At 68.3% G+C, this 57,671-nt stretch carries 52 protein-coding genes and 1 pseudogene (2 of these 53 only partly in view); 32 read left to right on the top strand and 21 right to left on the bottom strand.

What is annotated here, in order from left to right:
* The 5 genes from EV647_RS07265 to EV647_RS07245 form a co-directional block, all read left to right on the top strand.
* A protein-coding gene (locus EV647_RS07265) for an aminoglycoside phosphotransferase family protein (protein WP_134000243.1) crosses the window boundary here: on the top strand, nt 1–494 show its 3' portion. Its footprint begins 415 nt before the window's first position; only the last 494 of its 909 coding nucleotides appear in the window; its start codon lies beyond the left edge, outside the window; it ends in the stop codon at nt 492–494.
* 72 nt (nt 495–566) lie between these two features.
* A complete protein-coding gene (locus EV647_RS07260) occupies nt 567–1,145 on the top strand; it encodes a TetR/AcrR family transcriptional regulator (RefSeq protein ID WP_202870857.1) in 579 nt (192 codons plus the stop codon).
* A complete protein-coding gene (locus EV647_RS07255; RefSeq protein WP_134000240.1) occupies nt 1,142–2,527 on the top strand; it encodes an MFS transporter in 1,386 nt (461 codons plus the stop codon). Before EV647_RS07260 ends, EV647_RS07255 begins: the two co-directional genes overlap by 4 nt.
* Nucleotides 2,528–2,551: 24 nt before the next feature.
* Nucleotides 2,552–3,178, top strand: a complete 627-nt coding sequence (locus tag EV647_RS07250) for an MOSC domain-containing protein (RefSeq protein ID WP_134000237.1) — start codon at nt 2,552–2,554, stop codon at nt 3,176–3,178.
* Between the two features lie 180 nt (nt 3,179–3,358).
* Nucleotides 3,359–4,570 carry an MFS transporter gene (locus EV647_RS07245; protein ID WP_166680239.1) on the top strand — a complete coding sequence of 404 codons (1,212 nt, stop codon included), beginning with the start codon at nt 3,359–3,361 and terminating at the stop codon, nt 4,568–4,570.
* On the opposite strand, the gene EV647_RS07240 is transcribed toward EV647_RS07245, so the two are convergent.
* Genes EV647_RS07240 through kduI form a run of 3 tightly spaced genes read right to left on the bottom strand, consistent with a single transcriptional unit; the run spans nt 4,549 to nt 6,901 of the window.
* Nucleotides 4,549–5,304, bottom strand: coding sequence for an IclR family transcriptional regulator (locus tag EV647_RS07240; RefSeq protein WP_134000231.1), 756 nt, complete (start codon nt 5,302–5,304; stop codon nt 4,549–4,551). The genes EV647_RS07245 and EV647_RS07240 overlap by 22 nt on opposite strands.
* Nucleotides 5,305–5,324: 20 nt before the next feature.
* Nucleotides 5,325–6,080, bottom strand: coding sequence for an SDR family oxidoreductase (locus EV647_RS07235; RefSeq protein WP_134000228.1), 756 nt, complete (start codon nt 6,078–6,080; stop codon nt 5,325–5,327).
* Nucleotides 6,077–6,901, bottom strand: a complete 825-nt coding sequence (gene kduI / locus EV647_RS07230) for a 5-dehydro-4-deoxy-D-glucuronate isomerase (protein WP_202876058.1) — start codon at nt 6,899–6,901, stop codon at nt 6,077–6,079. The genes EV647_RS07235 and kduI overlap by 4 nt, the downstream gene beginning before the upstream one ends.
* Before the next feature lie 150 nt (nt 6,902–7,051).
* Between kduI and EV647_RS07225 the strand changes: the two genes are divergently transcribed.
* From EV647_RS07225 to EV647_RS07210, 4 genes are all read left to right on the top strand, one after another.
* Nucleotides 7,052–8,551 carry a sodium:solute symporter family protein gene (locus EV647_RS07225; protein ID WP_134000225.1) on the top strand — a complete coding sequence of 500 codons (1,500 nt, stop codon included), beginning with the start codon at nt 7,052–7,054 and terminating at the stop codon, nt 8,549–8,551.
* Between the two features lie 65 nt (nt 8,552–8,616).
* Nucleotides 8,617–8,802, top strand: coding sequence for a tautomerase family protein (locus EV647_RS07220; RefSeq protein ID WP_134000222.1), 186 nt, complete (start codon nt 8,617–8,619; stop codon nt 8,800–8,802).
* Between the two features lie 157 nt (nt 8,803–8,959).
* On the top strand, nt 8,960–9,985 hold the full coding sequence (locus EV647_RS07215) for an aspartate-semialdehyde dehydrogenase (RefSeq protein ID WP_134000219.1): 1,026 nt from the start codon (nt 8,960–8,962) through the stop codon (nt 9,983–9,985).
* Between the two features lie 61 nt (nt 9,986–10,046).
* Nucleotides 10,047–12,740 carry a BTAD domain-containing putative transcriptional regulator gene (locus EV647_RS07210; RefSeq protein WP_166680238.1) on the top strand — a complete coding sequence of 898 codons (2,694 nt, stop codon included), beginning with the start codon at nt 10,047–10,049 and terminating at the stop codon, nt 12,738–12,740.
* Here EV647_RS07210 and EV647_RS07205 read toward each other — a convergent pair.
* Nucleotides 12,728–14,323, bottom strand: a complete 1,596-nt coding sequence (locus EV647_RS07205) for a peptide-N4-asparagine amidase (protein ID WP_134000211.1) — start codon at nt 14,321–14,323, stop codon at nt 12,728–12,730. The two genes, EV647_RS07210 and EV647_RS07205, sit on opposite strands and share 13 nt — an antisense overlap.
* Nucleotides 14,324–14,431: 108 nt before the next feature.
* Here EV647_RS07205 and EV647_RS07200 point away from each other — a divergent pair, with 108 nt between their 5' ends.
* Nucleotides 14,432–16,267: a long-chain fatty acid--CoA ligase gene (locus EV647_RS07200; protein WP_134000208.1), complete on the top strand. Its 1,836-nt coding sequence runs from the start codon at nt 14,432–14,434 to the stop codon at nt 16,265–16,267.
* A gap of 3 nt (nt 16,268–16,270) precedes the next feature.
* On the opposite strand, the gene EV647_RS07195 is transcribed toward EV647_RS07200, so the two are convergent.
* Both EV647_RS07195 and EV647_RS07190 read right to left on the bottom strand, forming a co-directional pair.
* Entirely contained in the window at nt 16,271–16,987 is a 717-nt protein-coding gene (locus EV647_RS07195; RefSeq protein WP_166680237.1) for an IMP cyclohydrolase, read from the bottom strand.
* 425 nt (nt 16,988–17,412) lie between these two features.
* A complete protein-coding gene (locus EV647_RS07190; protein ID WP_134000202.1) occupies nt 17,413–18,219 on the bottom strand; it encodes a hypothetical protein in 807 nt (268 codons plus the stop codon).
* Between the two features lie 219 nt (nt 18,220–18,438).
* On the opposite strand from EV647_RS07190, the gene EV647_RS07185 reads away from it, so the two are divergent.
* The 6 genes from EV647_RS07185 (at nt 18,439) to EV647_RS07160 (ending at nt 22,842) form a co-directional block, all read left to right on the top strand.
* On the top strand, nt 18,439–19,245 hold the full coding sequence (locus tag EV647_RS07185) for a hypothetical protein (protein ID WP_134000199.1): 807 nt from the start codon (nt 18,439–18,441) through the stop codon (nt 19,243–19,245).
* Nucleotides 19,245–20,753 carry a hypothetical protein gene (locus EV647_RS07180; protein ID WP_134000196.1) on the top strand — a complete coding sequence of 503 codons (1,509 nt, stop codon included), beginning with the start codon at nt 19,245–19,247 and terminating at the stop codon, nt 20,751–20,753. Before EV647_RS07185 ends, EV647_RS07180 begins: the two co-directional genes overlap by 1 nt.
* A 227-nt stretch (nt 20,754–20,980) precedes the next feature.
* Complete coding sequence (locus EV647_RS07175; protein ID WP_134000193.1) at nt 20,981–22,198, top strand: OmpA family protein; 1,218 nt, start codon at nt 20,981–20,983, stop codon at nt 22,196–22,198.
* The gene (locus tag EV647_RS07170) at nt 22,195–22,431 is read left to right on the top strand and encodes a hypothetical protein (protein ID WP_134000190.1); all 237 of its coding nucleotides are present in this window, start codon (nt 22,195–22,197) and stop codon (nt 22,429–22,431) included. Before EV647_RS07175 ends, EV647_RS07170 begins: the two co-directional genes overlap by 4 nt.
* Nucleotides 22,428–22,631, top strand: a complete 204-nt coding sequence (locus EV647_RS07165) for a hypothetical protein (RefSeq protein ID WP_134000187.1) — start codon at nt 22,428–22,430, stop codon at nt 22,629–22,631. Before EV647_RS07170 ends, EV647_RS07165 begins: the two co-directional genes overlap by 4 nt.
* Before the next feature lie 31 nt (nt 22,632–22,662).
* Nucleotides 22,663–22,842: a hypothetical protein gene (locus EV647_RS07160; RefSeq protein ID WP_134000184.1), complete on the top strand. Its 180-nt coding sequence runs from the start codon at nt 22,663–22,665 to the stop codon at nt 22,840–22,842.
* Nucleotides 22,843–23,019: 177 nt separating this feature from the next.
* On the opposite strand, the gene EV647_RS42855 is transcribed toward EV647_RS07160, so the two are convergent.
* Complete coding sequence (locus tag EV647_RS42855; protein ID WP_238177068.1) at nt 23,020–23,190, bottom strand: hypothetical protein; 171 nt, start codon at nt 23,188–23,190, stop codon at nt 23,020–23,022.
* A pseudogene (locus EV647_RS07155) lies at nt 23,187–24,831 on the bottom strand (MDR family MFS transporter). Before EV647_RS07155 ends, EV647_RS42855 begins: the two are co-directional and overlap by 4 nt.
* Before the next feature lie 251 nt (nt 24,832–25,082).
* Between EV647_RS07155 and hemW the strand changes: the two are divergent.
* The 3 genes from hemW to EV647_RS07140 all read left to right on the top strand — a co-directional run bounded on the left by hemW (nt 25,083) and on the right by EV647_RS07140 (nt 30,269).
* Nucleotides 25,083–26,348, top strand: a complete 1,266-nt coding sequence (hemW, locus tag EV647_RS07150) for a radical SAM family heme chaperone HemW (RefSeq protein WP_134000181.1) — start codon at nt 25,083–25,085, stop codon at nt 26,346–26,348.
* Between the two features lie 94 nt (nt 26,349–26,442).
* On the top strand, nt 26,443–28,821 hold the full coding sequence (locus EV647_RS07145; RefSeq protein WP_134000178.1) for a polysaccharide lyase 8 family protein: 2,379 nt from the start codon (nt 26,443–26,445) through the stop codon (nt 28,819–28,821).
* 95 nt (nt 28,822–28,916) lie between these two features.
* Nucleotides 28,917–30,269, top strand: coding sequence for a M60 family metallopeptidase (locus tag EV647_RS07140; protein ID WP_134000175.1), 1,353 nt, complete (start codon nt 28,917–28,919; stop codon nt 30,267–30,269).
* An 82-nt stretch (nt 30,270–30,351) separates the two neighbouring features.
* On the opposite strand, the gene EV647_RS07135 is transcribed toward EV647_RS07140, so the two are convergent.
* Genes EV647_RS07135 through EV647_RS07120 form a run of 4 tightly spaced genes read right to left on the bottom strand, consistent with a single transcriptional unit; the run spans nt 30,352 to nt 35,150 of the window.
* Nucleotides 30,352–31,611 (bottom strand): alpha-L-fucosidase, encoded by a 1,260-nt coding sequence (locus tag EV647_RS07135; RefSeq protein WP_134000172.1) that lies wholly within the window; start codon nt 31,609–31,611, stop codon nt 30,352–30,354.
* Nucleotides 31,608–33,260, bottom strand: coding sequence for an extracellular solute-binding protein (locus tag EV647_RS07130; protein ID WP_134000169.1), 1,653 nt, complete (start codon nt 33,258–33,260; stop codon nt 31,608–31,610). Before EV647_RS07130 ends, EV647_RS07135 begins: the two co-directional genes overlap by 4 nt.
* A 10-nt stretch (nt 33,261–33,270) precedes the next feature.
* Nucleotides 33,271–34,164 (bottom strand): carbohydrate ABC transporter permease, encoded by an 894-nt coding sequence (locus EV647_RS07125; RefSeq protein ID WP_202876057.1) that lies wholly within the window; start codon nt 34,162–34,164, stop codon nt 33,271–33,273.
* Nucleotides 34,161–35,150, bottom strand: a complete 990-nt coding sequence (locus EV647_RS07120) for a sugar ABC transporter permease (RefSeq protein ID WP_238177067.1) — start codon at nt 35,148–35,150, stop codon at nt 34,161–34,163. Before EV647_RS07120 ends, EV647_RS07125 begins: the two co-directional genes overlap by 4 nt.
* Before the next feature lie 310 nt (nt 35,151–35,460).
* Between EV647_RS07120 and EV647_RS42850 the strand changes: the two genes are divergently transcribed.
* The 6 genes from EV647_RS42850 to EV647_RS07090 all read left to right on the top strand — a co-directional run bounded on the left by EV647_RS42850 (nt 35,461) and on the right by EV647_RS07090 (nt 42,640).
* Nucleotides 35,461–35,853 carry a hypothetical protein gene (locus EV647_RS42850; RefSeq protein WP_166680236.1) on the top strand — a complete coding sequence of 131 codons (393 nt, stop codon included), beginning with the start codon at nt 35,461–35,463 and terminating at the stop codon, nt 35,851–35,853.
* Entirely contained in the window at nt 35,850–36,734 is an 885-nt protein-coding gene (locus EV647_RS42845) for a hydroxyacid dehydrogenase (protein ID WP_238177066.1), read from the top strand. The genes EV647_RS42850 and EV647_RS42845 overlap by 4 nt, the downstream gene beginning before the upstream one ends.
* A 343-nt stretch (nt 36,735–37,077) precedes the next feature.
* Nucleotides 37,078–38,919: a DUF2264 domain-containing protein gene (locus EV647_RS07105; RefSeq protein ID WP_238177065.1), complete on the top strand. Its 1,842-nt coding sequence runs from the start codon at nt 37,078–37,080 to the stop codon at nt 38,917–38,919.
* On the top strand, nt 38,879–39,979 hold the full coding sequence (locus EV647_RS07100; protein WP_134000160.1) for a LacI family DNA-binding transcriptional regulator: 1,101 nt from the start codon (nt 38,879–38,881) through the stop codon (nt 39,977–39,979). Before EV647_RS07105 ends, EV647_RS07100 begins: the two co-directional genes overlap by 41 nt.
* A gap of 213 nt (nt 39,980–40,192) precedes the next feature.
* Nucleotides 40,193–41,515, top strand: a complete 1,323-nt coding sequence (locus EV647_RS07095) for an ABC transporter substrate-binding protein (RefSeq protein WP_134000157.1) — start codon at nt 40,193–40,195, stop codon at nt 41,513–41,515.
* 105 nt (nt 41,516–41,620) lie between these two features.
* Nucleotides 41,621–42,640 carry a LacI family DNA-binding transcriptional regulator gene (locus EV647_RS07090; protein WP_134000154.1) on the top strand — a complete coding sequence of 340 codons (1,020 nt, stop codon included), beginning with the start codon at nt 41,621–41,623 and terminating at the stop codon, nt 42,638–42,640.
* Between the two features lie 16 nt (nt 42,641–42,656).
* On the opposite strand, the gene EV647_RS07085 is transcribed toward EV647_RS07090, so the two are convergent.
* The 3 genes from EV647_RS07085 to EV647_RS07075 are packed head-to-tail and all read right to left on the bottom strand — an operon-like array spanning nt 42,657 to nt 44,582.
* The gene (locus EV647_RS07085; RefSeq protein WP_166680235.1) at nt 42,657–43,064 is read right to left on the bottom strand and encodes a VOC family protein; all 408 of its coding nucleotides are present in this window, start codon (nt 43,062–43,064) and stop codon (nt 42,657–42,659) included.
* 36 nt (nt 43,065–43,100) lie between these two features.
* Complete coding sequence (locus EV647_RS07080) at nt 43,101–43,937, bottom strand: hypothetical protein (protein ID WP_134000145.1); 837 nt, start codon at nt 43,935–43,937, stop codon at nt 43,101–43,103.
* Nucleotides 43,938–43,940: 3 nt separating this feature from the next.
* The gene (locus EV647_RS07075; protein ID WP_134000142.1) at nt 43,941–44,582 is read right to left on the bottom strand and encodes a hypothetical protein; all 642 of its coding nucleotides are present in this window, start codon (nt 44,580–44,582) and stop codon (nt 43,941–43,943) included.
* Between the two features lie 115 nt (nt 44,583–44,697).
* On the opposite strand from EV647_RS07075, the gene EV647_RS07070 reads away from it, so the two are divergent.
* A complete protein-coding gene (locus EV647_RS07070; protein ID WP_134000139.1) occupies nt 44,698–47,274 on the top strand; it encodes a DUF3376 domain-containing protein in 2,577 nt (858 codons plus the stop codon).
* Here EV647_RS07070 and EV647_RS07065 read toward each other — a convergent pair.
* The 4 genes from EV647_RS07065 to EV647_RS07050 all read right to left on the bottom strand — a co-directional run bounded on the left by EV647_RS07065 (nt 47,249) and on the right by EV647_RS07050 (nt 50,897).
* On the bottom strand, nt 47,249–48,073 hold the full coding sequence (locus EV647_RS07065) for a DUF3097 domain-containing protein (protein ID WP_133781197.1): 825 nt from the start codon (nt 48,071–48,073) through the stop codon (nt 47,249–47,251). The two genes, EV647_RS07070 and EV647_RS07065, sit on opposite strands and share 26 nt — an antisense overlap.
* Nucleotides 48,074–48,089: 16 nt before the next feature.
* Nucleotides 48,090–49,625, bottom strand: a complete 1,536-nt coding sequence (locus tag EV647_RS07060; RefSeq protein WP_134000136.1) for an NCS1 family nucleobase:cation symporter-1 — start codon at nt 49,623–49,625, stop codon at nt 48,090–48,092.
* Between the two features lie 91 nt (nt 49,626–49,716).
* Entirely contained in the window at nt 49,717–50,487 is a 771-nt protein-coding gene (locus EV647_RS07055) for an MBL fold metallo-hydrolase (protein WP_134000132.1), read from the bottom strand.
* A gap of 23 nt (nt 50,488–50,510) precedes the next feature.
* Nucleotides 50,511–50,897, bottom strand: coding sequence for an EF-Tu/IF-2/RF-3 family GTPase (locus EV647_RS07050; RefSeq protein ID WP_134000129.1), 387 nt, complete (start codon nt 50,895–50,897; stop codon nt 50,511–50,513).
* A 94-nt stretch (nt 50,898–50,991) separates the two neighbouring features.
* Between EV647_RS07050 and EV647_RS07045 the strand changes: the two genes are divergently transcribed.
* From EV647_RS07045 to EV647_RS07025, 5 genes are all read left to right on the top strand, one after another.
* On the top strand, nt 50,992–51,642 hold the full coding sequence (locus tag EV647_RS07045) for a ThuA domain-containing protein (protein WP_238175194.1): 651 nt from the start codon (nt 50,992–50,994) through the stop codon (nt 51,640–51,642).
* On the top strand, nt 51,627–52,742 hold the full coding sequence (locus tag EV647_RS07040) for a Gfo/Idh/MocA family protein (RefSeq protein WP_134000125.1): 1,116 nt from the start codon (nt 51,627–51,629) through the stop codon (nt 52,740–52,742). Before EV647_RS07045 ends, EV647_RS07040 begins: the two co-directional genes overlap by 16 nt.
* 51 nt (nt 52,743–52,793) lie before the next feature.
* Nucleotides 52,794–53,816 (top strand): heat-inducible transcriptional repressor HrcA, encoded by a 1,023-nt coding sequence (gene hrcA, locus EV647_RS07035; RefSeq protein WP_134000121.1) that lies wholly within the window; start codon nt 52,794–52,796, stop codon nt 53,814–53,816.
* Between the two features lie 24 nt (nt 53,817–53,840).
* A complete protein-coding gene (dnaJ, locus tag EV647_RS07030; protein WP_134000118.1) occupies nt 53,841–54,983 on the top strand; it encodes a molecular chaperone DnaJ in 1,143 nt (380 codons plus the stop codon).
* A 156-nt stretch (nt 54,984–55,139) separates the two neighbouring features.
* Nucleotides 55,140–55,844, top strand: coding sequence for a 16S rRNA (uracil(1498)-N(3))-methyltransferase (locus EV647_RS07025; protein ID WP_238177064.1), 705 nt, complete (start codon nt 55,140–55,142; stop codon nt 55,842–55,844).
* 60 nt (nt 55,845–55,904) lie between these two features.
* Here the strand turns inward: EV647_RS07025 and EV647_RS07020 are convergent, their stop codons facing one another.
* Nucleotides 55,905–56,390, bottom strand: coding sequence for a nuclear transport factor 2 family protein (locus EV647_RS07020; protein ID WP_134000112.1), 486 nt, complete (start codon nt 56,388–56,390; stop codon nt 55,905–55,907).
* A 65-nt stretch (nt 56,391–56,455) separates the two neighbouring features.
* Here EV647_RS07020 and EV647_RS07015 point away from each other — a divergent pair, with 65 nt between their 5' ends.
* The gene (locus EV647_RS07015; RefSeq protein ID WP_134000109.1) at nt 56,456–56,785 is read left to right on the top strand and encodes a helix-turn-helix transcriptional regulator; all 330 of its coding nucleotides are present in this window, start codon (nt 56,456–56,458) and stop codon (nt 56,783–56,785) included.
* Nucleotides 56,786–56,789: 4 nt separating this feature from the next.
* Here the strand turns inward: EV647_RS07015 and EV647_RS07010 are convergent, their stop codons facing one another.
* Nucleotides 56,790–57,671, bottom strand: the 3' portion of a protein-coding gene (locus EV647_RS07010) for a Gmad2 immunoglobulin-like domain-containing protein (protein ID WP_134000106.1). 246 nt of this gene lie beyond the right edge of the window; only the last 882 of its 1,128 coding nucleotides appear in the window; its start codon lies off the right edge, out of view; it ends in the stop codon at nt 56,790–56,792.

Below are 57,671 nucleotides of genomic sequence, written 5' to 3'. Positions count from 1 at the left end.
ACCGGACGCTGTCCGGGGAACTGAAGCGCTGGGTGGAGCGGTTCCGCCAATTGCCCGCGTCGGCGCCGGTGCCGCACCGGTATGTCGAGCAGGCGATCTCGCTGGCCGAGGACTTCATCGCCGACCCCGCGACCGACGGCCGGCTGATCCACACCGACCTGCACTACGAGAACATGCTCGCCGCGGACCGTGAACCGTGGCTCGTGATCGACCCGAAACCGCTGTCCGGCGACCCTCACTACGAGGTCGCGCCCCTGATCTGGAACCGCTGGGACGAGGTGGAGGCCGCCCACGACCTGCGCTTCGCGGTCCGGCAGCGGTTCTGGACCACGATCGACGCGGCCGGCTTCGACGAGGACCGCGCCCGCAACTGGGTGATCGTCCGCCAGATGCTCAACGTCCTCTGGACCGTGGAGTCCACCAGCATCGACGAGTCCCTCCCGCAGGACTGGCTGACCCGCAACATCGCCATCGTCAAAGCCATCCAGGACTGACCCCCGGTCATCGACGGGAGCTAGTAGACACTGGGTTGAAGTTAGTAGTTACTACCTACTAACTTCGGCGCTATGCCGACACGGATGAGCGGGCAGCAGCGGCGGGAGCAGGTTCTCGGGATCGCCGAGGAGGAGTTCGCCGCCGCGGGGCTGTACGGCGCTTCGACCGAGACGATCGCGCGGCGGGCCGGGATCACGCAGGCGTACGTGTTCCGGTTGTTCGGGACGAAGAAGCTGTTGTTCCTGGAGTGCGTGGATGCCGCGTTCGAGCGGATGCGGCTGGCGATGGTCGCGGCCGCGGGTGGGGCGAGCGGTGTCGAGGCGCTGGCGGCGATGGGGCAGGAGTACAACGACATGCTCGCCGACCGCACGACGCTGCTGCTCCAGTTGCAGGGCACAGCCGCCGCGGCAGCGGGTGACGGTGAGGTGCGGGACGCCGTACGGGCGAGCTTCGCGCGGTTGTGGCAATCCGTCGCCGACACCGCGCAACTGGACCCGGTCACGGTGAAGGCGTTCCTTGCCTTCGGCATGCTTCTCAACACGAACGCGGCCCTGGATCTCCCGCAGGTGGACGAACCGTGGTCCCACCAGGCCAGAACCCGCATCAAACCGGGCCTGTTCACCCACATCACCACCGACACCAACCGATGAAGACGAAACAGGTTGTGCGGTCTCCGGCGACGCTCGTGTCGTTCCTGATCTTCGTCGGATTGGTCGGCGCGGTGATCGGGAGTCTCGGCGCTCCGCTGATCACGGCCGTGGCCGAGGTGTACGGCGTTTCGCTTGCCGCCTCGCAGTGGACGTTGACGATCGCGTTGCTGGCGGGAGCTGTGGCGACACCGGTGCTCGGGCGGCTCGGGTCCGGCCCGCGGCGGCGCACCGTCGTACTGACGATGCTCGCGGTGGAGGTCGTCGGCAGCCTGCTGACCGTGATCCCGTTGCCGTTCGCGTTTCTGCTGGTCGGCCGGGCGCTGCAGGGCTCCGGGATCGGACTGATCGTGCTGATGATGGCCGTCGCGCGGGACCACCTGGACGAGCAGCGGGCCGCGCGGACGATCGCGTTGCTGTCCGTCGCGTCGACCGCGGGGATCGGGATCGGCTATCCGTTGTCCGGGCTGCTCACCGACATCGCCGGCGTTCGCGCGGCGTACGGACTCGGCCTCGCAATCACGGTAGCCGCCTTCGCCGCGGCCGTTTTCGCGCTACCCCAGGCCCCGGACCGGCCGTCGTCCCGTCTCGACGTCCGCGGCGCGATCCTGCTCGCGATCGCCCTGCCGGGGTTACTGCTCGTCATCGGCGACACGGTCCTGTGGCGGCACCACACAGGCCTGGCCGTCGCGATCCTCGTCGCCACGATCCTGCTCCTGATCGGCTGGACCTTCCTCGAGGTCCGCACCGAGAGTCCGCTGGTCGACATCAAGCTCCTGAGGCACCCCGCGGTGGCAGCCGCCAATCTCGTGATGCTCACCGGTGGCGTCGGCATGTACCTGCTCTTCAGCCTGATCACCCGTTACGTGCAGACCCCCGCGGCGGCCGGATACGGCTTCGGCCTGAACTCCTTCCGGGCCGGCCTCGTCCTGGTCCCGTTCTCGCTCCTCGGCTTCGTCGCCGGCCGGCTCATCCCTGCTTGGCGGGACCGGCTGGGTGCCAGATTGTTGCTAACAGCAAGTACGTCGGTGGTCCTCGTCGCATTCGTACTCTTCGCCGTCGCCCGATCACACCTGACCGAACCGATTCTCGCGATCGGCGTCCTCGGCTTCGGCGTCGGCGCGTTCTCGGCCGCGATGCCGGCCGTCATCCTCGCGGTCACGCCGCCCGCCGAGACGGCGAGCGCGATGAGCGTGAACGCGGTCGTCCGGAGCGTCGGCTTCTCCACCGGCAGCGCCCTCGGCGGCCTCATTCTGGCCACTCACACGACGGTCGTCTTCCCCCGCGAGTCCGGGTACGGCGCGGCCGCCTGGATCGGGGCCGCCGCCACCGCGGCCACCTTGCTGATCATCGCCGTACTCCCGCTTAAACCGGTGGATCCTTAGCGGTCGCCGGGAGAGGATGCCGGTATGCGGTTGCTGACGGTCAATGTGGTGGAGAAGCTGATCCCGGGTCCGAAGGAGACGGGATTCACTGCGATCGACAAGCGCCCGCAGTCCGGCCGGGTCCGGGTCGGTGAGCTCGGTCTGGCCGGCGACCGCGTCTGCGACACCAAGAACCACGGCGGTCCGGATCTCGCGCTCTACGCGTACGCCGAAGAGGACGCCAACTGGTGGGCCGCCGAACTCGGCCGTGACATCCCGACCGGTCTGTTCGGCGAGAACCTGCGGACCGAGGGGATCGACATCAGCGGCGCGCTGCTCGGTGAGGTGTGGCGGATCGGCGACGAGGTCGAGGTGATGGTCCGCGCGCCGCGCATCCCGTGCATCACGTTCCAGCACCGCATGCAGGAACCGCACTGGGTCAAACGGTTCCACCAGGCGGGCTGCCCCGGCGCGTACCTGAAGGTGCTCCGCGAAGGCACGATCGGCGCCGGCGACCCGATCGAGATCCTCAGCCGTCCGGACCACGAGGTCACCATCGCGGAGATGTTCGGCCCACAGGATCCCGCGAAGTTCCGCCGCATGCTCGACTCCGGCGTAGACCTGATGGAAGAACTCCGCGACACCGCCCACCGCGTCCTGTCCCGCGAGTGAGCCCCACCGCCCCGCCGATCCCCATTTGAGTGGTTGACCCACCAAACGCGGGGTTCTACACCCGTGTCATGGGTCGATAACCCCCAATTTGGTGGGTCAGCCAGGGAAATGCGGCGAGGTGGGGCGGGTGAGAGTGGACTGCTTGTTGCGACTTGGTCGCAGATAGCTCAGGATGGAGCGGTGCGGAAACTGCTCCCGCCACCGGGACCGCTGCGCCCGCTGGCTCTGGCGACACTGCTCAGTCGGGTCGGCAACGGCCTGCTGATGACCATCAGTGTCCTGTACTTCAATCGCATCATCGGGCTGTCCATCGCCGAGGTAGGCCTCGGCCTCACCGTCGCCGGCCTGTTCGGTCTGCTCGCCGGCATCCCCTTCGGCCACCTTGCCGACCGGCGCGGCCCGCGGACGCTGTTCGTCATCCTCAGCCTGCTGCTGTCCGTGCTGGCGTTGCTCTACCTGGTGATCGGCACCTTCTGGCAGTTCCTCGTCGTCGCGTCGGTCATCGCGATCCTGGACCGCGGCTCCAACGCCGTCCGGTTCGCCCTGATCGCAGGTGTCACCCAGGGATCCGCGGCCCGGGTCAGCGCCCGCGCGTACCTGCGGTCGATGACCAACATCGGCGTCACCGCCGGAGCCGGCCTCGGCGCCGTCGCGTTGTCCTTCGGTACGGCGACGTCGTACCGGCTGATGTTCTGCGTGTACGTCGTCCTGGGCGTCATCTCCGCCTTCGTCGTCCTCGCGGTGCCGCGGGTGGCGCCGCGGCCGAAGCCGGCCGACGGCCCGGTGTGGATCGCGTTGCGGGACCGTGGGTATCTCGCGGTGTCCGGTCTCAACGCCGCCATCTCGATCCATTACTCGGTCATCGACGTCGCAATCCCGCTCTGGGTGGTCGACCACACCGACGCGCCGCACTGGGCCGCAGCGTTGCCGCTGATCGTCAATGCCGCCGGCGTCGCCGTCCTGCAGGTCCGGGCATCACGCGGCATCGTCGACACGGTCAGCGCGGCCCGGGCGACCAGGACCGCGGGGCTGTTGTTGCTGGCGTCAATGGTCCTGTTCGCGACGGCCTCCGTGGGGGATGCGGCGATAGCAATCGCAGTACTGGCCGTCGCCGCACTGGTGCAGACCGCGGGTGAGTTGCTGCAGTCGTCCGGCTCGTTCTTGCTGGGTTTCGATCTGGCCACCGAGCAGGCGCAGGGCCAGTATCAAGGCGTCTGGAACACCAGTACGTCGGTCAGTTCGATGCTGGCCCCGACGGTCATGGCACTGCTGCCACTCGGCCTCGGCGTACCGGGCTGGATCGTCCTGGGTGCGTGGTTCGCCCTGACGGGAGCGCTGTTCGTCCCGGTCGTACGGTGGGCCGCCGCGCGTCAGTTGGTGGGTTCGCGGTAGCCGAGGGCTGCGGAGATCTTGCGGGCAGCTTCGATGGCGGCGGGTGCCATCAGTGCGACCTGGGCGATCGACTGCTCCAGCGAGAGTGTCGAGATGCTGACCGCGGCGATTGCGGCGCCTGTGTGGTCGTGGATGACCGCGGCGACGCAGCGGATGCCCGGCTCGTTCTCCTCGTCGTCGAGCGCGTAGCCGCGGGACCTGGTCTGCGCGAGATCGGCCTTCAGTGCGGCCGCCGACGTGTGGGTCAGGGGAGTGCGGGCGGGCAGACCGGTACGGGTGATGTGGACGTCGAGCGCCTCGTCGTCCTTCTCCGCGAGCAGCGCCTTGCCGATGCCGGTGCAGTGCAGCCAGATCGCCTTGCCGACCCGTGACGGCATCCGGTACGGCTTCGGGCCGTCGAGTCGCGCGACGTAGATCGCCTCGTCGCCGTTCAGCAGTCCGACATGGACCGTGCACCGCGTCTGCGCGACGAGATCCGCGAGTACCGGGCGGGCGACGGTGGCGAGGTCGACGTTCGTCAGCGCGTGACCGGCCAGCCGGAGCGCCTTCGGGCCGGGGTGGTACGAGCCGTCGTCGGCCTGCGCGACGAACTCGTGCTCGACGAGCGACGCCATGATCCGGTGCACGGTCGACTTGGCCAGGCCGGTCGCGTTCACCACGTCGGTGAACCGCGAGTGCTCCAGTACGGCGTCCAGCACCATCAACGTCTTGTCGATGGCCGAGGGCGAACTCATGTCGGACATCCTGCCACTCCTCACCTCGCCAGCCAGCCACCGTCGACGGCGAGCACGTGCCCGTTGACATAGTCCGCCGCCGCAGACGCGAGGAACACCGCCGCGCCGACGATGTCCTCGGGCTGTCCCCATCGGCCGGCCGGGATGCGCTGCCGGATCGAGGCCTCCCGCTCCGGGTCCGCGCGCAGCTCCGTGGTGTTGTCGGTGCTGATGTAGCCGGGCGCTATCGCGTTCACCTGAACCCCGGCCGGTCCCCACTCGTTGGCCAGCGCCCGGGTCAGCCCTGCCACAGCATGCTTGCTCGCGGTATAGGCCGGGACGGTGATCCCGCCCTGGAAGCTCAGCAACGATGCGATCGTGACGATCTTCCCGGTACGGCGTTCCGCCATCGCGGCCCCGATCGGCCGCGTCACCGCCCAGGTGGAGTTGAGGTTGACGTCGATCACGTGCTGCCAGTCCGCGGTCGTGGTTTCGGCCGCCGGCGCTCGCCGGATCGCGCCGGCGTTGTTGACCAGGATGTCGACCTTCCTGTTGTCGACAATCTCCGTTGCTACCTCTTCGACCGCGGCCGGGTCGGCGAAGTCCGCGATCACCACCGTCGCGTCACCACCACCGTTCTGCTTGATCGCCTCGAGGGTGTCCTCGAGAGCCGCGTCCCGAGCCATCAGGATCAGCTCGGCACCGGCAGCGGCGTACCCGGCAGCGATCGCCGCGCCGATCCCACGCCGCGCTCCGGTGACCAGCGCCGTACGTCCTTCGAGGCTGAAGGACGTCACCGCAGATCCCGTACGTCGACACCGTCCATGTCGCCGAACGCCTGGTTCTCGCCGGCCATCGCCCAGACGAAGCTGTACGACGACGTGCCGCAGCCGGAGTGGATCGACCAGCTGGGGGAGATGATCGCCTGACGGTCCGCGACCAGCAGGTGCCGGGTCTCCTCGGGCTCGCCGAGTAGATGCACGATCCGCTCCGACTCCGGGAGCCCGAAGTACAGATAGCACTCGGTACGACGGTCATGGGTGTGCGCGGGCATCGTGTTCCAGGTGCTGCCCGCGTGCAGCGTCGTCACGCCGAGGACGACCTGGCAGCTCTGTACGCCGTCCGCGTGGATGAACTGGTCGATCGTCCGGCGGTTCGCGGTCTGCTGATCGCCGAGTTCGAGGCGATTGCCCTCGCCGGGGTTGACCTGCGCGGTCGGGAAGCTGGTGTGGGCCGGCGCGGAGAAGACGTAGAACGCCGACTCGGGTCCCTCGAAAACCAGGTCGCGGACGCCGCGTCCGACGTACAGGCAGGCGCCGGTGGTCAGCTCGTACTTCGTTCCATCGGCGGTGACTGTGCCGGGTTCGCCGACGTTGACGATGCCGGCCTCGCGGCGCTCGAGGAAGAACTCGCTGCGCAGTTCGGGGTAGGTGCCGAGCGTCAGCGGCCCTTCCGTCGGACGGGCGCCGGCGAGCACGATCCGGTCGTGGTGGGTGAGCACCGCGGTGACGGCGCCGGGGACGAAGAGATCGTCCACCAGGTAGTGGCGGCGCAGCGCGGCCGTGTCGAGGCCGGGCAGCTGCTCGGGATGGGTGGCGTGCCTGATCTGCAGAGTCACGGAACAAGGTTCTACTCAGTAGAACCAGGTGTCAATCACGATCGAGCCTTGGAACTCAGCCCGGAAATGTTCCAGGTTCCGTCTCTTGACACGCGGTTCTGGTGAATGGAACCTTCCAGTCACTCGCCCAACGCCCCTGGGAGGATCCCGATGACCGCTCTGGACTGGTCGGTCCTGGTCGGCTATTTCGTGTTGATGGTGCTGATCGGAATCTGGTCGCGCACCAAGATCAAGACGGTCGTGGACTACTTCACGACCGGAGGCCGGATTCCCTGGTGGTTGTCCGGCATCTCGCACCACATGTCCGGCTACAGCGCCGTCATGTTCGTCGCGTTCGCGGCGGTCGCCTACTCGTACGGCATCACCGTCTACGTCTGGTGGGCGATGACGATCGGCGTCGGAGTCGGCATCGGCGCGTTCCTGTTCGCGGCCCGGTGGAACCGGCTGCGCGCCAAACACGGCGTCGTGTCCCCGCTGGAGTACCTCGCGCGCCGCTACAACCTGCCGACGCAGCAGGCGCTCGCGTACTCCGGTGCCGCGTTGAAGGTCGTCGACATCGCGTCGAAGTGGGTCGCGATCGCCGTACTCCTGAACGGTTTCACCGGGGTGCCGATCCGGTGGGGCATCCTGCTCACCGGCGTCGTGACGATGCTGTACGCCACGCTCGGCGGGCTGTGGGCCGACGTACTGACCGACTTCGGGCAGTTCGTGATCCAGTTCGGGGCCGGCGTCGCGATGTTCATCGGGGTGCTCGCGCACCTGGACGGCGTACCGACGCTGTGGCAGATGTGGGACCAGTTGCCGGCCGGGCACGGTGACGCGCTGAACGGGCCGTACACGCCGATCTTCCTGATCGCGTTCCTGTTCATCAAGACCTTCGAGTACAACGGCGGCATGTGGAACCTGGCGCAGCGGTACATGGCCGCGCCGTCCGGGTCGGCCGCGAAGAAGTCCGCCCTGCTCTCGTCGGCCCTGTGGCTGGTCTGGCCGTTGATCCTGTTCATCCCGATGTGCGCGGCGCCGCTGCTGGTCCATCCGGGGAAGCCCGAGCAGTCGTACGTCGCCCTCGCGCAACTGCTCCTGCCGACCGGGCTGATCGGGCTGGTGCTGGCCGGGTTCTTCTCGCACACGATGGCGATGGTGGCGTCCGACGCGAACGCGATCTCGTCGGTGATCACGCGGGACCTGGCGCCGGTGCTGGTGCCCCGGGTCCGCCAGTTGACCGACGGCGCGGCGCTGAAGATGGCGCGGATCGTCACGTTCACGTTCGTCACGGTGAGCATGCTGATCGCGATCGCGACGAACGGCGAAGGCGTCGTACTGAAGATCGTCGTCGACCTGGTCGCCGCGACGATGGGACCGATCGCGATCCCGCTGATGCTCGGGCTGCTGCCGTGGTTCCGGCGCAGCGGGCCGCGGGCGGCGCTGGCCTCGTGGGCGATCGGGCTGATCACCTGGGCGATCGTCAAGTACGGCGTGGGTTCCACCGACACGACGTTGGTGGTGGCGTTGCCGCTGGCAACTTCCTTGGTGGTGTACGTCGGCCTCGGCCTGCTCGCGCCGGAGAACCGCGCGGACGTCGACGAGCTGGTCGACTCGCTGAACACCGACCCCAGCGTCCCCAGCCGCCGGGCGGCGGCCCTGTCCTGAAAGCGCTGTCCCGAATCTGAAACACTGTCCCACATCACGGAACCGTCCACTCCAGGAGAAGCCCTATGCCGAACATCACCGTCGAACTCCTCTCCGGCCGCACCCTCGACCAGCGTCGCGAGTTCGTCGCCGCCGTCACCGACTCCGCGATCGCCATCCTCGGCGCCAAGCGCGAGTCCGTCCGCATCGTCTTCACCGAGATCGAGAAGACCGACGTAGCCAACGGCGGCACCCTCGCCGCCGACCTCTGAGCTCCGGACCGCCGGCACTCATCAACCGGGGGATTCGCGGCAGATCAGAGCCCGGCTGAGCGTGAACCCGGCTGCTCCGCGCCGGTTGATGAGTGCCTGGGGTCCGCCTCCTGAAACAGGCAGGCACCGGGCGCGCGGACCTACTACTGTCTGTCGCATGCGAGTTGGTGTGTTCGGTGCTACGGGTCAGGTCGGCGGCGTGATGCGGGAGTTGCTCGTCGAGCGCGACTTCCCGGTGGACGAGGTGCGGTTCTTCGCCTCGGCGCGGTCGGCGGGGAAGAAGCTGGCGTTCGGGGATCGGGAGGTTGTCGTCGAGGACTCGGCGACGGCGGACTTCTCCGGGCTCGAGCTCGCCCTGTTCTCCAACGGGAAGACGGCGTCGAAGGAGCTCGCGCCGAAGGTCGCGGCGGCCGGTGCCGTCGTCGTCGACAACTCGTCCGGCTGGCGGATGGACCCGGACGTGCCGCTGGTGGTGTCCGAGGTGAACCCCGAGGACCTCGGCACGATCCCGAAGGGCATCGTCGCCAACCCGAACTGCACAACCATGGCCGCGATGCCGGTGCTCGCCCCGCTGCACCGCGAAGCCGGCCTGACCCGCCTCGTCGTCTCGACCTACCAGGCCGTCTCCGGTTCCGGCGGCGTCGGCGTGAGCGAACTCGAGGACCAGGCTCGTGAACTCGCCGAGACCGGCGGCCGGCTCGCCCGCGGCACCGACGGCATCACCCTCCCAGAGCCCAAGGTGTACGCCGGGCCGATCGCCTTCAACGTGCTCCCGCTGGCCGGCTCGATCGTTGCCGACGGCACCGGTGAGACCGACGAGGAGCAGAAGCTGCGCAACGAGAGCCGGAAGATCCTGCACCTCCCGGACCTCCCGGTCGCCGGCACCTGCGTCCGGGTCCCGGTCTTCACCGGCCACTCGCTCAGCATCCACGCCGAGTTCGCCGAGCCGATCACCCCGGAGCGCGCCACCGAGATCCTGGGCGCCGCGCCGGGGGTCGCCGTCACGGACCTCCCGACGCCGCTGCTCGCGGCCGGCCAGGACCCGTCGTACGTCGGCCGCATCCGGCAGGACCAGTCCGTCCCGGGCAACCGCGGGCTGATCCTGTTCGTCTCGAACGACAACCTCCGCAAGGGCGCCGCCCTGAACGCGGTCCAGATCGCGGAGCTTCTCGCCGCGCGCTGACCCGGGGCGGGCCCTAGGATTGAACGCTCTGGCGAGGGAGGTGGCCGGGCTGGAGTTCAGGGTGCTGGGGGCGGTTGAGGTCAGGACCTCCGACGGCGACGTCGTACCGTTGCCATCGCGCCGGGTCACGGTGTTGCTGGCTGCGCTCGTACTGCGGGTCAACCGGACGATGCCGGTCGACGAACTCGTCGATCTGCTGTGGAACGAGGACGAGCTACCGAGCAACCCACGCTCCGCGTTACAGATCTACGTCTCCCGCCTGCGCACCACGATCGGGGACACCGACCGCACCACCATCGCGACCGCCCCCGGCGGCTACTCGTTGCGTGCCGAGCCGGCGAACGTCGATGTCGAGGTGTTCCGCGAACTGGTGCGCGAAGCCACCGGCATCGCGGATCCGGCCGCCCGGATCGACACGCTGGGCAGGGCCCTCGCGCTCTGGCGTGGCCGACCGCTGGCCGGTCTCGACATCGGCACCGTGAGCCGGGAGCTCGTCCCGCGACTGGACGAGGAACACCTCCAGGCCCAGGAGCTGTACTTCGACGCGTGCCTGGCGGCCGGCGAATCGACCGCCCTCGTCCCCGAACTCACCGAACTCGCCGAGCGGCATCCGGCCAGGGAACGCGTCTGGGCGCAGCTCATCAGCGCGCACCGGGCATCCGGCCGCACGGCACTCGCACTGTCGACGTACGCCGACGTGGCCGATCGGCTCCGGGAGCTGCTGGGCGCCGACCCCGGCCCGGAACTGCAACGGCTGCACGCCGAACTCCTCGCCCCGACAGAGCTCGGCGTCGTACCGCGACAGCTCCCCGCCGGCGTCCCTGCCTTCACCGGCCGAACCGACGACCTCGAGCGTCTGGACCAGCTCCTCCCGACCGCAGGCCTCGGACTGGTCATCGGCCCGGCCGGCGTCGGCAAGACCTCGCTCGCCGTCCACTGGGCCCGTCAGGTCGCGGACCGGTTCCCCGACGGCATCCTGTACGCCGACCTGCTCGGCTTCTCGCCCGTCACGGAACCGGCGGACCCACTCGCGGTCCTGTCGCGCTTCCTGGTCGCGCTGGGTACGGCGCCTGATCGGCTGCCGGCGAACGCCGAGGAACAGATCGCGCTGTACCGCAGCCTGCTGGCCGATCGGGCGGTCCTGGTCGTCCTCGACAACGCGCGATCCGCCGATCAGGTCCGTCCGCTCGCGACAACCGGATCCCGGTGCCGCACCGTCGTCACCAGCCGCAACGAGCTCGCCGGCCTGGTCGCGACCGAGCAGGCGGAACCGATCCGGCTGGATGTGTTCGACGCACTCGAGTCGAAGCAGTTGCTGGCGGCAAGAATCGGTGCGGAGCGGTTCCGGTCGGATCCGGCGAGCGTCGACGCGCTGGCCGAGCGTTGTGCCGGTCTGCCGCTGGCGCTGTCGTTGATCGCCGCGCAGATCGCGCTGCGGCCGCACCGGTCGCTGGCGTCGTTCGTGAGCACGCTGGGCGAGGGGCCGCTCGACGCGCTGTCGACCGCGGACGGTGTCGGCGTACGGACGATCTTCTCCTGGTCGTACCGGCAGTTGCGGCCCGAACTGGCGCGGATGTTCCGGCTGGTCGCCCAGCATCCCGGCACGGAGATCACACCCGGAGCGGCGGCTGCGCTGGCGGGCGTACCGGTCCGGGAGGCGCGGCGGACGGTCGGGGAGCTGGTCGCGAACCATCAGCTGATCGAGATCGAGCCGGATCGCTGGGTGCTGCACGATCTGCTGCGTGCCTACGGGCAGGAATTGTGCGAGCCGGGCGAAGCGGACGCGGCGTTGGAGCGCCTGCTCGGCTACCTCGTCCACACCGGGTTCGCGGCCGCGGTTCTGCTGGCGCCGAGCAGGGTCCGCGTCGCGCTGCCGGAGCTTCCCGCAGACGCCGAGGTGGTCGCGCCGGCGACCCGCGACGAGGCGTTCGCCTGGTTCGATGCGGAGCAGCCGAACAATCTCGCCGTACTGCGGGCCGCAGCCGGGCGTGCCGACGAACTGCTCTGGCTCTGTGTGTGGACGATCGCGGACTATCTCGATTTCCGCGGCCGGTCCGGGTATGCGCAGGCGCAGCAGCTGGCGCTCGAGGCGGCGGTGCGGCTGGGCGACCTGCGCAAGCAGGCGCACACGCGGCGCGACCTGGCCCGCGGGCACATGGCGATGCGCGAGTGGGACGAGGCGATCCGGCAGCACGAGCTCGCGCTCGGTATCGCGGAGGAGCTCGACGACCAGGCCGGGATCGCGCACGGTTCACTCGGGCTGGGGCGGGTGTACACGCGGATCGGGGATCATCGGCGAGCCATCGAGCACACCCAGCGGGCGTTGCGGATCTACGAGCGCACGGGTCACGTCGATGCCCGGGCGAACGCCCTCAACAACCTCGGCTGGTACCACTCCGAGCTCGGCGAGTACGAGGCCGGACTGGACTACGCCCAGCAGTCACTGAAGTTGTACGCCGAGGTGGACTCGGAATTCGGTCGCGCCGTGGCCAGCGACACCAGCGGCTATGCGCTCGCCGGCCTCGGACGGATCGACGAGGCGATCGCGCTGTACACGGTCGCGGTCGAGACACTGCGCGGGCTCGGCCGCCGGCTCGACACCGCGGACTGCCTGATGGCAATGGCCCGCGTCCAGGACCGGGCCGGCCGCGGCGACGGCGCACGAGCCAGTTACGCCGCGGCCCTGGAGATCCTGGACGATCTCGAGCACCCCGATGCGGAGACAGTCCGCAAGTGTCTCGCTCAGCAGCGGTAGAAGTCCTTCGTATAAACGCCGTTCACCGCGGTCAGGGTGTGGTCGTAGCAGCCGTGCCCGATCGCGCGGAAGCGTACGGTCTGGGTCCCGGTCGCGTGCCGTTGGTCCCGCGGTACGCCGTAGATCCAGGACGCGCGGCCGTCGTACGTCTCGGTGCTGGTCCTCGCCGGGGTGCGGATCGTGTCGTGGATCTTCAGGTCCGTGACGACGTCGTACCCGCCAGGGATCGTTGCGTTGGGCAAGAAGGTGAGTACGCCGTTCTTGCCGTAGTCGAGGTCGGTGCGCTCGACGCGGCCGTTGCTGATCGTCGTCGCGGTGTCACGCCAGTTCGCGTCCAGCGCGTCGCGGGACTCGCCGGCGTCCCAGGTGTGCTTCGAGACGTTGCTCAGCGTGCGCTGGACGCTCGTCCGGATCCGGCCCGCCGAGGTGTCGACGTACCCGCTGATCGTCAGGTTGCGGGACGCGTTCGTGGTGACGGAGCCGGCCGCGTTCGGTGCGCCGCTCACGTCGTCGGTCTTCGCCAGCGGGCTGACGGCGTACGACGTGAGGCCGCCGGTCGTCTGTGCTCGGTGCGCGTCGGTCCACACGTGCAGGTTCGGGACCGTGAACCACCCCGACTGGCCGGCCGGTACGCCGTCGACGTGCACGCGGAACTCGTGCGGCTTGCCGTCGGTGAGCAGTCCGGCGAACGGCGTGAGGTCGTAGGTCAGGGGCTTGATGTCGAAGGCGCGCGGTGCGGGAGACGGGCGCCAGGAGTACGGGTTCGACCAGCCGCCCGTGTAGATGTACGGGTACGGCAGTGCGATCCCGGCGAGTTTGCCGTCGATGCTGACGTCGACCTCGCGGTACGGCGATCCGTCCGGGCAGGAGTACCCGGTCTCGGCCGGCGCGGACGTGTCCCAGAACTCCTCGCAGCCGCCGCCTGATCCGGTGACATAGACCTCGCCGAGGAGGCGGGTGGTGTTGCGCGGCAGAGTCGCCGTACCGATCAGGTCGGAGTCCTGACGCGTCTGGTTCTGCAGCGGGAGTACGTCGTTGGCGGTCCGGGCAGCCGGGGTGTGGCGGTCGGTCGTGTAGAAGTCGAGGGTCACGGTGATGTCGAGGACCCCGGTGTACGTGTCGTTGACGACGTTGCCGAGCTCCATCACGACCGGTTGCGACGTCCGCAGGAGCGGGCTGTACGACGTGACGTCCTTCTCGACGTCCCACGCGATCCCGTCCGCGCTCGGCTCCGGGGTCGACGTACGGAAGACGCCGACGCCGCCGATCGCGATGTGGCCGAGGCGGTCGTACTGGACGCCCTTCACCTCGCCGTGCATCCGCAGCACGACCTTCGACCACGGGCCTTGGCAGCCGGCCGGGGGAGTGTAGGTCGCCTGGTACGGGTCGAAGTTGCGGAACTGGTTCCGGACGATCTGCACCTCGCAGTGCCTGGTGTCCGGTACGGCGACCTTCGGCGCGGGGGTCCGCGGGTCGTCGTAGTCCGACCCGAACTCCGCCGGCGGGGTCACCGCGTGGGCCGGCGCGCCGAGAGCGAGGAGTAGAACGGATAGTGAGACGAGAGCCACCGACCGTATGCGCATGTTGCGGAAACGTAATGGAGAAGGTGTACGTGGGCAAGCGAGTGCCATGGTCAGGCACGGTGCCCAGCGATTACCCTCCAGTCACTTGACCCCCTACGGAGGCCAGTTATGACGCCTGTCGCCGATTCCGGCCAGCTCGCGCTTCTCAGCAACCGCAAGGACACCATGGCCCAGATGTTCCTGGACCGCGTGGAGGCGACGCCTGACCGGGAGGCGTTCCGCTCCCCGCGCGGGGAGCAATGGAAGTCGGTGAGCTGGCGGGAGACCGAAGCGCTGGCCCGCCGGCGCGCCGCGGGCCTGATCGCGCTGGGGGTGGAGCCGGAGCAGCGGGTCGCCGTCGCGTCGAGCACCCGGATCGAGTGGATCGAGTGCTACCTGGCCGCCGTACTGGCCGCCGCCGCGACCACCACGATCTACCCGTCGACGATCTCGTCGGACGTGGCGTTCATCGTGGCCGATGCCGACGTCCAGGTGGTGTTCGCCGAGGACGCGGGCCAGGTGGACAAGCTTCGCGAGCACCGGAGCGAGACGCCGTCGCTGCGCAAGGTCGTGCTGCTGGACGGCACGCCTCTCGAGAGTGACGGTGACTGGGTGATCGGACTCGGGCAGCTCGACATTCTCGGTGACGAGTACCTGGCCGAGCATCCGTCGATTGTCGACGATCGGATTGCAGGCATCAAGCCGGATGACCTCTGCACGTTGATCTACACGTCCGGTACGACGGGACGTCCGAAGGGCGTGCGGCTGCCGCACTCGGTGTGGACGTACGAGGGCGCCGCGGTCGAGGGGATGCGGGTGCTCTCACCGGACGACCTGCAGTTCCTCTGGCTGCCGTTGTCGCATGTGTTCGGCCAGGTGCTGCTCGCCGTACAGTTCCAGCTCGGATTCGCGACCGCGGTCGACGGACGGATCGACAAGATTGTCGACAATGCGGCGGTAGTACAGCCGACCTTCATGGCCGCGGCGCCGCGGATCTTCGAGAAGGCGCACGCGCGGATCGTGACGATGATCCAGTCCGAGGGCGGGGCGAAGGCCAAGCTGTTCGACTGGGCGTTCGGGGTCGGGGCTCGGGTGTCTGCTCTGCGACAGGCCGGCAAGGAGCCGGGCGGGTTGCTGGGCGCGCAGTACGCGGCGGCGGATCGCCTGGTGCTGTCGAAGATCCGGGCCCGGTTCGGCGGGCGGATCCGGTTCTTCGTGTCCGGGTCGGCCGCGCTCGACAAGTCCCTGGCGGAGTGGTTCCACGCGGCCGGGCTGCTGATCCTCGAGGGGTACGGGCTGTCGGAGACCTCGGCGGGATCGACGCTGAACCGGCCGACGCAGTACCGGCTCGGAAGTGTCGGACCGGCGTTCCCCGGGACGCAGTTCAAGATCGCCGAGGACGGGGAGATCCTGATCAAGGGCGACGGCGTGATGAGCGGGTACCACAACCAGCCCGAGCAGACCGCCGAGGTGATCGACGCCGACGGCTGGTTCCACACCGGTGACATCGGGCACTTCGAGGACGAGTACCTGTTCATCACGGACCGGAAGAAGGACCTGTTCAAGACCTCCGGCGGCAAGTACGTCGCGCCGCAGGTGATCGAGGGCCGCTTCAAGACGATCTGCCCGTACGCGAGCCAGTTCATCGTGCACGGCAACCTGCGCAACTTCGTGTCCGCGCTGGTCACGCTCGACCCCGACGCGATCGAGGGCTGGGCCGCCGCGAACGGTCTCGGCGGGAAGTCGTACGCCGAGATCGTCACGTCGGACGCCGCGCAGGCGATGGTCCAGGGGTACGTCGACGAACTCAACGCCGGCCTCAACCGGTGGGAGACCATCAAGAAGTTCACCATCCTCGACCGCGACCTCACCGTCGAGTCGGGCGAGATGACCCCGAGCCTCAAACTCAAACGCAAACACGTCGAAACCCAGTACGCCGACGTACTCGACAAGATGTACGAGTAGCGGTCAGCGGGAGTTCGCGCGGACGTCCGCGAACGTCAGTTGGTCCAGCCGGATCGTCACGATCGCGACGCGCAACGATGGGGTGAGGATGCTCCAGAGCGCGTCGCTGATCGTGGACCAGGCATCCGGAACGGCGACCGTCGCGGGTCGGCCGTGGGTGATGATGTCGGACGCGGTGCCGTTGTAGGTCGTGGTGGTGAGGGCTGTGCCCGGTGCGATGCGGGCCGCGTACAGCGACGGGTGCTCGGTGAGTTGGGGCGCACCGTCGTACGCGCGGGCGGAGCCGATCACGACATCCTTCAGTTCCGTGCCGTCGATCGTGGCGCTCGCTGTGATGCGCGGGGTGCGGATCGGCGGGTCGGGTTCGTAGGTGAGCTGTCGCAGGGCGAGCTGCAGATCGGGTTGCTGCTCGCGGGCGGCTGTCAGGTCACCGACCTGGGTGCCGTTGCCGACGATCACCCAGTCGTCTCCGCGAGTCGCCGCGGTGTAGTGGCGCAGGTCGTCGACCGGGCCGCCCGAAGTGTCGCGGACGACGACCTCGCGGTCGTGGACCACGAGTTCGCGGGACTGGGAGGCGGGGGATCGGCCGGTCAGCCAGTACGTGAAGAACGGCACGCCGTCCACGTCCCGCCCGACCGCGAGCCCGCGCCCCGGATACTCGACCGATTCCATGAGGCTCATCAAGCCCGCCCCAGCGACCCGCACTCCATCGCTCAGCATGGCGGCGAGCATACGCGCGGCTGGTTCCCCTGGCGGACTGAGTTGGCGAGCATGCACCCGCCGCGAGCTCAGGCCGGACGCCAGCTGCCGTGGTGAAGCTGAGACTGGGTGGCCCGCTGGTTAGCAATCGCGAGTACGTCGCGAACGCTGCGTACCGCACCGTCACCTGCCGCCCCTCCCGGCGAAGACATGTACACCCGCACCAACCCCCGAGCCGCCAACAACGCCGTGGTGTCGCCGCCTCCCGATAAGCGTGCTACCTGCCCGATACTCAACCCGCTTACCCGACCCCAACCAGCCCCATCAACTCCCCGGCACCCCCGAGAAGACTCCCTCAGAGAGCCGCAACCACATCCCCATCACCTGCGCTCAAACATCCGTCACCGGTCACCAACCCTTGACATGCGGGATGCCGTCGCACGTTGTCACGGTGCGTCGCGATTGCTCAACATGTCAGCGGTGACGTTGTCGAAGAACTCTGCCGTAGACATTCCCGAGCGATCGCTGTCGACGATGCCGGCGCAGAAGGCGAGGACGGTATTTGCGAACAGCGAGGCTTCGGCCCAACGGAATTGGCGCATGGAGTTTGGCTCGATGCGGCTACGCATGACGAATCCGTCCAGAATCGCCTGCAGCGCGAGGCCGACGCTCTGCAGAGACCACCCCGGCCGGAACTGAAGGTCAAAACTACGCAACAATTCGGCGTAACCTTCGTGCCACGCTGATCGGGTCGAGTTGATACTGCCGAGAATCGCGGAATGCAGGTCGGGGTGCTGGTCTAGCAACGGTCCGATGTGCATCAGCAGGAATGACCGTGGCCGCGAGAGCAAGTTGTCCAGGAGCGTGTCAGACAGCTTGGACACTGCTTGTGATGCCGAAGCGGGAGTGCTCGTCAAGGTCATCAGATCGCCCGCGAATCGAGCCGGATCGGACTGCGGATCGTCGTGGTACAGCAATGTGTAGACAACGGCGTCGCGGACGAACTGATCCTTGGTTCCCCAGCGGTTGTGAAAGGCCTTTCGGCTGATTCCGGGAGCGCCGGATTCACTCGCGAGCCGGATGACATCGTCGACCCGGAGCCATTGCAGCGCCGCCGGGAAATCGATGGCTCGGAGTCTGGCCGGACGATCTGTACGATTCTGGACAAACATCGCGTCGATTAGTTGGGCGGCCGCGTCGAGAAAGCGTGCGGCGGACAAATCGTGGCGGTTGGGCGCCGGGCGCGGGCTCACAATCTCTCCTCATTGAGATCGATCACGTCGTAGAGGGACACGGTTGGCACCGTACGGCCATTGACGCGATCTCCTCCTTCTGCGAGGCTCCCACAATCAGGCGGATGGCGACAGAGGGTAGTCGTCCGATCTGAATCCGATCGTTGGCCATCCGGGGGGAGAGGCGACGTCGGGACGGCCGGGTGATCCCGGCACGGGGAAACAGAGTGGGGGCACTCGATGACACGTGATGCACTTGGCCATGCCCGGACGATGTCCGACCGGCACGTGCGCAAGCCTGAACCGTCCTTGCCGTACAGGTGGCCGCGGCGTTGGCTCGACGCCTGGGCAGGCAAACGGGACGGACGGATCGATCTGGCAATGCCGGCGGCGGACGCGGCCGACCCGGCCACCGAATCGGGCAGCGGTTCCGCCTGGCTCTCGAACAACCTGCACACCTTCGCGAATCGCGATCGCCGCGAGTACCTCGTGGCAGAGGCAAGCGTCGCGGAACGACGAGCCTGCCTGGAGCAGGCGGTTGTCAACATTCGAGAGTCGCTGGATGCCGTACGCCGAGCTGGCGATCGCTTGCGCGCGCTGCCGGATCCGACTGAGGAGGAACTCTGTCGTCGCGGTCCGGCGGAAGGCCCAGACTCCGACGATGTCGTCGCCGCACGGAGACGCCTCGAGCACATGCGCAAGCGGGTGAAGCTGGTGGCCGAGGTCTCCAGCTGGACAGACCGCCTGGCTGGCTACCGCCGGGCCTTCGCCGAGTTGGATGCCGAGGTGCGTACGGCCTTCGACAACGCGGCCGCCCGAAGCGGTTGGATCCGCGAGTTGCACGAACGCCGGGCCTCCGTGTACAGGCGTGGATATCTCCGCGCACTGCGAAGGAGATTCCCGGACAGCCCGGTCACCTCCGCGCACCCGATCATGGCCTACCGAACGATCCAGGCACCGGCGTGGACCGCGGCCTGCACTTGGTCGGTCGAGTCGCCGACCGGTGAGGTCGGAGCCCCGTTGGTCTCGGCGAGGGAGGAGCGGTGATGAGGATCTTCGGACGCAACGGGAAGCCGGCCGAGATCATTGACCTGGACCGCCAACGGGCCATGCGGTCTCACCAGGTCACCAGGATCGACCGACCCGACGGCATCGCTCCGTTGGATCTCCCGCAGGTGACCATCCAGCCCGTCCAGGCCGACGCGCGCCTCGTCGTCACCCAGGCCGTCGGCGAACTCGCCGAACGCGGCTGCCTGGACGCCGGAACGCCATACGTCCTGGACGCGTGGATCGACGCCCAGCTCCGGCAATGGAAGACACAACTGCCGCCGCAAGTGGAGAGCCGACGGCGCATCGCCGCCCGGCTCTATGCGGCGGACATCGAGAACTGCGTCAGATCCCAGCAGGAGCTGAGGCAAGTACGGCGTGAAGCCACGCAGAAGTCAGCCGAGGAGGCCTACTGGCGTGATCAGCTGACGCGAGGTGACAGCGACCGGCGGTCCTTCCCCACACCCGATGATGCCGGGGTGCGGGCGGAGCCGGTCGAGTCCGTCCCCCGTGGCGAACTCGCAACATTGCTGGGCGATCCGGACGAAGCGAGGCCCGACACCGGGCTGCGCGTCGTACCCGAGGAAGCGGATGATCGGCAGCCGGGCGCGGCCGCCGACGAGGCCGACACGTCGGGGCGCCCGGCCGGGCCCGTCGGAGAAGGATGGGTCGACGCTCAGGCCGCGCACGAGACTCGGACCAACTATGTCTGGCGACTGTCCGTCCGGGCGGTCATTATTGGCATCGTCGCTGCCGGCGATCTCGCTGTCATCAAGTCCACGCTGGATCTGGCGCTGAACCTGCGGGAGTTTTACTCCTGGCTGGTGGCGATCGGGCTCACGTTGGGTGCGATCACGCTGGCCATGGCCGCAGGGCGTCTGTACCGTCGATCCACCGCGACGGGCCGATCCAGCACTGCCGTACAGATCGTGGTGGCTAGTGCTTGGGCGATTCTGGGGATCGCGCTGTTCGTCATGCGATGGAGGTCTGGCACGTTCCAGGTGACGACGGTGACTTTCGGCGGCGCCGCACCACCGCAAGCGGATCAGGAGAAACAAGAGCATCTCCTGGCCCTGCTGCTCGCCGGTGTCTATCTCGCCACTGGCGTGATCGCGTGGCTGGACGGTCATCACCTGACGAACGACGCGGCGGCAGGACTGCGTGCTGCCCGGAGCCAGGCAGCCAACGTCGCCAAGCGACAGGCTGCTCTGGAGGGTCTGGTCGCCAGGCTGACGGAGCACACCGAGATCCACCGGCACGAGCTCGTTCAGGTCGACGCCGGCGCGGAGCAGGCCGTTGCCGAGTTGGAGGCCCTGGCCCTGGAATTGAAGGCGTTCGCGCGGTACCAGATCGCCGTCCATCTGGGCGATCCGGCAGCGACTGGGGTCGTTCGGATGGATCCTGTGCCGTCCGACGCTGACGGAGCTCCACCAAGCACGGTGGGCGCTGTCGGTGGGAGTCAGTCCGGACCAAGTCTTGGCCGGGAGCGCGGGGTCGCCGACCGATGACTATCTGGCCGCGGCGCCGGTCCGCAGGGTCCGGCGCGCGTCCGGTGTGCGCCCATTGTGATCGTGGGCTGGAGGGATGCCCGCGCGGCGACTCCTGCCCAGGATCGCATTGGCTGAGTCCGGGAACCTGCCGGCGCTGCGCCTGGAGTCTAGTGTGCCCGGCTCACGCGGAGCGATGGACGAAATTCTGAGCAGGACCAACTACACGGAACTCCGGGGAGTATTCGATGGTGTCTTCTTCTCGCAACCTCAAGGTACGGACCGGCGGCTGGTTGTTCGCGGGGTTGCTTCTCTTGTCGGCCGTCGGTTGTTCTTCGGGGCCGCACCGACCGCGCTGCAACAGTGCGCCCGGTCTGATGCTGGTGGTGGGGGTACATCGCAACATGGCGGCGTCGGACGTCTCGGAGACGATCGGCTGCGTGATCCGCGCGACGATCAATGCCGGCCAGCCGGTCGGTGTGGTCGCTGTGGATGGCACTCCGAGCGTCCTAACCGGAACTGCCTATCAGTTCGACGATGCGAACAACGATGCCAAACGCGAGCAGATGGTCGAGCAAGACTTGAACCAGGTGGTGACAGCGGTCCGGCAGGCGGCCGCGGACAGCCCGGGATCAGACCTCCTGACAGGGATTCGGCTGGCCGCGGCCAAAGCGCGAGCGCTGAACGCGCCGACCGCCGAGATCGTCGTGATCGACTCAGGTCTACCGGACACCGGGCCGCTGAACCTCACTGTGCCAGGGATGTTGTCAGCTGACCCGGCGGATGTGACGAAGCTGCTGACGGCGGAGATCAGGGCACTGGGCGTTCGGGGGATGAAGGTAACGCTGGACGGGTTCGGCTACACCAGCCGTCCGCAGGAGCCGCTGACCGGTGCTCAGACCGCAAGCGTGGTTGCTCTGTGGACCGCCGTACTGCAGGCTGCGGGTGCGAAGGTCGAACATGATCCGGATCCCCGCGCCGGGCCGGGGCCCCAGACGCAGTACGCGACGAAACCCGTCGCGCTGCCGAAGCCGGTCTCGCCGAACTTCTGCAGCCCGCAGACGATCGTGTACGACGACGCGTCGCCGATCGGATTCCTGCCCAGCTCGAACGACTTCAGAGACCGGCCCGCGGCCAAGGAGTTGCTGCGGGGACTGGCGACCTGGCTGACCGCCGTGCCGGGTCGGAAGGCATCGATCACCGGCACGACTTCGAGTGCCGGCACGGAGGCACAACGCGTAGCTCGAAGCCACGGCCGCGCGGACGCCGTCAAAGCACTGCTGGTGAACGAGCTCGGAGTGGAGGCGGGCCAGGTCACCACGGACGGCGTCGCTACTCACTTCACGGGCTACGTGCCTGATCGACGCCCGGACGGCTCGCTCGATCCGATACGCGCGGTGCGCAATAGAACCGTGCGGATCGTGACGGCACAGTCGCACAACACGTGTGAACCGGCGAAGGGATGACTATTCTGGCCGTGCTGCTTCCGCTTGCCGGAGTAATCGTCGTCTACCTGGTGATCGGACGCTCCTTCGGTTTCCGCTTCAGCCTCGGGCGGGCGATGCTCAAGCCGCGCTCGCTCAGCGGACAGCTGATGGCAGTTTGGCTGGCGTTGCTGGCGGCGACCTGGACCATCTGCGAGCTTGCCGTCGAGTGGCAGCCCCAGCCGGAAACTACCTGTCGGCATCCATCGTCGTGACGATCATGCTGGCCGCGTTGGTGGGTCTGGTCGTTGCCGAGCGCATCAGTTTGTTCCTGCTCGCCGTACTCGGCCTGGGCGCACAGTTGTTCGGCATCGGCCGGCAGTTCGGAGCATCGGCTGCTGTTGCCCTGCTCCTGGGCACATGCCTGATCACCTGGCTGTTCGGCCTCACCCGAGGACTCCTCTCCCGCGATTGACTCACAACCAACCACAACGAAAGGAAGACCGATGGCAGATCTGCCACCCCCGCAACCGACGTCAGGTGAGGTCCGTCAAGCCGACCAGGCTCGACTCGACAAGTATGTCCGCGAGCAGGAGCGGCTTCGCAAGAAGGCCGAGGAGGAGAGGCGCAAGGCCCTGATCGCCGAGTCACGACGCCGCGCGAGCGAGACCTCTCAGCAGAAGTAGAGTCTGTCGACGGCGTCGCTCGATGGCGACGCCGTCGGTGGCTTCTAATCGGCACCTGCGGCTGCGAGCGCGGCGGCGTGTTTGCCGGTGGTGAGGGATTGGCCTTGGTCAATCATTGTTCGGCGATGCGGTCCACGGCGTGGGAGAAGGCGTCGGAGTTTTCCGGGTCCCAGTCGGTCAGGCGGTGGAGCATCCAGATGCGGAAGGGGCCGACGAAGCGCTGGACATCTCCAGGCCGAGGGTGGTGAAGCGGTAGTGGCCAAGGGTCTCGGACAGGTAGCCGTCGGCAACCAACTGGGTGGCAAGGAGTTCGAGGACGCCGGGTGGCATCCGGAGGTCCCCGGTCATCTCGGCCAGCGTCGCGGAGCCCTCTCGCGCCGCCTCGGAAGATGCGCATGATCATCCAGGCCTGAGCGTGACTGAGCGGAATACCCGACTCGGCGAGTACTTCGGGTGCCGGGTTGCGCTTGTGATGCCGTACGACGAGAGCCGCGAGCTTCTGCAGTTCGTGCTCGGAGTCGAACGACGCCGGCGCCGCGAAGTTGTCGCCGACGTCCGAGGCCGCCATCCGCGCGGTGTCGCGGAGCGGGACCTCCTTCAGCAGCAGGGCGACCAAGAAACCCAGGCCGGCGACCGGAACCGCCCAGAGGAACACGACATGGAGCGAGTCGGCGTACGCCGCGGTGATGACGGACCGCGCCGCGTCGGGAAGGGACCGGACACCCTCGACCGTTGACGTCAGCCGGGGATCGACTTGGCCGCCTGCGCCGCGACGTCGAGCTTTCCGGCAACTGATGTGCGTAGATCGAGCCGAAGACCGCGACGCCGAACGAGCTGCCCATCGTCCGCAGGAAGCTCACGCCGGAGGTCGCGACGCCGAGGTCCGAGTAGTCGACCGTACTCTGCACAACCACCGTCGGGACCGGCATGCACAACCCGACACCGAGCCCGAGGACGATCATGAACCCGGCCGTCTCGACGTACGACGTGGTGTTGTCGAGAAGGGACAACAGGAAAAGCCCGACCCCGATCGGTACGGTGCCGATGATCGGGAACAGCCGGTACCGCCCGGTCTTGCTGATCACCTGCCCGACGCCGATCGATGCGACCAGCAGCCCCAGCACCAGCGGCAGCATCTGCAGACCGGACTCCGTCGCCGAAGCGCCGTGGACGAACTGCAGGGACGTCGGGAGGTACGTGACCCCGCCCAGCATCGCGAACCCGATGATGAAGCTCATGATCGAGCACACCGTGAACACGCCGGACCGGAACAACCGCAACGGCAGCAACGGTTCCGCCGCCCGCCGTTCCGCCAGGACGAAGAGCGCGAGCGCGACCACGGATCCGGCCGCCATCGCGATGATCACCGTCGACGTCCAGGCGTACTCGTTCCCGCCCCACGTCGTCACCAGTGTCAGTCCGGTCGCGGCGAGACCGATGAACAGGATGCCGAGGTAGTCGATCTTCGGACCGACCGCGGCCTTCACGGACGGAAGGGTGATCGAGGCAACGATCAGGACCAGGATGCCGAGCGGAATGTTGACGTAGAACGCCCCCCGCCAGCTCAGGTGGTCGACGAACAGCCCGCCGAGCAACGGACCCGCGACGGTGGAGACACCGAACACGGAACCCATCACGCCCTGGTACCGGCCGCGCTCGCTCAGCGGCACGACGTCCGCGATCACCGCCATCGCCGTCACCATCAGCCCGCCGGCCGAGCCCCTGGATCGCGCGGGAACCGACCAGCCACAGCATCGAGTCCGCCATCCCGCAGAGCGCGGAGCCGGCCAGGCACAGGACGACACTGAGCAGGAACATCGGCTTGCGCCCGTACAGGTCGCCGAACTTCCCGATCAGCGCGGTCATGATCGTCTCGGCGAGCAGGTACGACGTGACCACCCAGGACAGGTGGTTGGCGCCGCCGAGGTCGCTGACGATGGTCGGCAGCGCGGTCGCCACGATCGTCTGGTCGAGGGCCGCGAGCAACATGCCGAGCATGATCGCCACCACGACCGCGTTCCGGGTGGCACGTCCGACGGGCTGAGCCTCGGTCTCCATGAGCCGAATGTCATCGGGTGAGCACGTTCCGCCACCACAGAACCACGGCGATCCCGGGAAGAAATCCTCGGCGTACCGACCGACGGGTAGGGGTCGGTTCGGCGACCCAGAGGCGAGCGCGGCCGGCGGTGCATCGGGGTGGACCTGGCCGACCACTACCCGTCGGTCCGTACGATGGGGGCGTGCCGTCGACATTGCCTGAGGGGGAGATTGCGCCTCGGGACGGGGCGTTGCCGGATGCTGCTGTGCGGGAGGCTGCCGGGCGGCCGTTGGGGTTCTACCTGCATGTCCCGTTCTGCGCGTCGCGGTGCGGGTACTGCGACTTCAACACCTACACCGCCAAGGAGTTGGGCGGTGGCGGCTCACAGGCGACGTACGCCGGGACCGCGGTCGACGAGGTCCGGATGGCGCGGCGGGTCCTCGGCGAACTGGACCGTCCGGTCGACACGGTGTTCTTCGGGGGCGGTACGCCGACCCTGCTGCCGGCCGCCGATCTGGGGAAGATGCTCGCCGCGGTGCGGGACGAGTTCGGGCTCGCGCCCGGCGCGGAGGTGACGACCGAGGCGAATCCGGAGTCGGTGGACCCCGCGTACCTCGAGGCGCTGCTGGAGGCAGGGTTCACCCGGGTGAGTTTCGGGATGCAGAGCGCGTCCTCGCACGTACTGCGGATCCTCGACCGGCAGCACACGCCGGGCCGCGCGTTGCAGGCAGTGAAGGAGGCGACCGCGGCCGGGTTCGAGCACGTGAACCTGGACCTCATCTACGGGACGCCGGGGGAGTCGCTCGACGACTGGCGGGCGTCGCTGGAGTCGGCGTTGTCGGCGCAGCCGGATCACGTCAGCGCGTACGCGTTGATCATCGAGGACGGCACGCAGCTCGCGCGGCGGATCCGGCGTGGTGAGCTGCCGATGCCGGACGACGACGACCTGGCCGACAAGTACGTGCTGGCCGACGAGATGCTGTCCGCCCAGGGGCTGCGGTGGTACGAGGTGTCCAACTGGGCCCGCAGTACGGCGGCCCGCTGCCGCCACAACGAGCTGTACTGGCGCGGCGACACCTGGTGGGGAATCGGGCCGGGCGCGCACAGCCATGTCGGCGGGGTGCGCTGGTGGAACGTCAAGCACCCGAGCGCGTACGCCGAGCGCATCAACGCCGGCGAGAGCCCGGCGCACGCGCGGGAGACCCTCGACGAGGAGACCCGGCGCGTCGAGCGGGTGCTGCTCGAGGTGCGGCTGTCCGCGGGGCTGCCGCTCGACGTTCTGGACGAGGCTGGGCGAGCCGCGGTCGATCAGGTGGTCGCCGACGGTCTCGCGGTGATCGCCGCTGGGGGCACTGGGGGCACTGAGGGCGCGGCGGTCGAGCCAGGCGCCGGGGATGGCGACCGGCTCGTGCTGACCGATCCCGGGCGGTTGCTGGCGGATGCGGTGGTCCGGGACCTGCTCCCGTGAAGTGATCAGAACTGATCACAGTCAGCTGTTGACGACTGTTATGAGCAGGCGGCAGGCTTGGTGGTAAGCGTTTACTACCGTTCGAGGAGTCGCGATGCCGCCCTTCATCCGTCGTCGACTGTTGCTTCAGGCCGGCCTTGCCGCCGGTGCGCTCAGCACGCTCGGGTTGCCCACCCGCGCGTTCGCGGAGGACGAGTACGACGTACTCCGCGCACGCTGGGCCGAGCTCAACACCGGCGGGGCGATCGACGCAGCCGATCCGGCGTACACCGATGCGCTCGCCAACCTGAGTACGCAGGCCCAGCAGTACGCCGACACGATGATCACGTCGGCGGACCGGACGGCCCTCTGGCCGGATCTGCCGCTCAGTTCGACGAGCGGGAACTTCTCGATCAGCTACACGCGCCTGAAGACGATCGCGCTCGCCCGCGCGACCACGGGCACTACCCAGACCGAGACCGGCGAGCTGTTGAGTGGCGCGCTCGACTTCCTCAACGCGAACGCCTACAACGAGACGCTCAAAGAGACCGGGAACTGGTGGTTCTGGGAGATCGGCGCGCCGCGGGCACTGCTCGACACCTGCGTTCTCGCGTACGACGTCCTGTCCGCTGAGCAGCTCACGAAGTTCCTGACGGCCGTCGACCGGTTCGTCCCGGACCCGAACCGGCGGACCAACTCGCCCACGCTCCGGGAGACCGGCGCCAACCGGGTCGACAAGGCGCTGATCGTCGCGCTCCGCGGCATCGTCGGAAAGTCGACCGTCAAATTGTCGACAGCACGCGATGCCCTGAGCGATGTCGCCGAAGCCGGCAAGAACAGCGTCTTCACCTACGTCACGAGCGGCGACGGCTTCTACCGCGACGGCTCGTTCGTCCAGCACGGCAACCTCGCGTACGTCGGGACGTACGGGAACGTGGCGCTCGGCGGGGTCGCGAACCTGATCGCCCTGCTCGGCGGCTCCACCTGGGAGATCGCCGACCCGCACCGCGCCGTACTCCTGGACGCGGTCGAGGCAAGCTTCGCGCCGTTCATCGTCGACGGTCTGATGATGGACTGCGTCTCCGGCCGCGCGATCTCCCGTGAGCGGGCCGGTGACCATCGCAACGGCCACGGCACCACATCGACCGTTCTCCTCCTCGCGAGCGGCGTCGCGGAACCGTACGCCTCGCGCTACAAGGCACTCGCCAAGGGCTGGATCACCCGCGACCGCCTCGGCGACTACCTCCCGGGCGCGTCGATCCCGGAGATCTCCCGCGCCAAGGCGCTGCTCGCCGACACCGGTGTCGTCCCGGCGCCGGCCGTCACGCGGCACTTCCAGTTCTACAACCAGGACCGCGTCGTGCACCGCCGCCCGGGCTGGACGTTCGCGATCGCGATGTCGTCGAAGCGGATGGCCCGCTACGAGTGGGGCAACGGCGAGAACCTCCGCGGCTGGTACGTCGGCGACGGCATGACGTACCTGTACAACCGCGACCAGTCCCAGTTCAACGACGCGTACTGGCCGACGGTCGATGCGCAACGGACGCCTGGTACGACGGTCAGCACGCAACCCCGTCAACCGGGCGGCTCGGGGAGCGGCACCGGGACTGTCGCGGCGTACGCCGATTGGGTCGGTGGGGCGTCGTACAAGAATGTCGCCGGCGCGGTCGGTATGCACCTGATCAACCACGACAGGACCTTGCAGGCAAGGAAGTCCTGGTTCTGTCTGAGTGACTCGATCGTGGCCCTTGGCGCCGGGATCACCGGTACCGACGGCTACCCGGTGGAGACGATTGTCGACAATCGGAATCTCCACGAGAACGGGACGGCCGCACTGCTGCTCGACGGCAGCGCAGCAACGGACGGGTCGTACGACGACCCGCAGTGGGCGCATCTGGAAGGCGTCGCCGGGTACGTGTTCCCCAGTGGCGGGCGCCTCAGGATCCAGCGCGAGGACCGAACCGGATCGTGGTCCGAGATCAACATCGGCAACGACACGGCGGGCTCGACGACGCCGTACACCCGCCGCTACGCCAAGCTCGTCCTGGAACACGGGACCGAGACCGGGGACTACGCGTACGTCGTGTTGCCCAACGCAACCAGCCGGCAGACGGCCGAGCGTGCGGCTGATCCGGGGATGACCGTCCTTGTCAACAATCCGAATGTCCAAGCGGTGCGATCCCACCGCGAGAACCTGGTCATGGCGAACTTCTGGACGGCCGGTGCCGTATCCGAGGTGGCCGGCGGGCCGCGAGTGGTGGCCAGTGACGGGCCTGCGTCCGTGGTGATCGGCAGCGAAGGCCGGACGACGACGGTCGCCGTGTCCGACCCGAGCCGGACCGCGCAAACCGTCCGGCTGACGATCGACCGTCAGGTCGGCGACGTGATCGCCAAGGATCCGGCGGTCACGGTCGTTGCCACCGGCAAGCAGCTGGTGCTGGACATCGCTGTCGGTGGTACGAAGGGCGCCACCCACACCGTGTCCTTCAACTGAGTGTCCTTCAACTGAGTTTCCGCAAGCAACCGGGGCCGGCAAGCCGTGCCGGCCGGGTCGCCGGGTGCTGGCAAGTTCAACCAGGAGGTTGTTCGATGATGCCGCACGCCCGCCCGCAACCGTTCACGGGGCAGCTCACCAGGCGACGTGTTCTTCAAGTAGCCGGAGCCGGCCTGGCTCTCGCCGCCGTACCAGCGGTGGCGAGAGCAGAGACCAGCTACACCTTCACCATCCCCGCGTTGCCGTCGGCGCGCACGACCGAGCTCGACCGAACGCAGAACTCCCTCAGCGCCAGCGAACTCCGCTCGACCGGCTTCTACCTTCCTGCCGCCACCGCGCTCAACGTGGTCGTTCACGTCGGGAGCCTGGCGCCGACGCTCGTGATCGGCGCGCCCGACGCCGACGCGCGCAAGGAGTTCAAGTCGCCCCGTGAGTACCCGCTCCAGGTCGGCCGCAACACCGTCACCGACGCCGGCGGTGGCGTCGTCTACCTCAAGCTGATCGGCAACACCGGCCAGGCGAAGGTCACCATCGGCGAGGAGGCGCAGCCGATGCCGTACTTCGTCCTCGGCCGCACCGGTGAGGCCGAGTTCCAGCGCCAACTCGATTGGCGCACCACGCCGTACATCGAACTTCTGAGCCCGCACGCGATGATCACCGTCGAGCGTGCTTCTGCTCTGACGTATCGGACCGAGAACCACACCGACCTGCTGTCCACCTACGAGGACATCATCGGGATCGAGGACGCCACCAGCGGGTACGACGGATCCGCGCCGCAGCACGCCCGGCTGGCGCACCGCTACCACTTCGTCGGGTACCCGTCCGCGATCACCGGTGTCGGGGCGTACGCGACCCACGGCCACATGTCGTTCCCGCCGCCGATCCAGGACCGGATGCTGACGGTGGCGGGTCTGCGGACGCGCGGCTGGGGCATCTACCACGAGCTCGGCCACCAGCATCAGCAGATCACCTACAAGCCGAGTTCGCTGACCGAGGTGACGGTCAACATCTACTCGCTCGCGGTGAACGCGGTCTTCGCCACGAAGTACGGCCAGCAGCCACGGCTGCACGCACCGGACGCGAAGACCGGGCTCACGCCGTGGCAGAGCGCTCCGGGCAAGCTGCGGACGCCGGAGGTGAACTACGGCACGACGTTCGACCCGTACGAGAAGCTGGTGATGTTCGAGCAGCTCCGGCTGGCGTTCGGTGACAGCTTCTGGCCGAACCTGCACAAGCTCGTCCGGGTGGAGCGCCCGTACGCGAGCGACTACACCGACGAGGTCCTGCGGCTGCGCAACCTCGTCGTCCTCTCCAGCCGGACCGCCGGCCACGACCTGAGCGACTTCTTCCGCGCCTGGGGCGTCCCCGTCGACGCCGAGGCGACCGCCCAGATCACCGCACTGCATCTGACCCCGCCGCCTCTCGACCCGTCAACAATCCGACAGTAGACAAAAGGACGAAGGCACCCACCGGGTCGAGGTGGGTGCCTTCGTCGTACCGGGGAAGCTCCGTCCTAGGCGAGCTCGGAGTTCAATCCTTCAGGAAGAGTTCGATCACGCAGCTGTCTACCTCGGGGGCGCGGTTCGGCAGCTTGAGCGTCAGCGTGTTGTCGGGAAGCCCGGTCAGGTACGTGTGCCCGGGCGCGGACGGATCGACATCCACCCGCTTGACCTCGGACGCGTCGTGCAGGAACTGCGCGTAGTCGACCCGATCGCCCAACCCCGGTAGGTGCAGGTGACCCATCGGCCACGCGAACACATGCAGGTAGAGCCGCCGGCCGTTCTGCGTGTAGCGGCAGTCCGCCGGCGGCACGTACGTACTCGGTCCGCAGCCGCGGATCGAGCGCTCGTGCAGCCGCATCCAGGAACCGATCCCGGACAGTACGTCGAGGGCGCGCGGCTCCCAGGCACCGCGGCCGTTCGGGCCGACGTTGAGCAGCATGTTGCCGCCCTTCGAGACCGCGTCGACCAGCATGCGGATCAGCAACGCCGGCGACTTCCAGTCGTGGTTGTCGCGGTGGTAACCCCAGCTGCCGTTGAGGGTGTGGCACGCCTCCCACGGCACCTGCGTACCGTTGCCAGCGGCAACCTCGTTCCCGGGCGGCTGGACCTGCTCCGGCGTGGTGAAGTCACCGGAACCGAGCCCGAGCCGGTTGTTCACCAGGATCCCCGGCTGCAGCTCGCGGACCATCGCCAGCAGTTCCGCGGACCGCCACTCGTCCGGACCCTTGGCGTTGAACCCACGGTCGGCGTACGAGAAGTCGAACCACATCACGTCGATCTTGCCGTACCCCGTGAGCAGTTCACGGACCTGTCCGTGCAGGTAATCGGCGTACTTCGAGACGTCACGGTCCGCCGTACGGTCGATGAAGTCCACGTCCTTGCGCTGCGGGTGGTACAGGTCGACCGGGAACTCCGGGTGATGCCAGTCGAGCAACGAGTGGTACAGCCCGATCTTGAACCCACGCTCCCGGAACGCGTCGATCATCGGCGCGAGCAGGTCCTCGCCCCACGGCGTGTTCGGCGCCGAGTAGTCCGTGAGCTTGGAGTCCCACAGGCAGAACCCGTCGTGGTGCTTCGTAGTGATCACCAGGTAGCGCATGCCCGCGTTCCAGGCGTCGTCCGCCCAGCGGACCGGGTCGTACAGGTCCGGCGAGAAGTGGTCGAAGTACGGCTGGTACTCCGCGTCGGTGAGCTGTTCGTACGACTTCACCCACTCGTGCCGCGCCGCGGCCGCGTAGATGCCCCAGTGCACGAACAGCCCGAACCTTGCCTCGGTCAACCAACTCATCGCGGGCTCGCACCGCCGAGCGCCGACTCGAACTCGCCGCGGATCTTGTCGCCGCCGTCCTTGGCCCACTTCTTCAGCGCGGCGTCGAACGCGCTGATCGGCTTCCGTCCGGCGATCACGTCGTTGCGGACATCGGTCAGCGCCTGCCCGATGTCGCCGCCGGACTTGTCGTTGGTCGGGGAGATCAGCGACGCGGTCGGATCCTTGACGACCATGCCGATCAGCTTGGTCAGATCCTCGTGGGCGCGCTCGACGTACGTCGGGAACTGCGCGTTGTAGAGCGCCTGCGGCGGCGCGGTGATGTACTTCCACGGCACCGTCAGCTCGGCCTCGCCCTTGCTGGTCAGCGTCGGGTTGCCCTTCGCGTCGCGGGTGAAGTCGACGCCCTCGACGCCGTACGTGAGCAGCAGGTTCTCGGTGCTGCCGAACGGCGCCGCGAAGAAGTTCGCCACCGCGAGCAGTTCTTTGGCGCGCGCCTCGTCGGCCTTCTTCATCAGCGTGTAGGCGAACAGGATGTTGTCCGACCAGGTGTTCGCCTTGCCGCCCTTGGGCGCCATCGGGACGAACGCCCGCGGGTCGTTCTTCGGGTCCAGCCGGGACATGTCCTTGACGTAGCCGGAGTACGCCGGGAACCCGTCGTACACCAGCGCGCCCTTGCCGGCCCGGAACGCGTTCTTCCGGGCGGTGCCGTCGATACCGTCGGAGCCCGGCACGGTGACGCCGGTCTTGACCAGTTGGACGGCGAACTCGAGCGCCGCCTTGTACTCCGGCGTCTCGAAGCTGCGGACCAGTTTGCCGCCGTCCTCCTTCCAGCCGTTCGGTACGCCGAACATCTGCTGGACCATCGTGAAGAACGTGTTGCCCTTCGAGTTCACGATCGCCCACTGGCCCTGCTGTGGTTTGGTCAGCTCCTTGCACGCGGCCAGGAAGTCCTCGGCGGTGGCCGGGTACTCGATGCCGGCGGCATCGAAGAGTCGCTTGTTGTAGAAGCCTGCGCCGCCCGTGATGCTGCGCGGGATCGGCAGCCCGTAGATCTTGTCCTGGACCACGCACGCCTGCCAGATCACCTGCGGGATGTTGGCAAGGTTCGGGTAGTCCTTGACCTTGTCACCGGACAGGTACGGCGTGAGGTCCGTGCACTTTGCCGACAAAAAGGCCGGTAGATTGTTGACAAGGCTGGAGTCCGACAACAGGACCAGGTCCGGCAGCTCGTTGGCGGCCAGCACGGTCTGGAACTTCGTGGCCCAGTCGCTGTCCGGAACGATGGTCAGATCGAGCGTGCCGCCGAGCTTCTGCTCGACCGCCTGCCAGGCCGCGTTCTTGTCCTTGGCCGGCGGCAGCGGGTCGAAGATGTCGGTCATCACGCTGACCTTGCCGCCCGACAGCGGCGGCGTCTTCACGGTGGTGACGAGGTCCTTCGGATAGGTCAGGTAGCCGGGCGGTACGCCGTCCGCGGTGCCGGCCAGATCCGGCTTGGGTCCCTCGAAGGCGACGTACGTCGGGAGTGTCACGGTGGACGCCCGCGCGGGGCCGGCCGTCGTACTGCCGCTGCTGCAGGCAACCAGCGTCGGTACGCCGGTGGCGCTCATCACGGCGACACCTACGGCGCTGCGCAGGAAGCTCCGGCGACTGAGAGATGGGGTGGTCACGGTCTTTCTCCTAACCCTTGATGGCGCCGGTGAGTACGCCCTTGGTGAAGTAGCGCTGCAGGAACGGGTAGACGCAGAGGATGGGCACGAGCGCGACGACGACGACCGCCATCTGCACGGCCTGGATCGACGCCACAGCCTCGCCGGGCGACTCGGTGCCGCCGCCGACCGGTTGGCCCTGCAGGACGTAGAGGCGCAGGACGAGCGGCAACGGCCACTTGCCGGTGTCGCTGAGGTAGAGCAGTGCGTTGAAGAACGCGTTCCAGTGGCCGACGGCGTAGAACAGCGCGACGACCGCGAGAACCGCCTTCGACAGCGGCAGCACGATCCGGAGCAGGATCGCGAGGTCACCGGCACCGTCGATCCGCGCGCTGTCGAGCAGCTCGGCCGGGATGTTCTGGAAGAAGTTGCGCAGTACCAGGAAGTTGAAGGCACTGACCAGGCCGGGGACGATCAGCGACGCGTACAAGTCGTAGAGCCCGAGCGCCTTGATCAGCAGGAAGTTCGGGATGATGCCGGCCCCGAACAACATTGTGAACAATACTGCTGTCAACACGAACCGCCCGCCGACGATCGGCCGGCTGAGCCCGTAGGCGAGCGCGATCGTGACGACCAGGTTCAGCGCCGTACCGATGATCGTGATGCCCGCGCTGACCAGCAGCGCATGACTCACCACGCCACCGGCGAAGATCGTCTTGTACGCCGCCAGCGTCGGCTCGCTCGGGAACAACGCGATGATGCCGCCGCGCCTCGTGATCTCGGACTCGCCGGCCAGGCTGGTCGCGACGATGTTGACGAACGGATAGAGCACCAGCAGGCAGACGATCGCGATCACCACGCCCTTGATCGCCAGCCCGGCCTTGGTCGGGGCCTCCATCCAGGGCGGCCGCTGCGAGGTCTTCATCGGGAGTAGATCCCTTCGTGGCCGAAGCGGTGGGCGAGTTTGTTGGCGCCGAGGATCAGGACCAGGCCGATGACGCCCTTGACCAGGCCGACGGCGGCGGCCGGACCCCACTGGCCGTCGAGGACGCCGTGGAAGTAGACGTAGGTGTCGAGTACTTCGGCCGCGTCGGCGCCGACGGCGTCGCGCTGCAGCAGGATCTGCTCGAAGCCGACCGAGAGAATGCTGCCCAGGTTGAGGATCAGCAGCAGCAACGTGACCGGCACGATGCCCGGCAGCGTCACGTGCCACAGGCGCCGCCACCGGTCCGCTCCGTCGATCGCGGCGGCCTCGTAGTGCTCGGTGTCGATGTTCAGCAGCGCGGCGAGGTAGATGATCGTGCCCCAGCCGGCGTCCTTCCAGACCAGCTGCAGCGTCACCAGCCAGGGGAAGAAGCCGGAACTGGTCATCAGGTCGACCCGCGGCAGGCCGAGCTCGCCGAGTAGCTGGGGGAGCAGGCCGGTGCCGCCGATGAGCTGCTGGCTGATCGAGATCAGGATCACCCAGCCGATGAAGTGCGGCAGGTACACGACGCTCTGCACGAACCGCTTGATCTTCGGGCTGATGATGCTGTTCAGCAGCAGGGCGAGGCCGATCGGTGCGGGGAAGAACAGGACCAGTTGCAGTACGGCGAACTTCAGCGTGTTCAGCAGTGCGCGGTAGAAGTCCGGCTCCGCGAAAACGGCGAAGTTGCCCAGGCCGACCCACGGGCTGTCCTTGAAGCCGAGGTACGGCTGGTAGTCCTGGAAGACGATCACGTTCCCCAGCAGCGGCACGTAGTGGAACACCACGAAGAACAGGAAGCCGGGGAGAACCAGGAGCAGCATCACCCGGTCGCGGCGCAGCCTGGCACGCAGGCTCGGTCCGCCTTGCGCCCGGCGTGCTGCCCGGCGCGCGGCGCGGTCCCCGGCGTCCGGCGCGCGGCCGGCGGATCGGCTGACGCGATGCATGTGGCGCCTCCTGATAGTAAGCGTTTGCTGTCCCGGGTGGCAGTAACGATGAAACGTTCACCGCCTTGCTGTCAAGCGGTCGGGGAAGATTGTCTTGACCTTCACTGCGATCCGCACCTACGGTTTTCAGTAACCGTTTACTAGGAGTGATCCGTGCCGAATCCTGAACCCGACCGGGGCAGCAGTCCGCGGTTGCGCACGCTCGTGGCGATGCCCGCGGACACCTGGTCGGAGGTCCTCACCCCAACGGCCCGCGACCGCCTGTCCGCCGTCGCCGAGGTACTCGGCCTCCGCGCCGGCACTGCAGGAGGTGCTGCAGGAGGTGCTGAAGGACGTGCTGAAGGAGGTGCTGATGGGGGTGCCAGCCGCGGGGGTGCTGACGGTGGCGGTGGTGATGGTGATGGTGGCGCCCGCGACGATGCAGCTGGCGGTGATGCGGGCGGCGATGCAGGCGGTGGTTCCGACGGTGGTGCCGGCGGTGGTTCCGACGGTGGTTCCGACGGTGGTGCCGGCGGTGGTGCCGGCGGTGGTGCCGGCGGTGGTTCCGACGGTGGTTCCGACGGTGGTGCGGGCGGTGGTGCAGGTGGTGGTGCAGGTGGTGGTGCAGGTGGTGGTGCGGGGGGTGGTGCAGGTGGTGGTGCGGGTGGTGGTGCCTTTGGCGGGGTCGGCGGCGGGGTGCGGGGCGGGGTGCCGCGGTTGGTGACTTCGTTCGCGGACGTGGCGGACGAGTTGGCTGACGCCGAGGTGCTGCTGACCGGGTGGGGGTGCCCGCGGATCACTGCAGAGGTGCTCGACGCGGCGCCGAAGTTGCGGGCGATCGTGCACGCGGCGGGGACGATCAAGACGTTTGTCGATCCGGTCGTCTTCGAGCGCGGCGTGGAGGTTTCGTCGGCGGCCGCGGCGAACGCGGTCCCGGTCGCCGAGTTCACGCTCGCGGCGATCGTGCTGGCCGGGAAGCGGGCGTTCCGGCACCGCGACTGGTTCCGGACCTCCGGGGTGAAGCGTCCGTTGCCAGGGGCGCCGATTCTCGGCACGCTCGGTACGACGGTCGGCGTGCTCGGAGCGTCGCGGATCGGACGATTGGTGCTGGAACGACTGCGCGGACTCGATGTCGACGTACTGGTGAACGATCCGTATCTGAGCCCGGCTGAAGCTGCGGAGTTCGGGGCGCGGTGGTGTGAGTTGCCGGAGCTGTTCGCGGCGAGCGACATCGTGAGCGTCCACGCCCCGTTGCTGCCGGAGACCGAGGGGCTGGTGTCGGCGGAGTTGCTGGCGGCGATGCCGGACGGCGGGGTGCTGATCAACACCGCGCGGGGCGGGCTGGTCGATCATGTCGCGCTCGAGCGTGAGTGCGTTTCCGGGCGCCTGGACGCGATCCTCGACGTCACGGACCCCGAGCCGTTGCCCCTCGATTCGCCGATGCTTCAACTCCCGAACGTCTTCATCACCCCGCACCTGGCCGGTGCCATGGGCAACGAGTCCACGAGACTCGGCGAGGCCGCCGTAGCCGAGATAGAACGCCTGGCCGCCGGCAAACCCCTCGCCCACGGGATAGCCCGCGACGACCTAGGACGGATCGCATGAATCGACTCGGATCGTTCTCCCGCCGGGCACGACAAGCGAATGTGTGCAGATGGACAGGAGGTGTCAGGCAGTCGGGTAGTGCACCTGAGCGTGATCGTCTCCGCGCGTACAGCGTCTCGCCGGTGCACTACCTGTCCAGCCGCACACCTTCCACGCAATCACCACACCACCTCACCCCACCAACCACGCAACGCTCGACCTGCTCCCCGCTGACGGGTTATGTCTCGGCTGGCCTGCTACAACCTGCCATCGCGTACACAACCCGCCAGCCGCCAGCACCACAGGCACGTATCACTCAAGCGGGGCGGACTTGTCTTCGTGTGATGGCGGGGGGTTGGAACGCGTGAAGTTGCCGGGGTCGGATCGGGTGTTGTCGTCGCGGACCGGGTATACGCGGGAGACCTGGTTGGCGGTTGCCGATCAGTTGTTGGAGTCGTTGGTGCCGTGGTTTTCGGCGAGTGGGGCGCAGGTTCGGTTGCCGGGGCGGGGGAGTTGGTCGGGGGCGGATTGTGACGGGCTGGAAGGGTTTGCGCGGTCGTTTCTGCTGGCTGCGTTCCGGATTGTCGCGGACGGCGGGGACGATCGGCTGGTCGAGCGGTATGCGAGCGGGCTGGTGGCGGGGGCCGCGGGTGAGTGGCCGCGGTTGACGCCGTGTTCGCAGCAGATGGTGGAGGCGGCGGCGGTCGCGGTCGGCCTGCACGAGTCGCGGGCGTGGTTGTGGAACAAACTCGACGTACGCGATCAGCAGGTGGTTGTCGACTGGCTGAGCGGGTTCGTCGGCTCACGGACGTGGGACAACAACTGGAGGTTGTTCCAGGTCGTCGGAGAGCAGTTCCTCGCATCGGTCGGAGCGCCGTACTCGCAGGACGACATCGACGCGGGCCTCGACCGGATCGAGGACTGGTACGTGGGCGACGGTTGGTACTCGGATGGTCCGGGGCAGAACTTCGACCACTACATCGGCTGGGCGATGCACCTGTACCCGGGCCTGTGGACGCGGATGGCGGGACCGTCCGCGGACGGCCGCCTGGCCATCTACCGCGAACGCCTGCACCGCTTCCTCGAGGACGCCGTACACCTCACCGGCTCCGACGGCGCACCGATCCACTTCGGTCGTTCACTCTGCTATCGCATGGCCACTGCGGCGCCGTACTGGATGGGCGCGCTCCTTGATGCGACCCCGCTGACGCCTGGTCAGACCCGCCGCCTGTGCTCCGGCACCTTGCGCCACTTCGTCGACCACGGCGTCCCCGACGAGCGGGGACTGCTGTCGCTCGGTTGGCATCACCACTTCCTCCCGACCACGCAGCCGTACTCCGGACCCGCGTCGCCGTACTGGGCCTCCAAGGGATTCCTCGGCCTCCTGCTACCGGCCGACCACGACGTCTGGACCGCCCGCGAGTCCGCCCTGCCCCTCGACGAACGCGACCAGGTACGGGCGTTGCCGGCGCCAGGGTTCCTCGTGCAGGCAACCAAACTCGACGGCATCGTCCGCCTCCTCAACCACGGCAGCGACCACGGAGCCGAGGGCGACGCCCACTACGACCGCCTCGCCTACTCGAGCCGGACCGGCCCCGAACTCACCGGCGAACACCTCGACAACCACATCACCCTCAACGGCGGCCACCGGACGCAGATCCACCGCATCGGAGTGGCAGAAGCATCGGCCGCCTCGTGGTGGCAAGCAGGTGCCGCGCGGATCGAGGTGGCCAGCGTCGTGCACGGTCGGATCGAGGTGCGGTGTGTGCTCGTCAACGGACCGGCCGGCGTGGTCCGGCACGGCGGCTATGCGGTAGCGGGCACCGACCTGCCCGAGGTCGACGTGGACGCAACGTGGGCACAGGCGACGCGGATCGACAGGCTGACGTCAGTGGTGGTTGGGTTGCATGGGTACGAGGGTGCCGCCGTACGACGTGGGCTCGACGCGAACCCGTTCGGTCCGCATTCGGCGACGCCGTACCTGGAGGCTCAGCACGACGGGAAAGATCCGCTGGTGCTGGTGTCCGCGGTGGTACTGTCCGGCGACACGGTCTGGCCGCGGCAACTGGCCGAGAGTATCGACGTGACGGTGCACGGGCTGCACGTCACGGTCCGGTTCGCCGACGGTACGACGGCCGACGTACAGCTGGGTGAGGAGGTGGGTGATGGCGGCGGAACCGCCCCGGTCGAGGGCGCGCCGGCGTGACCCCGAGTCCGCCCGGACCATCCGGGACGTGGCCGCCCGCGCGGGTGTCTCCACCGCGACCGTCTCCCGTGTTGTCAACGGCAACTATCCGGTCGCGGCCTCGACCCGGGTCGCGGTCGAACGCGCGATGCGGGACCTCGGGTACGTCGCGAACGCGCACGCCCGCGCCCTCGCCGGGTCCACCACCCGTGTGGTCGGCATCGTGGTCAGCGAGATCGTCGATCCGTTCTTCGCCTATATCGCCCGCGGCGTCCAGTCCGAGGCGCTCGCCTCCGGCCGCCTCTGCCTGGTCTGCTCGACCCAGGGCGGCGAGTCCGCCGAGCTGCGGTTCGTCGACCTCCTGCTCGAACAGCGCGCGGACGCCGTGATCCTGGTCGGCGGCGCCGTCGAGGACAAGGAGTACTTCGCCGCGGTCGGGCAACGCGCCCGTCAGTTGGCGAAGAACGGTTCGAGCCTGGTCCTCTGCGGCCGGCCGGGGCTGGAGGACGGCGTACCGGCCTACGCCGTCGAGTACGACAACACCGGCGGCGCGGCGGCGATCACCGATCATCTGCTGAGCGCCGGCCACACCAAGATCCTGTATCTGGGCGGGCCGACGACCCTGTCCACGACGACCGCCCGCCTCCGCGGTTTCCGGCAGGCGTTCGCCGCGCGCAAGCTCGAACACGACCCGAACCTGGTCCGGACCGGCGCGTTCGGCCGGCAGTGGGGGTACCAGCAGACGCTCCGGGCCCTCGACGACGGGCTCGACTTCACCGCGATCTTCGCCGCCAACGACATCGTCGCCGCGGGCGTGTACGCCGCCCTGCGCGAGCGCGGCCTGCGGATCCCGGACGACATGTCGGTGGCCGGGTACGACGACGTACCGGTGGCGACCGAGCTGCAGCCGGCATTGACGACTGTCCGGGTGCCGCTGGAGGAGCTCGGGCGGGCCGCCGTACGGGCCGGGCTCGCGGGGCAGGAGCCGAGCGCGGATCCGTTCGCCCATCAGCAGCCGATGACCACGCTCGGCACCGTCGTCGTGGTCCGCGACTCCGTCGGACCGCCGCGGTCGTCTTGATCACTCACAGCGAACTCCCAGCCTCGGGGGCACTGGGTGATCGCGGAGATTCGCAGCGTGACCAGCGATGACACTATGTCCGGACCTGTCCGGCCTCGTGTCTCAGGGTGACTATGCGATGCTTGACATATCCACTGCGGACGCTTGAGACTCAGCTCACTTTCGCGATCCGAGAGCGCTCTCAACCCCCGTCCGAGTTTCAGGGAGCTTCGCATGCGGCCCAGTGCCCGCTATCGCCCCGTAGCCGGCGTCCTGGCCTGCGCCGCGATCTTGACCGCCGCTGCCTGCGGTGGCGGTTCCGGCACCCCCGAGTCCGGTGCCGCCGAATCCGACGGGCCGAAGATCGAGCTGACCATCGCCACCTTCAACGAGTTCGGGTACGCCGACCTGTACGCCGAGTACGAGGCCGCGCACCCGAACATCACGATCGTGGAGCGGCACGCCAAGACCGTCGACGACCACGTCAAGAACCTGGACGCGAACCTCGCCCGCGGCACCGGCCTCGCCGACATCGAGGCGATGGAGGTCAGCTGGATCTACAAGTACCTGGCCAAGGACGACAAGTTCGTCGACCTGCGCAAGTACGGCGCAGACGACCTGCGGGACCGCTGGCTGGACTGGAAGGTGGCCGGCGCGACGACGCCGGACGGGAAGATCATCGGCTACGGCACCGACATCGGCCCGGAGGCCATCTGCTACCGCCGGGACCTGTTCGCGAAGGCCGGGCTGCCGACCGACCGGGCCAAGGTGGCCGAGCTGTTCCAGGACTGGCCGTCGTACTTCGCGACCGGGCGGAAGTTCAAGCAACGCGTGCCGGGCTCGGCCTGGTACGACTCCGCGGTGCTGACCTGGGAAGCCATGCGCAACCAGCTGATCGAGGCGTACTACTCGAACCAGGACCGCTTCCTCGGCGCCGAGAACCCGCGGCTGAAGAACACCTGGAACCAGGTGGTGGCCGGAAGCAAGGACGGCCTGTCCGCGCGGCTGCCGGCCTGGAGCGACGCCTGGAACGCGGCGTTCCGCAGCGACAAGTTCGCGACCATGGCCTGTCCGGGCTGGCTGCTCGGCGTGATCCAGGACAACGCGGGTGCCTACGGCAAGGGCAAGTGGGACGTCGCCGACGTGTTCCCCGGCGGCGGTGGCAACTGGGGCGGGTCGTACCTGACCGTGCCGGCGCAGTCGGTGCATCCCGAGGAGGCCGCCAAGCTGGCCGCCTGGCTGACGGCGCCGGAGCAGCAGGTGAAGGTGTTCAAGAAGATCGGCTCGTTCCCGTCCACACTCGACGCGTACAACGACCCGCAGGTGAAGTCGCAGGTCAACGCGTACTTCAACAACGCGCCGGTCGGGCAGATCTTCGTCAACCGGGCCCGGAACGTGATTCTCAAGCAGCACAAGGGTCCCCGCGACGGCGAGATCAACCAGATCTTCAGCGCGGCGCTGTCCCGCGTCGACGACGGCAAGCAGCCGCCGGACGCCGCGTGGAAACAGGCCCTCGCCCAGGCCGAGAAGGTCGCCGACACCCGCGTCGGCAATTAGGTCCTGGCTGCCAACACGCCACGTCCACGGCCGGCGTCCGACGCGCGGTCGGCCGGGGACGTACTACGGTGTGAACGCGGGCCAATCAAGAACTGAGGAGGGCCGATGAACGAGTCTGGTTCTCCGACCTTGGAGCAGGTCGCGGCGCTCGCCGGGGTGTCGCGGGCAACGGTCTCGCGCGTGGTGAACGGGTCGCCGAAGGTGCTGCCGGACACGGTCGCCGCGGTCGAGCAGGCGATCCTGCAGCTCGGCTACGTGCCGAACCGGGCGGCCCGCGCGCTGGTGACGCGGCGGACCGACTCGATCGCGATCGTCGTACCCGAGCCGGACAGCCGGGTGTTCTCCGACCCGTTCTTCGCCGGCATGCTCAGCGGCGTCAGCCGGACGCTCGCGCCGACGTCGTCCCAGCTCGTGCTGCTGATCGAGCCCGCCCCGGAACCGACCGGGGTCGACGACCAGCGGCTGCTGCGATACCTGCGCGGCGGACACGTGGACGGCGCGATCATCATCAGCCACCACGGCCGCGACAACGTGCTGCAGGAGCTGGCGCAGTTGCCGCTGCCGATCGTGTTCAGCGCGCGGCCGCTCGGGGTCGACGTACCGGTGGCGAGTGTGGACGTGGACAACGTCGCCGGCGCCCGGACCGGGGTCGAGCACCTGCTGTCGATCGGCCGCCGCAAGATCGCGACCATCGCCGGGCCGCTCGACATGACCGCCGGCATCGACCGCCTGACCGGCTACCAGGAAGTGATGAAGGAAGCCGGACTGCCCGCGATGATCGCGTACGGCGACTTCACCGCGGACGGTGGCGAGCAGGCGACACTGCGCCTCCTGGACGAGCACCCTGACCTGGACGGCCTGTTCGTGGCGTCCGACCTGATGGCGACCGCAGCTCTTCGCGTCCTGTCCCAGCACGGCCGCCGCGTCCCCGCGGACGTGGCCGTGGTCGGCTTCGACGACTCGGTGCTCGCCACCACGACCACCCCGAAGCTCACCACGGTCCGCCAGCCCGTGGAACAGCTGGGTGCCCGCCTCGCCCAGATCCTCCTGGCGAAGATCGCCGGTGCCGACCTCACCAGCCCCGAGATCTACGACACCGAACTGATCGTCCGCGACAGCGCCTGAGTATCGGGCCGGCTGACTACGGCTCCGGGGCGACGCCTGTCACCTGGCCGTGCTGGTCTGTGGTGTAGCGGCCCGCGCTGAGGTCGACCAGCACGAGTCGGTTGCCGAACGGGTCGGACACCGCCGCGACGCGGCCCACCGGGATGTCGGTGGGGCCGCTGAGCAGCTGACCACCGGCTGCCGTGATCGCGTCGATCGCCTGGTCCACCGATTGCACCAACCAGTTCGGCTCGGGTGGCAAACGTGTCGAGAGCACGATCTCGGTCGCCGACTCCGGGCAGCGGAGGCCGGCTTGGCCGAGGTCGTCGTTGCGCCACAGCAGGTCATGTCCCAGTCCGTCCCGATAGAACTCGAGGCCTGCGTCGAGGTCGGGAACCGCGAGGACGACCGCGTCAACGCTGCGAAGTGGGGCTTGAGCACTCATGGGCGACATCCTCGTTCGAGGCTCGGACATTTTCGGCTAGGGCGGGTCGTTCTCGAACTGGAACTGGACGCGGATGGTGTTGTCGAGGGGAAGTATCAGCGTGGTGTTCGACGCGGACCAGTTCGCCGGCACCAGGAATAGGCGGTTCTCGCCGACTACCAGCAGGCGCAGACCGCGGTAGCGGTAGTTGAACGTCTGCCCAGCGCCCGCACGCAGCGCGGTTTCCTCGATGCCGGGCGAGCGCAGCGCGAGCTTCTCCTTCGTGTCGAGGATGACGACCGGGAAGCGGCTCGGGTGGCGCGCGTCGGACTTGGCGAGGCCGCGGCCGGTGTACTGGGCGATGGTTGCGGTGGCCCAGAACGCGCAGATGACGGTGACGACGGCCAGGAGTGCGATGAGGACCCGTTGCGGACCGACGGACGGGTCGGCCTTGCGGCGCAGATAGGTGAGGTAGGCAAGCGTCGCGGCGGCCAGGCCGATGACGGCGGGCACGATGAGCGCGTAGTACGCGATCCCGCCGATCAACGGATAGGCGAGCAGGCCCGCGACACCGAGGATCAGCATCAGTACGGCGATCCGCGCGGCTCGCCGTACGCCGGTCGGCGTCGGGTGGATCGCGTTGTGGATCAGCAGCGCGGCGACAACCAGCAACGTGATGACGAGCAACGGGACGAGCAGCGGTTGCGGACTGCGCATCACGTAGTCCTGGGTGCTCAGCCCGATCGTGTCGACGTCGATCCCGAAGTACTCGTACTGCGACCGCGCGGCGACGTACCCGAAGTAGAACAGCAGCGCGCTGACCAACGTCACCGGTGTGACGATGCCTGCCGCGAAGCTGATCCACCGCTCCGCCTGCGACCGCTCGTCCGCCATCGCTCAGCCGTCCGACGGCGTCTCAGCGGGCGTCTCGGGGGTCTCGGGCGGAGTCTCGCTCGGTTGCGGGCCGCCGAGTGCGCGCGAGTCGAAGCCGATCTGGCTGACGCCACCGCGCTTGAGTGCTTCGCAGTCTTCCGCGGTTGCGCACGTCGCGTCCGCGGTGATGATCAGGGTGGCGTGGTGTCCTTCGGCGTTCGTCACCTGCCGGACTCCGGCGAAGCAGGCCGGTGTGTCGCCGGAGCGGACCTGGTGCCCGGTGCACTCCGGGCTCTGGCCGCCACAACCGGACTGGTCGATCTCGAAGTACTTGTCGTCCTGGCTCAGAGTGGGTGCGCGGTAAGTCACCGTGGCACCTTGCGGAAGCTCCAGCCCGGTCAGGCTGACGCCGACGCATTGCTTTGCCTGGTCGTCCGGCTGGTTCGCCTCGGCTCCCGGACCGATCGGGAGCGTTGCGATCTCGACCGCCGGCTTGTTCTGCCGCGGCTGCGTCGTCTCGGCGCCCGTCGGCTCCGGGGCCGGCTCGCTCGTGCTGTCGGAGGTCGTGGTCTCGTCCGGTGGCGACGTCCCTCCGCCACCGGACGTGTCGGAGCATCCCGCCGCCAGCAATGCGACTACGGAAACCAGCACAGCCCAGGCGCGCATCACGACCACCCCCACGAACAGAATGACCCTGCGTGCAGAACGCCACAACAGTTTGTTCACTCTCCGCTGCAACATGCGCCGGAACCGTGATATCTCTGGGTGAAAGGGGGGATGCATGACCGACCACGAGATCCGGATTGCGTTGGTGCTGAACGGTGGTGTCAGCCTGGCGGTCTGGATGGGTGGGGTGACGCACGAGCTGGATCTGATCCGGCGCGCGTCCGGTGGCGACGACGCTCCCGGTCCCCAGCCGTACGACGCGGTGCTCGCGGATCGCTGGCGGGAGTTGTGCCGGCGCGGCGAGGAACGGCGCCGGGTAGTGGTCGACGTGATCGCGGGAACGAGCGCGGGCGGTCTGAACGGTTCGCTGCTGGCGACCGCGATCGCGAACGGCTCGACCCTCGACCCCGACGGCGACAACGGTCCGTGGCTGCGGGAGAAGTGGATCGGTCTCGGGTCGCTCGAGGTCGGCAAGCTGGTGCCGTCCGCGGGAGCGAAGTCGAGCTCGGTGCTCGACGGCAAGTACTTCCTGCGGCAGCTCGAGGCCCTGCTCAAGGGCGTCGCCGACGCGGGCGAGAGCAAGGCGGAGGAGCCGGTGACGTTGTTCGTCACCGCCTCCGGGTTGGGTGTGCAGCAGTTCGAGGCGAAGGACGCTGCAGGCCAGGCGTTCGTCGTACCGGATCATCGGTACCTGTACGGCTTCACGAGTGAGGACGCGCCGACGTACGACGGTGCGCAGCGGAAGTTCACCGTCGAAGAGAAGAACGGGTTGAAGGACACCGACCTGCTCGCGCGGGCGGCCCGTGCGTCCGCGTCGTTCCCGGCCGCGTTCGGTCCGGTGCTGGAGACGCCGGAGCTGGCCGCGCAACCGCCGCGGATCCAGCCCGGCCCGGCCGAAACCGGATCCTGGCTCGTCGACGGCGGCGTCCTCGACAACGCCCCGTTCGGCCCGGTGCTCGATGTCGTCGCCCGGCGTCCGGTCAACGGCAAGGCGACCCGCTACGTGCTGTACGTCGTACCGTCGGCGGGGATCGGGCGGGCGTCGACCGCGTTGCCCGGGGCGCAGGAGCCGAGCTGGCGGGTCGCGGCGATGTCCGCGGTGCAGTTCCCGCGCGAGGTGGACTTCCGCTCCGACGTCGAGCAGCTGGAACGCCTGCTGCTGGAGGCGGACGCGTCCTGGTCCGACAGTCAGCGCCTCTTCGACCGTTGCCTGAAGCAACCAGAGGAGCGGGTGCGGCTGAAGGCGGCGGCCGAGGCGCTGCAACCGGCGTACTCGCGGGGACGTGCGGCCGGCGGTGTCTGGGAGGCCGTCACGATCGCCAGTCACGACCAGTCGACCGTGCTGGACGCCGCGACCGCGCTCTCGGAGTCGGAGATCGACGAGATCCTCGCCACCGAGCACCCGTGGGTCCCGGGCCCGGACGGCTCCACGGCAGCCCTCCGGGACGATGCCGACGGCAACCCGAGCTGGTTGTGGGGGACCGGCGCCGCCGAGCGGATCGTCCGGCTGATCCTGCGCTCGCTGCGGACCCGGATCAGGTCCGCCCCGCAGGACGAGCGCGACGACCTGGACAAGCGGCTGACCGCGGCGAGCGACTGCCTGATGAAGGTCCAGGCCGTCCGCGACGCCCTCGACGTACAACTGGCCGCCGCCGATCTCGACCTCCGTCCCGCCGGTGGCGCGGAAGCGGTCGCGGTCGGGCTGAACGACATCTTCGAGCAGTTGCAGATCCAGCGCGCGCTCGGCGACGCGTTCGCGACCCTGATCGCGGTGGTCGGCTGGGAACTCGTCGACACCGCGCTCGAGGTCGAGATCGTTTCGCGCTGTACGTCGGCACGTACGCCGCAGCAGCGCAGCGCCCCGTTCCAGTTCCTTCGTCTCGGCCCGGACATCCCGCTCGAGGTGCTCGACGAGTTGCAGGAAGGGTCGATCGCCAACCAGCTGAACGACCGCATTCTGTACGGCAGCCAGGTGGGCCACTTCGGCGCGTTCGGTGCGGCCGACTGGCGGCGGTGGGACTGGCTGATGGGCCGGTTGCACTGCGTCGCGCACCTCGGCGCGATGCTCGGCGCGGACGCGGACTGGATCCGTGAGACCCAGCGTCAGGTCCTGCAGGCCGAAGGCTGGCAGCTCGACGCGGTCGCCGAGCGGATCGAACGACTGGCCAGGGACTTTCCGGCCGATGCCGGGCTCGGCGCGCTGGTGACGATGCGGGACGAGCTGAACGCCTCACCCGAGGGACGCGCGATCACCAAGGGGATCGCGGACCGGATGGTGGACGTGTCCGGTGGTCTCGGCCCGCAGGTCGGCAGCTGGGTGAAGGCGGCCGCGGGCCGCAAGCATCAGCCCGGTTCGTGGCTGCTGCGCACAGCGCGCTGGTTCACCGAACCGGCGCGCGAGACGGTGTGGGCGCGGATGGTGCGCGGCGTCAAGGTGAGCCCCGCGCAGCGCCCCGTGGTCTTCGAGCCATGGTTGCCAGTGGCAACAGCTGCCGCCGGCGTCGTACTGCTGGTGCTGTCCGGTGTCGTCGACGCCGTACGCATCCCGGCCGCGGTGCTCGCCGGTGCTGTGCTCGCACTCAGCGCGGTGCTCGGCGTGATCACCTGGTACGTACGCCGTACCCGCCGCCGGATCCGCGCCTGGATCGAGGCGCGGATGCCCGACATCAGTCCAGGGTCACGAAATCGATGAGTTCCTCGACGCGGCCGAGCAGGGCCGGATCGAGGTCCGCGAAGCTGTTCACCTTCGACAGGATGTGCTTCCAGGCGGCGGCGACGTCGGCCTGATCGGTGGCCGGCCAGCCGAACGCCTGCAGCACACCCTTCTTCCAGTCCTGCCCGTGCGGGATCCGCGGCCACGCCTTGATGCCGACCGACGACGGCTTGACCGCTTCCCAGATGTCGATGAACGGGTGGCCGACCACGTGCACGTACCGGTTCGACACCTGCGCGGCGATCTTCGACTCCTTCGATCCCTCGACCAGGTGGTCGACGAGTACGCCGAGCCGCCGGCCGGGACCGGGCTGGAACCGGTTGACGATCTCGACCAGGTCGTCGACGCCTTCAAGGTACTCGACCACGACGCCCTCGATCCGCAGGTCGTCGCCCCACACCTTCTCGACCAGCTCCGCGTCGTGCCGGCCTTCGACGTAGATCCGGCTGGCCCGCGCGACCTTCGCGCGGACGTTGTCGACGGCCACCGACCCCGACGCGGTCCGGGTCTTCTTCGCCGGACCGGCCTTCTTCGGCGGCTTCAGGCTGACCGGTTTGCCGTCGATCCAGAACCCCGGACCGAGCGGGTACGTACGGATCTTGCCGTGCCGGTCCTCCAGGTCGACGACGCCGTGCTCCCAGCGCACGATCGCCCCGACGAAACCGGAACTCGGCTCCTCGACGACCATTCCCTTCGCGATCTCGACCTCGACCGTCCGCCCGTTCTTGGGCTTACGCCAGTCACCCGCAAGGACATCATTCCCATACCTGTCAGCCACCCGCTCATGTTAGGACCTAATAAGTCGGAGCCGCGTGCGTAGCAGTTGACTGGCGGCTCGGCGCGGTGAGTGTGAGAACGAAGTACGCGATGAAGCCGACCACGAGACCGACGGCCCAGGAGTAGTCGTACAGCGGCTTGAGGAACGGGATCAGGCCGTTCTCGGGGAATGGTCCGGCGCCCGGGTTCGAGTACGCGCCGCCGACGGCGAGCAGTGAGCCGAGCAGGGTGGCGACGACGCCGCGCCAGTTCCAGCCGGCGGCGTACCAGTAGCGGCCGCCGGGCCGGTAGAGGTCGGCGAGGTTCAGGTTCGTCCGGTCGATCACCCAGTAGCCCGCGATCAGCACGCCGGCCACCGACGCGAGCAGACCGCCGTAGAACGACAGCCACACGAAGATGTAGATCGACGGGTCCGAGATCAGCCGCCACGGCTGGATCAGGATGCCGATCACACCGGTCAGCAGGCCCGCGGTCCGGAAGTTCAGCCACCGCGGCAGTGCGTTCGCGAAGTCGTACGACGGACTGACGACGTTGGCCGCGACGTTGCAGGACATCGTCGCGAGGATCGCCATCACCAGGCCGATCGTGACGATCACCGGGTTCTCGAACCGGCGGGTGAGCTCGACCGGGTCCCAGATCGCCGAGCCGTACAGCACGACGGTGCCGGACGTGGTGATGATCGAGACCAGCGCGATGAACGACATCGTGGTCGGCAGGCCGATGATCTGTCCCCAGACCTGCGCCCGCTGGCCCTTCCCGAACCGGGTGAAGTCCGGCATGTTCAGCGACAGCGTGGCCCAGAACGCGATCATGCCCATCAGTGACGGCGCGAAGATCTTCCAGAAGTCGGCGTCCCAGCCGAGTTTCGACGGCTGTTCCAGGATCGGGCCGAAGCCACCGGCCTTGACCAGGATCGCGACCATCAGCACGAGGAACGCGACCGTGACCAGCGGCGCCGCCCAGTTCTCGAACCGGCGCAATCCTTCGATACCGCGGAAGATCAGCACCATCTGCAGCACCCAGAAGAACGCGAAGCTCAGCCACATCGTCCACGGATGCCCGCCGATCGCGGACGCCTCGATCCAGTCCTTGCCGAACAGCTCGCCGACGATCACGTAGATCGCCTGCCCGCCGATCCAGGTCTGGATCCCGAACCAGCCGCAGGCGATGAAGGCCCGCAGCAGCGCCGGGAAGTTCGCGCCGCGGACGCCGTAGAACGCCCGCGCGAAGACCGGGAACGGGATGCCGTACTTCGTTCCCGCGTGACTGTTCAGCAGCAGCGGCACGAGGACGATCAGGTTCCCGAGGGTGATCGTGAAGAACGCCTGCAGCCAGTTCATCCCGATCGCGACCAGGCCGGACGCGAGCAGGTAGCTGGGGATGTTGTGCGCCATCCCCATCCACAGCGCGGCGTAGTTGTACGTCGTCCAGGTGCGCTCGGGCAACCGCGTCGGCGCCAGCTCCGCGTTCGCGTACCGGCTGTCCGCCAGCGCATCAGGATCGGCTAGTTCGACGCGTCCGTCGGGGTGAACCGTTTGCTCCGTCGTGGTCACAAGTGCCACCCCATCCGGTCGGGCGATGTCCGTTCCGAACAAGTTGCGCGACGGGATGACGTCGTGTCAACGGACAATTACCCGAAAGGGGTTATCCCGGGCCGAGGAGCGGGAGACTGGGACGTTGCGGCGTACCGAGAGCCTGGTAGCCGCGGCGGATCGCGTCCTGGAGCTTGTCGACCGGCCACGGCCAGTCCTCGGTGTGCTCGAGCGCCTTGTCGAGAGGGGTACCGGCGTGGTGCAGGGTCGAGATCGTGTTCGCGACCTTGCCGAGCTCGATCGCCTGGTCGGTGGCGAACTCGACGTCGACGACCGCGCCGTGGCCCGGGACGATCTTCGCGTCCGGGGTCATCATGCCGATCGCGCTCTGGATCGTGTCCGGCCATTCGAGCGGGAACGAGTCCTCGCCGTACGACGGCGGCGCCGACTCCTCGATCAGGTCGCCGAGGAAGAACACGTTCACGTCCGGTACGCCGACCACGGTGTCACCGGAGGTGTGCCCGTTGCCGACGTACAGCAGCTCGACGCGACGGTCGCCGAGGTCGATGACCTTCGCGACCGCGTACGTCGTACCGGCGAGCTTCTCCTCGGCGGCGGCGTTCTCGTGCAGGTAGACCGTCGCGTCGGTGAAGACGCTGTTGCCGGCCACGTGGTCGAAGTGCGCGTGGGTGTTGACGACCCATTTGACCGGTGCGTCGGTGAGCTCGCGGATGTGCTCCCGGAGCTGCTCGGCCTCCTCGGTCGTGGCGCGCGTGTCGATCACCAGCGCGCCGTCGGCTCCGACGACCAGGCCGACGTTCAGGTCCCATTCGTCGTACCGGCGGACCCAGGTGCGATCGCCGATCTCGACCCAAGCGCTCATGAGCCCGAGGTTACTTGCCGCGGTTACTTGCTGAGTACGTCGCCCCTGGCCACCTGGTCCTTCGCGAGGCCGCGGAGCAGCAGCCCGACGTTGTCGCCGGCCTTCGCGGTCTGCACGGTCTTGCGGAACATCTCGACGCCGGTCACCTCGACCTGCAGGATCGGCTGCCCGGCCCGGCTGAGCAGCACCTGCTCGCCGACCGTCACCGTCCCCGCCTGCACCCGCCCGGTCACCACGGTGCCGCGGCCGGTGATCGAGAACACATCCTCGACCGTCATCCCGAACGATCCCACCGGCAAGCTGTCCTGCGGCCGCGGCGGCCCCGGAAAACTGTTCGGCTCCGCATGCCCGCGCGCGAGCATTTCCTGCGGATCCATGGGATTCGACCGCTTCCAAAACTTCCAGCCCATCCATCGAGACTAGCGGGTTGGCAAGCCCTCTCCTCGCGACTTAAGGTCGCAAGTGTTCCGATCGGAACTCCGAAACTTTCGAAGGGTGGTCGGTGTGACGACACGACGTGCTGTGGTGGTGCGGGGTGGCTGGGAAGGGCACTCCCCGGTCGAGGCGACCGAGCTGTTCATCCCGTACCTGAAGGAGAACGGCTTCGAGGTGACGGTCTCCGACAGCACCGCGGCGTACCTCGAGCTGGACGGCGTCGACCTGGTGCTGCAGTGCGTGACGATGAGCGAGATCGAGGACGACCATTTCAAGGGCCTGGAGGCGGCGATCCGGCGCGGCACCGGGTTCGCCGGCTGGCACGGCGGGATCGCGGACTCGTTCCGCAAGAACGTGGACTACAGCTTCATCACCGGCGGGCAGTTCATCTCGCACCCGCACGGGTTCACCGACTACCGCGTCGAGGTGGTGCCCGAGCAGGCCGATCACCCGATCGTCGAGGGCATCACGCACTTCGACGTGCACACCGAGCAGTACTACATCCACTACGACCCGACGAACACCGTCCTCGCGACGACGACGTTCGAGTCGCACCCGGACTACCCGTGGATCGAGGGCGCTGTGATGCCGGCCGTCTGGACCCGCACCTGGGGCGAGGGCAAGGTCTTCGTCTGCACGGTCGGCCACAAGCTCGACGACCTGGAGACGCCCGAGGTCCGCACGATCATCGAAAGGGGTCTGCTGTGGGCGAGCAAGTGAGTGGGCCGGTGACACGCGTCGGCATTGTCGGCACGGGTGTTATCTCCGGCACCTACCTGGACCACCTCGGCAAGCTCCCCGGCGTCGACGTCGTCGCCGTCGCCGACCTGGACCTGGCGCGTGCTCAAACGATTGCCGACAAGAACCCGGCCATCCGCGCGGTCTCGCCGGAGCAGCTGTACGCGGCTGACGACATTGAGATTGTCGTCAATCTGACGATCCCGGCTGCGCACGCACCGGTGCACCAGGCCGCGATGGAAGCCGGCAAGCACGTGTACGGCGAGAAGCCGCTCGCCGTCGACCGCGCCGAGGCGGAGCCGCTGCTCAAGTACGCCGCCGCGAACAACGTCCGCGTCGGCTGTGCGCCCGACACCGTCCTCGGTACCGGTACGCAGACCGCTCGTGCGGTGATCGACCGCGGCGACATCGGCGTACCGCATGCCGCGACCGCGTCGTTCGTCACGCCCGGCCACGAGCTTTGGCACCCGGCGCCGGAGTTCTACTACCAGCCCGGCGGCGGCCCGGTCCTCGACATGGGGCCGTACTACGTGACCAGCCTGGTCACCCTCCTCGGTCCGGTACGCCGGGTCACCGCGCGAGCCGGCCAGTCGAAGCAGGAGCGCCGGATCCACACCGGTCCGCGAGCCGGTACAACGTTCCCCGTCGAGGTGCCGACGCACGTCACCGGCGTACTGGAGCACGAGTCCGGTGCGTTGACCACGGTGCTGATGTCGTTCGACGTGTGGGCGGCGCGGTTGCCGCGGATCGAGGTGCACGGGACAGAGGGCAGCCTGTCGGTGCCGGACCCGAACGGGTTCGACGGCACGGTCGAGATCGCGACCGCCGCGCAGCGCGAGTGGACCGAGGTGCCGGTCGCCGGCGGGTACGCGGGTGCGGGTCGCGGGGTCGGTGTTGCGGACATGGCCCGGGCGATCCGCAACGGTGAACCGCACCGGGCCGACGGCGCGCTGGCCTACCACGTGCTCGACGTACTGGAGTCGTTGCTGGAGGCCGCCGTACAGGATCAGCCGGTGGATGTGGCGAGCACTGTGGCACGTCCCGCGCCCGTTCCGTTGGGAGCGTCGCCCGAGACCGCCTAGACTGGCACTCCGAGCGATTGAGTGCCAGGACAGTCGGAGAGGGTGGTGCGCGTGCTCGACGAACGCAAGCTGGATGTGCTCCGCGCCATCGTCGAGGACTACGTGGCCACTCATGAGCCGGTCGGCTCGAAGACATTGGTCGACCGGCACAACCTCGGCGTCTCCCCGGCCACCGTGCGTAACGACATGGCTGCGCTGGAGGAGGAGGGGTACATCACCCAGCCGCACACCAGCGCCGGCCGGATCCCGACCGACGCGGGCTACCGGCTGTTCGTCGACAAGCTGAGCACGGTCAAGACGCTGTCGAGCGCCGAGAAGAAGGCGATCACGTCGTTCCTGGCCGGAGCGGTCGACCTGGACGACGTCGTCCGCCGTACCGTCCGGCTGCTCGCCCAGATCACCCGCCAGGTCGCCGTCGTGCAGTACCCGTCGCTGAACCGGTCGAGCGTCCGGCACATCGAGGTCGTCACGATGAGCCCCCGGCGGTTGCTGCTGGTGCTGATCACCAGCAACGGCCGGGTCGAGCAACGGCTCGTCGAGCACCCGCACGATGTCGACGAGCAACTGATCGCGGACCTGCGGTCCCGGTTGAACACTGCGCTCGCCGGGCAGCGGCTGACCGACGCGACGACGTCCCTGGCCGGCGTGCCGGAGCAGTTCGCGCCGGCCGACCGGTCACTGGTCGCGGCGATCGTCACCACCTTGCTGGAGGCGTTCACCGACGAGGTCGGCGAGCAGCGGATCGCCGTCGGCGGCGCGGCCAACCTGACCCGGTACGGCGACGACTTCGAGCGGAACGTCAAGCCGGTGCTGGAGGCGCTCGAGGAGCACGTCATCCTCCTCAAGTTGCTCGGTGAAGCGACCAATCCGCAGACGCTGACTGTTCGCATCGGTCACGAGAACCCGTTCGAGGAGCTGGCCACCACGTCGGTGGTCGCGACCGGGTACGGGTCGCAGTCGGAGGCGCTCGCCACCCTCGGCATCGTCGGACCGACCCACATGGACTATCCGAGCACGATGGGCGCAGTGCGCGCCGTCGCGCGTTACGTCAGCCAGATCCTGGCCGAATCCTAATCAAGACAACCCCTGGTCTGGAGTATGAGCACCGATTACTACGCCGTCCTAGGTGTCAGCCGTGACGCTTCAGCGGACGAGATCAAGAAGGCGTACCGCAAGCTGGCACGCCAGTACCACCCGGACGTGAACGACTCCGAGGACGCGCACCAGAAGTTCCAGGAGATCGGGCGCGCATTCCAGGTGCTCAGCGACCCGCAGAAGCGGCAGATGCACGACCTCGGCGGCGACCCGTTCGCCTCCGCGGCCGGTGGACCGGGCGGCGCCGGCTTCGGCCAGGCGTTCACGTTCACCGACATCATGGACGCGTTCTTCGGCCAGACCGGCGGAGCCACCCGCGGGCCGCGGCCGCGGACCCGGCGCGGTCAGGACGCGCTGATCCCGCTGCGGATCGACCTGGCCGAGGCGGCGTTCGGCACGACGCGGGAGCTCAAGGTCGACACCGCCGTACTGTGCCCGACCTGTAGCGGGTCCGGCGCGGCGGCCGGCTCCGAGCCGGTCACCTGCGAGATCTGCCACGGGCGTGGCGAGGTCACGCACACGCAGCGGTCGTTCCTCGGCGAGGTGCGGACGATGCGCCCCTGCCCGAACTGCCGCGGCTACGGCACCACGATCCCGAGCCCGTGCGTCGAGTGCTCTGGCGACGGGCGCGTGCGCTCCCGCCGTACCGTCACCGTGAAGATCCCCGGCGGCGTCGACACCGGCACGCGGGTGCAGCTGTCCGGTCAGGGCGAGGTCGGCCCCGGCGGCGGTCCGGCCGGCGACCTGTACGTCGAGATCGAGGTCGAGCCGCACGACATCTTCACCCGTAACGGCGACGACCTGCACTGCACGGTGACGCTGCCGATGACGGCGGCGGCGCTTGGTACGACGATCGACCTGCCGACGCTCGAGGGCGAGACGACACCGCTGGAGATCCGTCCCGGCACGCAGTCCGGTACGGCGATGACGCTGTCCGCACGCGGCGTACCGCGGCTGCGGCACGCCGGTCGTGGCGACCTCATCGTCCAGATCATCGTCGAGACGCCCACCAAGCTCGACGACGCCCAGGCCGAGCTCCTCAGGAAGCTCGCGGCGGTCCGCGACGAGGAACGCCCGCAGGGCCAGGTCCAAGCCACCCACAAGAGCGTTTTCGGCCGCCTCCGCGACGCCTTCGGCACCCACTAGATGACATCGCGACGCCCCGCGGACGTCCCGCCTCCCCACCGCGCCTCAGCGGCGCGGAGGCGCGTCGCTTCCGCGCCGCTTCTCGGCGGTGCGGGACGTGTCGCCTCCCTGCCGCTTCTCAGCGGTGCGGGGAGGTCTTCGTAAGTGGGGGTCGCCGTGTTCTTTCGCTCTGACCTCGACGAGGACGAGCTGGTGCTCGACGGGGCGGAGGGTCGGCATGCAGCCGTCGTACGGCGGATCGGACAGGGCGAGCGCGTTCGCCTGACGGACGGGCGGGGGTCCTGGGCCGAAGGGGCCGTGGTTGCCGCGTCCAAGGCCGGGGTGACCGTGGCGGTGGACGAGCGGGGCGCCGTCGTTGCCGCCGATCCCCGAGTGGTTGTGGTGCAGGCGGTGCCGAAGGGCGAGCGGGCCGAGTTGGCGGTGGAGATGCTGACCGAGGTCGGCGTCGACGTGATCGTGCCGTGGAACGCGGAGCGCAGTCAGTTCCGCGCGAACCCGGAGCGGGTCGAGAAGACGCTCGCGAAGTGGCGGGCGTGGGCGTTCGAGGCCAGCAAGCAGTCGCGGCGGACCTGGTTCGCCGAGGTCGCCCCGATCGCGACCACGGCCGAGGTCGCCGAGTTGCTGGCCGGCGCGGCGCTCCCGGTCGTACTGCACGAAGAAGCCACCACCCCTCTGGCCTCCCTCGAACCACCCGCCACCGGCGACATCGTCATAGTCATCGGCCCCGAAGGCGGCATCGCCCCCACTGAGCTGAAATCCTTCGCCACCGACCCGGTCCGCCTGGGCGACACCGTCCTCCGCACCTCAACAGCCGGCGTCGCCGCAGCCGCCGCCCTCCTCGCCCACTCCCGCTGGACCTAACCAGCCACTGCTCGCGGCGGGGTAAGAAACCGTCGCTCAGTGACGATTAGTTTCCCCGCCTCAGGTTCGGACGGCCTGCTGGTACGCCGCTAGTACGTCGGCGTCGTCGATGCTGCCGTGGTGGTGGAGCTGCTGCCACGTGCCGGCGTACCTGAAGATCCGTGTCGTGCGGATCTGCACCGGCTGCTGCCCGAGGTCCGGATGCTGGTACGTCCCGACCTCTCGTCCCGCGAACACCACCGAATCGCCGAGCCAGTACGTCGCCGCGTCGCCGAACGTCACCTGGACGTTCAAGGTCCCCGCGAACACTCGCGCGTACAACTCCCGCACCGCCTGCCGCGACCGCAGGATTCCGCCGATCGGGTTGTTCAGCTGCACCAACTCGTCATCCGCCCACCCGCCGACCAGCGTCTCCAGGTCCTTGCTGTTCAGCGCGTAGTAGAACGTCTCGAGTGCCGCGAGCGCCCCGTCGCGCCCAGGCAGCTGCGCCTCCGCCACCCGCGACTGTGCGCCCGGCCCGAATCCGTAGTCGACCAGCTCGATCATTCGCAACCCCTCGCTAAGCTGTTAGACAGGAACCGAACACAACTGTACGACAGGGATCGAACACCATGTCCGTCGAGTCAGCTCGTGCACGTACGCTCAGCCATGTCGACCCGGCCGAGGTGCCGTTGCAGGCTGCGCTGGATGCGCTGGCGGACCCGGTGCGGCGCTCGATCCTGCGTGACCTGTCCGTCCACGACGACTGGACCCGCGCCTGCGGCACGTTCGACCTCCCGGTGAAGAAGGCCACCGCCAGCCACCACTTCGCCGTACTCCGAGCCGCCGGCCTGATCGAACAACGCGACGAAGGCGCCCGCCGCCTCAACCGCCTCCGCCGCGAAGAATTCGACACAGCCTTCCCCGGCCTCCTCACCGCCACCATCGACCGCGCGGACTGAGGAACTACTTCACGACGATCGACTTGGTGTCCGTGTCCGTGACGCTGCCGTCCTGGTCGGAGAGCAGGTATACGCTGATCTGCCACGCCCCGGGCGTGAGGGTGAGCTGGAAGGCGTACGGCGAGAACTTCTGGCCCTCCGCGGTGTTGGCGAAGCTCTTCCTCGTCTCCCGCGTCTTCAGGTTCGTGACCTCGTAGTTGACCGTCGCCTCGAAGGCCGCCGCGACCCCCTGGACGGTGACCTTCGGCGCGACCATCTGGTTCTCGGACGGCGAGTCGATCCAGACCAGCGCCTGCACTTCACCCGCCGCGGCGCGGGACACCGGGGTTCCGGTGTCGATCTGGCCAAAGAGCTTCCCGGAGGATCGGCCGGCCTCGGTGATCTGAATCGGGGTCTTGTTGTCCTGGAGCGCGCCTTGGACGGTGTAGACGAGTTGTTGGATGGCGACCTTGGCGAGGTCAGGGTCGAGGTTGGACTTCGGGAGTTGCTTGAAGTCGACTGTGACGATGCCGTTCGAGCGGGTGACGGTGTTCAGGGCTGCGCCGCGCCAGACCGAGTAGTAGTCGGGGTCAGTCGGTTGCTTGGTGGTCATGATGCGGACCGCCTGCTCGGCCGGGCGGCCGCTGACCTTGGCCCAGGTGCGGTACAGGCGCGCGGCCGACTTCTTCTGCGCACCGACCTGCTGGCCGAGCCAGTACACGGGTACGACGGTGCTCTTGACGGCCGGTTCCGGTACGCCGCGGTCCGTCGGGCTGACGGTCTTCGCGGAGGGCGAGGTGCTCGGGGGCTCGGTGGGCGCCTGGGACGGTGCGGGGGAGGGGATCGCGACCGACGGGGTTCGGCTCTCCGGTACGACGGTTGCGGTGGTTGTCGTGGTGGAGCCGGC

The organism is Kribbella sp. VKM Ac-2566, assembly GCF_004366005.1.
GTDB lineage: Bacteria > Actinomycetota > Actinomycetes > Propionibacteriales > Kribbellaceae > Kribbella > Kribbella pratensis.
The sequence above is the reverse complement of the archived record's forward strand: the minus strand, read 5'-3'. Positions and strand labels throughout refer to the sequence as shown.

Bases quoted from the DNA above. Each gene is read 5' to 3' on its own strand.
- EV647_RS07095 (WP_134000157.1), top strand. From the start codon at position 40,193: ATGCGGCCCAGTGCCCGCTATCGCCCCGTAGCCGGCGTCCTGGCCTGC.
- EV647_RS07100 (WP_134000160.1), top strand. From the start codon at position 38,879: ATGGCGGCGGAACCGCCCCGGTCGAGGGCGCGCCGGCGTGACCCCGAG.
- EV647_RS07160 (WP_134000184.1), top strand. From the start codon at position 22,663: ATGGCAGATCTGCCACCCCCGCAACCGACGTCAGGTGAGGTCCGTCAA.
- EV647_RS07075 (WP_134000142.1), bottom strand. From the start codon at position 44,582: ATGCGCGCCTGGGCTGTGCTGGTTTCCGTAGTCGCATTGCTGGCGGCG.
- EV647_RS07180 (WP_134000196.1), top strand. From the start codon at position 19,245: ATGAGGATCTTCGGACGCAACGGGAAGCCGGCCGAGATCATTGACCTG.
- EV647_RS07080 (WP_134000145.1), bottom strand. From the start codon at position 43,937: ATGGCGGACGAGCGGTCGCAGGCGGAGCGGTGGATCAGCTTCGCGGCA.
- EV647_RS07185 (WP_134000199.1), top strand. From the start codon at position 18,439: ATGACACGTGATGCACTTGGCCATGCCCGGACGATGTCCGACCGGCAC.
- EV647_RS07255 (WP_134000240.1), top strand. From the start codon at position 1,142: ATGAAGACGAAACAGGTTGTGCGGTCTCCGGCGACGCTCGTGTCGTTC.
- EV647_RS07055 (WP_134000132.1), bottom strand. From the start codon at position 50,487: ATGAGCGCTTGGGTCGAGATCGGCGATCGCACCTGGGTCCGCCGGTAC.
- EV647_RS07090 (WP_134000154.1), top strand. From the start codon at position 41,621: ATGAACGAGTCTGGTTCTCCGACCTTGGAGCAGGTCGCGGCGCTCGCC.
- EV647_RS07205 (WP_134000211.1), bottom strand. From the start codon at position 14,323: ATGCGCATACGGTCGGTGGCTCTCGTCTCACTATCCGTTCTACTCCTC.
- EV647_RS07015 (WP_134000109.1), top strand. From the start codon at position 56,456: ATGTCCGTCGAGTCAGCTCGTGCACGTACGCTCAGCCATGTCGACCCG.
- EV647_RS07215 (WP_134000219.1), top strand. From the start codon at position 8,960: ATGCGAGTTGGTGTGTTCGGTGCTACGGGTCAGGTCGGCGGCGTGATG.
- EV647_RS07020 (WP_134000112.1), bottom strand. From the start codon at position 56,390: ATGATCGAGCTGGTCGACTACGGATTCGGGCCGGGCGCACAGTCGCGG.
- dnaJ (WP_134000118.1), top strand. From the start codon at position 53,841: ATGAGCACCGATTACTACGCCGTCCTAGGTGTCAGCCGTGACGCTTCA.
- EV647_RS07140 (WP_134000175.1), top strand. From the start codon at position 28,917: ATGATGCCGCACGCCCGCCCGCAACCGTTCACGGGGCAGCTCACCAGG.
- EV647_RS07220 (WP_134000222.1), top strand. From the start codon at position 8,617: ATGCCGAACATCACCGTCGAACTCCTCTCCGGCCGCACCCTCGACCAG.
- EV647_RS07225 (WP_134000225.1), top strand. From the start codon at position 7,052: ATGACCGCTCTGGACTGGTCGGTCCTGGTCGGCTATTTCGTGTTGATG.
- EV647_RS07125 (WP_202876057.1), bottom strand. From the start codon at position 34,164: ATGAAGACCTCGCAGCGGCCGCCCTGGATGGAGGCCCCGACCAAGGCC.
- EV647_RS07200 (WP_134000208.1), top strand. From the start codon at position 14,432: ATGACGCCTGTCGCCGATTCCGGCCAGCTCGCGCTTCTCAGCAACCGC.
- EV647_RS07195 (WP_166680237.1), bottom strand. From the start codon at position 16,987: ATGCTGAGCGATGGAGTGCGGGTCGCTGGGGCGGGCTTGATGAGCCTC.
- EV647_RS07135 (WP_134000172.1), bottom strand. From the start codon at position 31,611: ATGAGTTGGTTGACCGAGGCAAGGTTCGGGCTGTTCGTGCACTGGGGC.
- EV647_RS07050 (WP_134000129.1), bottom strand. From the start codon at position 50,897: ATGGGCTGGAAGTTTTGGAAGCGGTCGAATCCCATGGATCCGCAGGAA.
- EV647_RS42855 (WP_238177068.1), bottom strand. From the start codon at position 23,190: ATGACCGGGGACCTCCGGATGCCACCCGGCGTCCTCGAACTCCTTGCC.
- EV647_RS07085 (WP_166680235.1), bottom strand. From the start codon at position 43,064: ATGAGTGCTCAAGCCCCACTTCGCAGCGTTGACGCGGTCGTCCTCGCG.
- EV647_RS07240 (WP_134000231.1), bottom strand. From the start codon at position 5,304: ATGAGTTCGCCCTCGGCCATCGACAAGACGTTGATGGTGCTGGACGCC.
- EV647_RS07175 (WP_134000193.1), top strand. From the start codon at position 20,981: ATGGTGTCTTCTTCTCGCAACCTCAAGGTACGGACCGGCGGCTGGTTG.
- EV647_RS07260 (WP_202870857.1), top strand. From the start codon at position 567: ATGCCGACACGGATGAGCGGGCAGCAGCGGCGGGAGCAGGTTCTCGGG.
- EV647_RS07250 (WP_134000237.1), top strand. From the start codon at position 2,552: ATGCGGTTGCTGACGGTCAATGTGGTGGAGAAGCTGATCCCGGGTCCG.
- EV647_RS07170 (WP_134000190.1), top strand. From the start codon at position 22,195: ATGACTATTCTGGCCGTGCTGCTTCCGCTTGCCGGAGTAATCGTCGTC.
- EV647_RS07070 (WP_134000139.1), top strand. From the start codon at position 44,698: ATGACCGACCACGAGATCCGGATTGCGTTGGTGCTGAACGGTGGTGTC.
- EV647_RS07145 (WP_134000178.1), top strand. From the start codon at position 26,443: ATGCCGCCCTTCATCCGTCGTCGACTGTTGCTTCAGGCCGGCCTTGCC.
- EV647_RS07120 (WP_238177067.1), bottom strand. From the start codon at position 35,150: ATGCATCGCGTCAGCCGATCCGCCGGCCGCGCGCCGGACGCCGGGGAC.